This window comes from Evansella halocellulosilytica, from assembly GCF_002335745.1.
GTDB classification, from domain to species: Bacteria; Bacillota; Bacilli; order Bacillales; family Salisediminibacteriaceae; genus Bacillus_CA; species Bacillus_CA halocellulosilytica.
On sequence record NZ_NIST01000001.1, the window covers coordinates 1,204,326 to 1,261,996 of the forward strand.

A 57,671-nucleotide genomic window follows, 5' to 3' on the forward strand; every position below is an offset into this window, starting at 1 on the left:
TTCGTGACAGCACCTGCTGGGTTGTTGTTTGATTTAATGAATGGCTGGGTAACGCTCGGCGTTATTACAGGTGTCATTTTCCTTTACTTTATTTTTGCAACGTTACTTCCTGTTGATAAAATCATCGGGAGATTTTATCCAATATTAGGAGCATTGTTAGTCATCAGTGCGATTGGTGTTGGTGTGATGTTAATCGGTACAGGTGCTCCAATTCCTGAGCTGACGTTGCAAAATATGCATCCAGGTGGAGAGGCGATCTTCCCGATTTTAATGATTACGATTGCATGTGGAGCTATTTCTGGTTTTCATGCAACACAGTCACCAATTATTTCTAGAACAACACAAAATGAACGAAATGGTCGGAAAATTTTCTATGGAATGATGATCGTCGAAGGGATTATCGCGATGATTTGGGCAGCAGCTGCGATGAGCCTTTTCTACGGAACGGATTTAGCTGCACTTGTCGATTCTGGCGGAGCGGGTCTCGTCGTTAGTGAAGTCGCCTTTACACTTCTTGGAGCGATCGGCGGAACACTTGCGGTACTTGGAGTTATCGTCCTGCCAATCACTTCTGGTGACACAGCCTTCCGTTCAGCACGGATGATTATTGCAGATTATATTAAACTGCCGCAAATTAAAGTTGCAAGCAGACTGATGATTGCGTTACCACTGTTTGTCGTTTCGTTTATTTTAACGAACATGGACTTTACGATATTATGGAGATATTTCGGAGTTACGAATGCAGCGATCAGTGCGATTGCTTTATATGTTGGGGCGATGTACCTTGCGATTCAGATGAAGTTTCACTGGGTTGCAACGATCCCAGCAATATTCATGACGATGGTATCCTTTACTTTTATTTTTAGTGCACCGATTGGGTTCGGATTGCCGATGACACTATCATATATTTTAGCTGGGGCTGGGACAGTGATCGTTCTCGCACTGTTTGCATACAAAGTTAAGTTAAATCGTCAAGAAGACAACTTAGAAATCGATGAAGATGCACCGAATGCTGCATAATGAATATGAGGAGCCTTTACGATGGCTCCTCTTTTTGATAGGAATATATAATAAGTTTAATAAAGGAAAAGCAGGTGAATGTTGTTGAGAAGAACGAATATCAAGCCTTGGACGGAAGAGTGGCAAGCAGCATATTTTAAGGAAGAGAAAAGGTTAAAGGAAATCTTTCAAGAGGAAGTCATTGACATCGTTCATATTGGAAGTACATCAGTCCCATTTATCGGATATGCGAAGCCAGTCATCGATATTTTAATCGTTGTTAAAGATATTGAAAAAATTGATTTATTTAATGAAAAAATGAAGGATATCGGCTACGAGCCAAAAGGGGAAAACGAGATTTCTGGGAGACGATATTTCCCAAAAGGAGGCGATGAGCGTATGCATCACGTACATATTTTCCAAATTGGAAATCAGCACATTCAAACTCATTTAGATTTTAAAGCATATTTATCCGAACATAAAGAAGAAGCGAAAAAGTATGGTGAATTGAAAGTTAGACTAGCGGAGAAGTTTCCTGAAGATCATCAACTATATCAAGATGGAAAACAATCATTCGTGACGGGTTTAGCAGAAAGAGCAGAGCAATGGGCTGCGACAAGGAGAAGGTGAATGATCATCTATGGATTTTTTCAAGAGTACCGTTAAAAGAGGTACTCTTTTTTTTACAAGGAAATGATCCGTTTTTAGCGAATTGATTTAAAGAAACTTTATTTTGAGAAAAGACGGAGTGAAGGTGAATATGAACAAAGGTGATCTTTATTTAGTAACGAAACAACATAGAAGCAATTACCCAAATCCGATTGCACTTGAAAAAGGACAAACGGTCAACGTTGGTGAAGCGTATACCGGGGAAGAAGGTTGGGACAATTGGAGGTACTGCTATACATTAGACAAACGGTTGGAAGGGTGGGTGCCCGAGCAAATTATTATCCGACAAGGTAATCAGGGGATTATTAGTGAGAATTACATAGCAAAAGAGCTGAACGTCAATATCGGAGATCGAGTAATAAAACGAAAGGATCTAAACGGCTGGTTTTGGGTAGAGCATATTGACACGACTGAGGAAGGCTGGGTGCCTAAGAACAACCTTAAACGAGTAAAAGAATGAGATCATTGGAACATTTCAGTTTTGCGGTGAGATTCATATGATCAAATTGTAAAAAGGAGATGGACTGATGATTAAAAACGAAAAAGAGATCATTAAACTGATTGAAGAAGATGAATGGATGATGGAGATCATTCGAGCAGCAAAGGAATTACATCTTCCTGATTGGTGGATATGCGCCGGCTTTGTTCGCTCGAAAATCTGGGATACACTTCACGGTTTCCAAGAAAGGACGGCAATTCCAGATGTCGATGTTATCTATTTTGATCGTTCTAACATGAGTGAACTCGAAGAAAAGAAACTAGAAAGAAAATTAAAAGAACAGTTTCCGAATATTCCGTGGTCTGTCAAAAATCAAGCAAGGATGCACACAGTTAACAAATTACCGCCGTATTTGTCATCAGTCGATGCGATATCGAAGTTTCCAGAGACGGCAACCGCTTTAGGTGTGAAAATAGACGACAATGAACAGCTCATTCTAACTGCACCGTGCGGGATTGAGGATGTGATGAACTTGCAGCTGAAGCCGACACCTCATTTTGCACAATCAAATGACTTGAAAGCTATTTATGAAGAACGAATTGAAAAGAAAAACTGGAAGTCGATTTGGAAAGAGATCGAAGTGCATCATATATCATTAAAAGCATAGTGAAGACTTCCTATGACTTCATTGATGAAACTGAAGTAGTCGATGAATATGGCTATTTCAAACTTTTCTTCATTCCTTTTACGAGATATCCGCCTCGGAATTTTCGCGGTTCATAAGAAATGATAAATGCTTTCGGTTCATATTCCTCAATGATTGCAATCGCTTCATCTTCCCGGTTGCGAGTTGTGAGGATTTGCAAATGATATCTGACGCCGTCACGGCCTTTTCCTTCAAATAAAGTGACTCCAAAGCCGTTATTTCTTAACATATTGATCAGTTCAGGGTTGTTATTCAGTAAATTAACGGCTAGATTAGAATAGCCGATCGCCAACTTGTTTTCAATTTTTCCTCCTAAATAAATACCAACACCAAAGCCGAGCGCATATGTAAGCATTTCATAAATATTTTGTTCACCTGTTAATACGATTGATAAACCGAATACGTAAACTAATGCTTCTAAAAAGCCGAACCCAGTAGCCATACCTGTACGGTTTTTAACGACAAATATAATCCGAAGTGTTAAAAGCGGGACTAATATAATTTGAAGTAGAAAAACTAAAATAATCGTTAACATAATTCTCCCTCATTAAAAATACAAAGTCTAAGCATGTCCACTTTTAACTTTCCCGAAACGAAGTATTTTATTTCCATCCTTCGGGTGAGTGGGGATTTTATAATCTACCATATCTGATCAATGTTTAACGATGAAAACAACTGTAAGTATAAAGATTGGAGGCATATCATGACGGAGGATATTCATTATAAATTTTGGACTGTTTGTCTCGTGCAAGACGGTGATCAAGTATTACTACTAAATCGTCAGCACGATGACTTTGAAGGTTATATTCCGCCAGGCGGAAAAGTTGATTTTCCTGAGAGTTTCGTAGAAGGAGCGATTCGGGAGGTGAAGGAAGAAACAGGGTTGGAGGTATACAATCTTATTTATAAAGGACTCTATGAATATGTCAATCCCGAGAAAAATGAAAGATATATGATATTCAACTATTTAACGAAAGATTTTACAGGTGAGCTAATAGAGAATGGTACTGAAGGAAAGCCCGTTTGGGTGAATATGAAAGATGGTGACCAACTGCCGATGCAAAAATCGATCAGGAGGCGTTTCCCACTATTTTTTGAGGGAAATACATTTGAGATTCATGTTAAATGGGATAATGAGCGGGATGCAGAAGGTGAGGTAGTTATTAGACGTACATAATAGAAAGGTAAACAATTTGATTGCTTAATAAAATTCAAAAATTAAATTAGAATGAATAAAATCTATGAATGGTCTAACTGCAATTATTACTGGGTAACAATCCAGGTTTTGTTTACTGAATTTTTGACACAACTAAAAAGGACTGATGAGCATGATAGATATTAGTAAACCTAATGATTACGAAGCCGTTGCTGCATTTATAGCTGATATGAATAAAGATGAACAGAACCATGTAGGCTATTGTGGGACAAAGGCAGACGAAGTTTTACATACATTGCAAAATGATTTTTCTGATTTACCTCTAGAAAGGTCGCTCATTACAGCTTACGAAAACGATCAACTCATTGGTGTCATTGGACTTGATATTGATGAGGATACGAAGGCAGGAGAGTTGTGGGGTCCGTTTGTTATGCACCGTGACTGGGAGCAGATTTCAAGACTGATGTGGGAAAAATTAATTACACAATTACCTCATGGCTCACTTTCATCGGTACTTGGCTTTTATAACCAGCATAATGAGCGGTGTGAATCGTTCATGGAAAAACTAGGAGCTAAGCGGGATGAGCGAGAAAATACAATTTTGAAAATAACAAGGTCAGAATATTGTACAACGATAGAAGAAGAAGGCCTCATACGAGAATATGTACATGATGATTTCGGATCGTTTAAAGCTTTACATCATGATGCGTTTAAACAGCCTTATTACAATGCGGATGATATCATCAAGAAATTAGATCATGAAAACAAACTGTTTATTGCGGCTGATCAAGTGAAGATGCTAGGCTACGTTTATTGTGAAACAAATCCAACGTTTTCTGAAGGAGATATTCATTTTATTGCGGTTTCACCTGCAGCTCGAAATAAGGGGATTGGCCGAAAGTTAATTAGTAAAAGCTTAGACTTTATGTTCTCATTTAAAGAGTTGGAGGAAATTATTTTATGTGTCGACTCTAGCAATCAACCAGCGATTAAAATTTATAAAAGTGTTGGCTTTACACAATTGCATGAGCTCATTTCGTATGAATTATCGTTAAAAAACGTGCTAATTTGAGGAGGGGTATCTTTGACTGCGAACCAATGGGATGTAGGAATATTTTTGTTTGATGATGTAGAAGTTCTTGATTTTGCCGGCCCCTTTGAAGTGTTTTCTGTTACGAGATTACCGAATGACAAGCAGCCGTTTAGTGTGAAAACAGTTTCGGAGACAGGAAATATGATCAATGCGAGGAACGGTCTGAAGGTTGCACCAGACTATAGTTTTCAAACGATGCCTCCATTTGATCTATTAATCATTCCCGGTGGTCTAGGAGCGCGCGAAAATGAAATAAATAATGATCGTGTTATTACGTGGATTTCAGATCAAATGGAACGTGTGCAGCTGATGACGTCTGTTTGTACAGGTGCTCTTTTACTAGCAAAAGCTGGGCTGCTGGATGGGAAAAGAGCAACGACGCATTGGGCAAGCATTGATCGGTTTAAAGAGAAGTTTCCTACAGTTTCTGTACAACAAAACGTGAAGTTCGTTGATGAAGGGGAGGTTATTACCTCAGGCGGTATCTCCGCAGGGATCAATATGTCATTTCATATTGTCCAACGATTATTAGGGCGAGAGGTTGCGATGGAAACAGCAAAAAGGATGGAATATGATATTGAATTGTAAGTTGTAAAAGGTGCATAGTAAAAGGCTGAAGCGTTTTGCCCGTAGAAGAGTCCGTCTGTAGCGAACTGTACTAACTTGTATTTTACCATGATTCAGGAAAGATCAGTTGATAAAAGACATTAGAAATGTTAAGATATAATCCAATTATAAAGAAATGGAGGTTATCCTTGTGACAGCATCAATGAGACTTCGAATCCAAACTTTGAACTAATAATTGAATACGTTCAAAGGCTCTGCTTGTACGTGCAGAGTAAATGGGATTGGTCTGTCTATTTTTAAGGAAACCTTTATTTTACGGTATTATTGAGAAGGAGGGGCGAGTCTACCCTCTTTTTGTTGTTTATAAAGAGAGAGCTCAATACTTAATAAAGGCTTTTATCTTATCTTCAATGGTTGTAAGGAAATTGAGATGAAAATCAAACGGCAACCCTAGGAAGATCTATTGTTAATATTGGAAAATAATAGAACCATTTACACTCAAGTACAGGCAGCAAGCTGTGCTTTTTTGCATTATAAAACAAGCAAATACGTATTCATAAGCCTATCACTAAAAAGCCTCCATCCAGGTGCCCAATGGCGTTGCATGAATTTAAATAAATTCCATCTTTTCAAAAATATGTATTTACATTCAATAAAAAAACTCCTATTGTAGATGTGTTGACCTTGTATTGTTCCCTAATACAAACAAGTCATCTACAAAAGGAGCTCCTAATGAATAAGAAAATTATAGGACGTGAAATGCTCATTTGTCAATGCTTATCTCTTCTTCCTTCGGAAGAGTTAGATTGTCCTTTATTAGATTATGGGAACTATAAGCTTTCAACCAAGGCTTTGTTAAAAATTCTTGTATCCGCTCAATTGGATCATTGGGATTCATATCGTCATATGGAAGAAAAACTAGAAGCTTATCCAAAGCTTCGGGAGGAAATCGGTATAAAGGAAATCAGCGGTTCTCAGATAAGCCGCAGGATTAATGATTTGCCAACTGAGTTAGTACAAAAGCTCTTTATGAAAGTTGTGGAAAAAATCGCCAAACTTACACAGGGGCTAAAGGGACTTCCGAACGGCTTAGGCTGGTTGCGAATTGTGGACTCTACTGAAATAAGGTTGCCACAAAATTTATGCGATTGGGCATACATTTCAAAGAACCAATCTGCAGTTAAAATGCATACTCGGCTAGTCGTTGCTTCACCCGATGTTGTTTATCCAGATAAAATTGTTCCGTCATCCGCAAAGTTAAGCGATTTCGAGAGTTCCGGTGTCATCATAGAAAAATCAAATTCTATTTACGTGATGGATCGCGGTTATCCTTCTAGAGAAAACCTTCAATCGTGGCAGGAAAAAGATGTCTCATTTGTTGTGCGAGTGACGAAGTCACTTCGGTTAGGCATCTTAGAGGAATATGGTCCGACACACCCGTCTGTGCTTCAAGACGCTAAGGTATCGTATACTGTTTCTCAACCACCAGTACGCTACATTGAATTCGTCGATGATAAACAAAGAGTATATAGAATTCTAACGAATAGATTTGACCTCACAGATCAACAAATCATGGATATATATCGTGCACGGTGGATGATAGAGTTATTTTTCAAGTGGATTAAACAGCACCTAAGATTAACCAAAATTTGGAGTACAAAACCGCAAGGTATTTGGAACCAAATGTTTCTCTCTTTAATTGCATATGGATTATCTTTAATCGTCAAACTTCAAACAAACTCTAATAAGTCTGCTTGGGAATTCTTTAGACTCCTTCAAACTTATCTCTTTAAAACCGTTGGCTCATTTAAAAGAGCTTTAAAACGGAAAAAGAAAAGAACATCTAAGGGGAGACAAAAAGTGCCCATACCAAAGCCAAAAGTGAAGCCAGATTTTGGGGATGTAGCTCTAGATAAAACAGAATTAAAGAAGAAAAAGCACAAGTAACTTAATGATTTAGACAATTGTAAAAAAAAGGGAACAAGGTCGAAACACTACCTCGTTTCCCTTTTTTCTTCATAAGGACAAAAGTTACTTGAAAAAATTTACATATATTGAATTTAAAAACAATTGTGCAACACCATTGCCAGGTGCCTGGCACCTGGATATTACTGGATGGAGCATTTGGAAATCGCGAATGTATAAATATGAAAAGGATGTGTTTACGAGATGAAACAAACGAAAGGACAGGTTATCGAATTAGCGCAAAAGCATGGTTTAATGTTGAAAGAAGATTCTTTATCATTTAATGAATCTGGAGTTGATTTTCTCGTCGTATTAGCGGCAGATAAATCGGGAGAAAAATGGGTGCTTCGCATTCCGAGAAGGGAGGATGTCATTCCTTCGACTGTTGAAGAAAAGCGAGCGTTAGAATTTATCGAGCCTCGTATAAGTGTGCAAGCCCCAAAGTGGACAGTTTATTCCGATGAACTAATTGCATACAAACAACTAACAGGAGTTCCAGCGGGAACGGCTGATAAGGATGCAAAGGCATACGTTTGGGAAATTGATGAAAAGAATCTCCCTGATCAATTTACTGAAACACTGGCAAAAGCGATGGTTTCATTGCACCGAGTTGACTCTCAAGAAGCAAAGAGAGCTGGATTATCAGTTGAAAGTGCAGAAGAAGCAAGAGAGTCGATGAAAAAGAGAATGGAAAAGGTGAAATCTGAGTTCGGTGTTAGTCCAGAGCTTTGGGAACGCTGGCAGTCTTGGCTCGCTAACGATGCCCTTTGGCCAAAAAACGTAGGTCTTACTCATGGCGATTTGCATGCCGGACATATTTTAATTGATGAAAATGACCGTGTAACAGGTTTTATTGACTGGACTGAGGCATCAGTGACGGATATTTCTATTGACTTTGTCTCTCATTATATGGTGTTTGGCGAGGAGGCATTAGAAGAGTTGATCATGCATTACGAAAAAGCAGGCGGATATGTTTGGCCGCAAATGAAAAAGCATATCATTGAACGTACTGCTTCCTATGCAGTGCCGATTGCTGAATTAGCAATGAAATCAGGTCTTGAGGAATATCATGAAATGGCGAAACAAGTGTTAGGTGTAAACGAAAGCTAATCATTTAAAACTCTCTTCCATAATGGAAGGGAGTTTTTTCGTTGTTGTTTGGGAAACTACACTAGCGTTACTCCTTGGCGGTCGAAAAAGCCGAAATAGAGCCGTCAAGAGAGGAACTCGGACTCCATGGCGGTAGAAAAGCTCAACAGCATGTGGTGAATCAATTACTCTAGAGCAGATTATATTAAAAAGAGACTTTGAACACGCACTTATAGGACTTCGATAACGCTCATCAGTTTTTTATATGCTCCTTTTGGCAGATGAACTATAATGAAGTTGCTGAAGAACAGTGAAAAGAATGGGGGAAGCTAAAATGGAAAATGGGTATGTTCTCGTCGTTGAAGATGATCGTGAGGTAAACGAGTTAATTATCCGTTCATTAAAAACGGAAAACATAAACGGAAAGTCAGTATTTAATGGAAGAGATGCAGAACAGGAGCTGAAGACGAATAGCTACGACCTTGTCATACTAGACCTTATGATACCTCACATAGATGGCTTAGAGTTATTAGGACGTATTCGGAAAACGATGCAAATTCCAGTTATCATTTTATCTGCAAAAGGTGAAGAAACAGATAAAGTAATCGGACTTGGATTAGGAGCGGATGATTACATAACGAAGCCATTTAGTGTAAATGAACTGAAGGCGAGAGTAAAAGCACATTTACGGAGACAGTTCTACTCAAAAGGAGATAGTACTACTACAGCAGAAGAAGCTCACTCCCCGCACCTTATCTATCACGGGGATATGGAACTGAATTTACATACATATCAATGTACGGTTAATGGGACTACCTATGACTTGAAAGCGAAGGAATTTGAAATTTTAAAGCTCTTTCTAACAAATCCAAACAGAGTTTTTACAAAGTCTCAAATTTATCAACACGTGTGGAACGATCAATATATGGAAGACGAAAATACCGTAATGGTACATATTCGACGGATCCGAAAGAAAATAGAAGATGACCCTTCCGACCCGCAACGGATTCAAACAGTATGGGGGATTGGTTATAAAATGGGGGATCTGTCTTGATTACGTTTTTAACTATTCTTAGTGCCGTTCTTGCTATTGTCACATGTACGTTAAGTATATTGCTTATTAAGAAAAATAAACAAATCCTTAAAGTGAATGAAACGCTTACGAATGTAAGTGAAGGCAACTTGAGCAGACGCATTCGACTACAAACGACAGATAGGCAATTTGAACAGCTTGCAAACCAAATCAATGAGCAGCTTGAAGCATGGAGCCAGACAATTGAGAAGGCGAACCGTTTAGAACTCCTTAGAAAACAAATGATTACGAACATCTCTCATGACTTAAGGACTCCGTTAACATCTATTCTTGGCTATACAGAAGCTTTACAAAATGAGGGAAGCTTAAGCGCTGAAGAGAGGACTCAGTATTTATCTGTCATCGCTAATAAAGGAAATCATTTATTAAAAATCATTAATGATTTCTTTGACCTTGTACGTATCGAAGCAGAAGAGGAACTGCAAGAAGAGGAACCAGTACACATGAATGAAATTGTAAAGGAAGAAATTCTTTGGTTTTATCATAGTTTCTCAGAAATTGATGTAAAACCACAAATTCATATTAGTAATGAAGCTATTTATGTAAAAGGTGAAGCTCAAGGATTGCGTAGAATTATCTCGAACCTTTTATCGAATGCAATCCGCTACGGGAAGGATGGAGAAGTGATAGGAATTGAGCTAACGACAGAAGAAAATATAGTTCTATTAAAAGTATGGGACGAAGGAAAAGGAATACCGAAATCAGACATGAATCACATATTTGAAAGGCTCTACACCGGCGAAAGCTCGAGAAATTCAAATCTACAAGGATCAGGGCTTGGTTTGACAATCGTAAAAAAGCTTGTAGAGAAGCACCATGGAAGGATTGAAGTTGAAAGTGAACCTTATATTAGGACAGCCTTTACTTGTTTTTTTCCGCTACATAAAAAAGTCGAGAAGAGTTAAGAAACAGTTAAGATTTAAGTAAAGGTCGGTTAAGGAATGTTTACTATACTGAATCTGTGAAAGGAGAGATTCAGATGGATTATATTTTACAAACGCATCAATTAACCAAAAAATATCAATCATTTAATGCTGTAGAAAATGTGAACCTTCATATAAAAAAGGTGATATTTATGGCTTTCTAGGTAAAAATGGCGCCGGTAAGACGACGACGATCCGGATGATTATGGGGCTAATTCAACCGACTACAGGATCAGTTGAAATGTTCGGGGAAAAAGTATCTGGCAACAAGAAAATCCCTTTTGAACGAATTGGCTCGATCATCGAGTTTCCTGGGTTTTATCCAAATTTGACGGTAGGCGAAAACCTTGAACTTCATCGAAAACTGATAGGAGTACCAAATAGAGAAGTCATCGATGATACTCTCGAGCTTGTAGGCCTAATGAACTTTAGTAAGCGGAAATTTCATAAATTATCTCTTGGTATGAAGCAAAGGTTAGGACTTGCCCGAGCGTTATTAAGCAGTCCTGAAATATTGATTTTGGACGAACCGACAAATGGTTTAGATCCAATTGGAATCAAAGAAATACGCAGACTCATTTTAGACCTAGCTGAAAAACGAGGAATTACAATCCTCATATCAAGTCATATTTTAAGTGAGGTTCAACAGCTAGCGAATCGAATTGGTATTATCCATGAAGGGAAATTATTAAAAGAGTTATCGTTAGATGAAATAACAGAAAAGAGTCGTCATTATCTCGAAGTAAAATTAGATAATGATCGAAAAGCTGCACTGACATTGGAACAAGCCTGCGGGGTATATGATTACGAGGTAACGGAACCTGGCGTGATCAGAATTTACGAACACCTAGAAGAACCATGGAAAGTGAATAAATCATTAGTAGAAGCAGGAGTAGAAGTAAACGAGCTCTCGGTTCAAAAAGAAATGTTAGAAGATTACTTCCTGAAAATAACAGGAGGTGAGATCGATGAATAAGGTTCTAGCAGCTGAGTTTTATAAATTAAAACATTCTAAAATCTTGTTTACCGTTTGGATTGGTGCCTTTCTTCCAGCTCTCTTATATACGATTGCAAATTTGTTTTCAGAAGATCGGCTCATCTGGGATTTATGGTTTGGAGACCAGTTCTCCGTATTGCTAATTTTCTCACCGCCGTTATTTGCGATCATTACAGGGTTTATTGTTGGAAGTGAATATCAACACAAAACGATTAACAGTTTGTTCACCTATCCGTATTCCCGATTTCATTTTCTAGCAGGGAAAATGATCGTTGCAGTTACGTTTATTTTTATGACTTGTATTCTTGCTTTTGCAGCAAATATCGTAACAGGACTCATCTTTGTAGAAGCTAGTTTATCATTAGAAGATACAGTCACCTATTTGATTGCTTATCTCGTCATTGCACTCATGATCACGTCTGTCGTGCCATTATGGATGTTTGTCAGTATTCTTGGGAAAAGCTATACACCGGCCATTGTCATTAGTTTAGTCATTAGCACGTTGCCTGGGCCGATTGGCGGAAGTACTGCTTATGGTGAAATAGTTCAATTCGTTCTTCGCATCGCAGGACGGGGCGAGCCAATTGATTTGTTTCCTGTTATAGTCATTTTCGGTTCACTATTTCTTGTTTTTCTTATTATTGCTAGCACCATCTATGTTAAATCAGATGTGCATAGTGGTAGTTAATTGTTTAGCTGCCTCATGAATAAAGCGTCAACGCTTTTTAGTGAGGCGGCTTTTTTACATATGATAGAACAAAAACAATTAAAAGGTGTTCTTTAGTTCTAGAATAAGTATTTATAAAATGTTAATCTCTCGAACGTTGTCTAACCCCAAAGAGCGTTTACATCACGAGTTGCCATACGGATGTGGTGACTTCGGCGTTCCCACAGGACACCGGGATTTTAGCCGAAGATTTGATCTAACGAATTGCCTTGACGGACATGACGTCCTAATGCCGCGCATGCAACAGGACGTGGCGTATTGCCCGGTTGACGGATATAACCACAGAGCGATGCTAGAAGAGGAAGAGGTAGCGCTTTTCGACGATAGTCGGGCGCCTTGCGCTTTTCTAATTTGGAAGGATTTGCTATGATATGACTAGTTTCGTGCAGGATATAAAAGATCAATGACGTTCAATATTCAGGAGGAGAAGGCATGCGTTCATTTTGGATTTGGTTTTTGCTGTTAGCTCTGTCATGGTTGTTTGCTCTTCAGTATTATACGAATAGCTTACTTGAGATGCCATTAAGAATTATTGGCAGTGCCATGTTTTTCTCCGTGTTTTTCCTCGTTCCACTTTTTCGGAAAAACAAACGTATACTGACAATTATGATGAGCGTTGCCGCATTTATAGCTGTTATCGTATTGTGGCCAGAGCAAGGGCATGATCCGAACCCGTATACATTACTCGTATTTTCTCTTTTTGCTGGAGAAGCAGCCTATCGACTAAATTGGCGGCAGGCTACCGTTGTCGGGGCGATTCTTTTATTTGGTGCGCTAGCCCCATCTTACTATGATTATCCAATGTTACCACCACTGTTTATCCTTCTATATTCTGCAATGCTTGGCATTTCGTTAGTCGTTTTTCGAAAAGTATCAGATGATCAAGAGGAAGCCGTGGCGAGAAATGAAGCGTTGCTTGCTGAATATCGTAAAATGAAGAGAAAGGTTGCATCAGGGGAAAAGCAGGCAAGGCAGGAGGAACGCACGCAAATTGCTCGAGATATTCATGACTCAGTCGGACATAAATTAACCGCACTGCTAATGCAGCTTGAAGTTTACCGGATGCAAGCGGGGGATGAAAAAGGTGAACGACTGCAAGAATTGAAAAAACTTGCAAGGGATAGTCTTGAGGAAACGAGAAGTGCAGTGAAAACGTTAAAACAAGATGAAGTAGGCGGTGTATCGGCAATTATTGCCCTCATTCGTAAACTTGAAGCAGAGAGTTTCGTCCGAATCCAGTTTTCTGTGAAGCATGGTGCTCTTTCTGCTCACCTTGGTAACGAACAGGCGATCGCAGTATACCGTGTCGTACAAGAAGCGTTAACGAATTTAATGCGACATAGCCAAACAAGGGAAGCAGACATTATTTTTGAAGCACCTGGAGGAGGAGTATTCCGATTCGAAGTTTCGAACCCATTAACAGAGAAAGTTTCTTTTCGAGAAGGGTTCGGTCTAGCATCAATGAGAGAACGGATTGAACAAGCTGGAGGTCACTTTCAAGTGACACAATTAGGTGGGCGCTTTACCGTTCGTGGAACACTGCCATTACTTGACGAGGAGAGGATCCAAGAATGATTCGTATATTGTTAGCCGAAGATCAGGGGATGGTTCGTCAAGGGTTAAAAATGATGATCGAAACAGATGAAGAAATGCGTGTTACAGGTGAGGCAAGCAATGGAAAAGAAGCGGTGACATTATGTGAATCACACACATATGACGTTGTTGTTCTCGATGTTCGAATGCCGGTTATGGATGGTCTTGAAGCAGCACGCATTATTCATTCGCGTTGGCCAGATCGGAAAGTTCTTATGCTGACGACGTTTAACGATGATCAATATGCACTTGAAGCATTGAAGAGCGGAGCGAGAGGATATATGCTCAAAGATGCAGAACCTCAGGAGTTAATCCGGGCGATTAGAAGCTGCTTGTCTGGAGGAATTTCTTTGCAGGATCATGTTGCAGCAAAGGTAATGCCGAAGCTGATTCAACATCGAGAGGTAGAAGAAGTCGACCCTTCGATTACGCCGCGTGAACTCGATATTATTAAACGAGTTGGAGAAGGGCGCAGTAATAAGGAAATATCTGATGAACTCGGATTGTCAGTCGGTACGATAAAAAATCATATTAGTCTTATATTAGATAAACTAGAGCTTCGTGACCGGACGCAATTAGCGATCTATGCGATTCGGCATAATATCGTATAAAAAAAGTGACTCAAGTCATGGTAAGAATATGAATTAGTGACGGAAGACAGTGGGAGCACTGTCTTTTTGTATATATACTTTGAACTGAAACATGAAGAACAAATAAAAAATGTTTTCCAAATTAGATTATTTAACTCGATTTTTAAAAAGGAGGCATTATACATGCTGGAAACAAAAGAATTGCAAAAAGCTTATAAAGGAAAAACAGCCGTCGATAGTATTAACTTATACATTGATAAAGGGGAGTCAGTAGGACTGCTCGGCCCGAATGGAGCGGGAAAGTCAACGACGATTTCGATGATTTCATCACTTATTAAACCGACATCAGGTGATGTTATGCTTCACGGAAAAAGTGTTGTAAAGGACCCGGATCGGATTCGCCATGTACTCGGGATTGTTCCGCAAGAAATTGCTCTTTATCAAGAGTTGACAGCCTATGAAAATCTAAAGTTTTTCGGAAAAATATATGGACTTAGAGGCAAAAAACTAGAAGAAGAAATTCAATTAGTGTTAAAAATGGTCGGTTTAGAAAATCGCCAAAAAGAAGTGGTCAAAACGTATTCAGGAGGGATGCAGCGTCGAATTAATATGGCGGCTGCGATGCTTCATAATCCTGAGGTGCTCATTATGGATGAACCGACCGTCGGGATTGATCCACAATCGCGTACACATATTCTTGAAACAGTACGCGAATTAAACCGTGAGAAAGGATTAACTGTCTTGTATACAAGTCACTATATGGAAGAAGTGGAGCGTCTTTGCGACAGAGTTTATATTATGGATCACGGACGAATTATAGCTTCAGGAACGAAAGAAGAGCTTAAAAGCATTTTATCTGGTGAGGAAACGGTTTGGATCGAGTTAGATCGTCCACAACCAACCCTTCTTTCAGAACTTGAATCTATTGAAGGAATTAAAAAAGCGACTGAAACGGAAAAAGGGATAAAGTTAATCGTTCCTAAAGGGAGCAGACTGCTCGGAAAAGTTTTTCAGACAGCTGAGCGTCATGAAGTCCAAATCGTCAATGTAAATGTCCAAACACCAACTTTAGAAGACGTGTTCTTACACTTAACAGGACGTAAATTGAGAGATTGAGGAGGTGAAAGCTGGTGGGCACTTTTATTATGAAAGATATTCTCGTTCAAATTCGTGATCGAGCAGATTTAATCGTTCTTCTGTTAATGCCGTTTATTTTAATCGCAATTTTAGGATTTGCATTAAGAGGCTTAATGGAAGGTGAAACGAATGCCATTGATATACAAGTAGCTGTCGTACAAGAAGATGATGAGCAACAAGGGATTAGTCAATTTATAGAGGAATTAGAAGAACAGAATTTTCCGGAAGAAGCAGCTGCTGAACTGCAATTTACAGCTGAGGAAATTAGTCCTTATACGATGTTGCAAGATACATTAAGCAGTGAAGAAATTAGCAACATGATTGATACGGTTGAGATGGATGCTTCAGAGGCAAAGCAGGCATTAGAGGAGGAAGAGGTAGCAGGTATTTTGACCATACCAGAAAACTTTACTCGTGATTCGTTAATGCGACTTCTATTAAATGAAGGAGAAGGCAGTGAATTGGAGGTCACAATTACTGATCACACATCACTTCAAACGAGTGTATTTCATGACATTATTGACGGGTTTGTTCGAACACTTAACTTTGAAACAGAGATTTCAAGGTCATTAGGTGACGAAGCTTATCAATTAAATGAAGCCGCACAAAACATTGGAGGCAAAGAAACGGTTACGACACAGGATCCAATTACTTCTATTCAGTATTATACAATTGGAATGGCCGTCATGTTTGTCCTTTTTGTTGCAGGAACAATTTCTGCGAAAGCTTTTGTTGAAAAAAATGAGCACGTGTTTAATCGAATTTTATTATCTGGGAAACATTCGTCCGTTTATTTAGCGGGGAAAGTTGTTTCAGCATCGTTAATTGCTTTTGCGCAATTTGTGATTTTATTTAGTTTATCAACACTTGTTTTTCGATCATTTGCAGGCGAAACATTAGAGTTTTGGCTAGGAATGATGTTCATATCGGCAATGTTATCACTTTGTGTCGGCGGACTAACAGCCTTGCTTACAGCTCTCACTCTCCGATTTAATACTCAAGCGGTATCATCCGTTTTCACAAGTGGGATTGTTTCGGTATTTGCCTTTACAGGTGGAAGTTTCTTTCCGACGGATGGTCTGCCAGAAGTCATTAAAACAATTGGTGATTGGACACCAAACGGTGCTGCATTATCTGCATACTTGCAATGGATGCAAGGGTTTGAGATGGATGCTTTAGTGACACCATTAATACGGATAGCCGGCATGACCGTGTTCTTAATTGTACTTAGTATTCTTCTCTTTCCGAAAAGGAGGTCTGTCTGATTATGAAATCTGTATTTTTACTGCAATGGCAACGACTTCGCAGAGCACCTATTCTGGTATTGTCGATGGTTATTTTAACGGTTGCATTTGTAGCTGTTCTTGGTGGGTTTGGTCCTGGAAATACGCTCACGGTGCCTACGTATTCGGACAACTCATTGTCGGAAGATGAGAGAGAATTTTGGCTTGATCGGTTAAATGAAGCTGATGGTATTGAGTTCGAATGGGCGGGAGAATCAGAGGCAAAACAGTGGGTGGCAGAAGGGAGTACGAGCGTTGCTGTCCAAATCATGGAAGACGATTACCGAATGCTTGTTGCAGCAGATGACGCGAGTCACTATGGCGTTGAAAGGCATGTAAATCAAATTTATTCTGAAGAGCTTCGTTTAAGGGAAGCTGAGCAGTATGATACCGAAGGTGATTTTCGGGAGGAAGTCGAGCGCGGTATGGAGGAACCCGCTCTTTCACTCATTACAACGAATTTAGAAGGAGAAGAAGGCACATATGAATATAATGAACAATTACAAATATTGTTTGGAATGACGCTGTTTTTCTCGATTTATACCATTTTGTTCAGCTTATATACAATCGTTGAAGAAAAGCGTGGGGGAACGTGGGATCGTCTAATTATCTCTCCACTTCATAAATGGCAAATTTATTTAGGACATTTGCTGTACTGCTTTTTTGTCGGATATGCGCAGATTGTGATTATTTTCGTGTTTTTCCAATACGTGTTCGGTTTTGATATTGGAGAAAGATTCGGTACGATTTTAATCATTACTGCATGTTATACGTTTGCGATTGTTGCTTTAGGTATGCTTCTCATAGGGGCCGTCAATTCTCCTCAACAGCTTCAGGCTGTCATCCCAATTGTCGCGACTGCCATTGCGATGATTGGCGGAGCATTCTGGCCGATTGAAGTTGTGACTAATGAGATCATGCTTGCCTTATCAAAAGGAGTCCCAATGCTGTATGCGATTGATGCATTGAAAGGGGCGGCGATTTTTGACCGCAGTTTCTTAGAGCTAGGTCAACCTTTATCGATCATGCTGCTTTTCGGTGTGGTTTGCATGGGTGTTGGCATTAATTTGATGGAGCGTCGGGGATCTTGATAGATAGAACCGTCCTTAAAGGGCGGTTTTTCTTATTAGTCGAATATTGGATCATGATTATGCATGTTAGAGTTTGGGGTGATTAGCAATGACTGAGGGAAGTTGGTCAGTAGTGTGGAGAGGTGTGGTGTCTGACATTGTTTTTACTGGTCGATCTTGTTGGATGCTTCATTTTTCAACCATACATGATTGAAGAAGCTTCAACTGAACCTGCTTCAAATTCGTAGACTTCAATTCATGAATAGTTACGAAAAAAGTGAGTATAAGACAGTGATAATGTATGAACATTCAACGTCAGAATATCAAAAACGAGCTCCGCATTTTGAAGCTCGTTTCTCCAATCATTACACTTTTTGGCGTTGTTGAAAAATTATTGAAGCGATAATGACGGATATGATAAGGAGTCCACCAAACCAGCCAACTGTGAGCCAATCATTGTTGCCAATGGGCATGCCGATAAGAAGTCCGCGCAACGTCTCAATGAGTGGTGTCATCGGCTGATTGTCGGCAAAGAAATGAAGCCAGTCAGGCATCGTATGAGTAGGAACGAAAGCACTGCTTACATAAGGTGCAAACATAATAATAAAGGTAAATGAACTAGCTGTTTCCACACTTTTAGCGAGTAAACCGAAAATTACAGAGAGCCAGCTGATTGCGAATAAAAATAAGCTAAGAAAGCCGATGACCGCAAGCCAGTCTAAAAAGGAGGCATCAGGTCTAAAGCCTATAAGGACCGCAACGAAAATAACTAAAGTCGTACTAATCATATTTCGGACAAAGCTTCCTGCCACATGACCAGTCAATAAAGATGAAGGATGAATCGGCATGCTGCGGAACCGGTCAAATAAACCACCAGTCATATCTTGGCAGACACTTATAGCTGTCATCGAACTGGCGTATCCGACGCACGTAATAATAATGCCAGGTACTACATAATTAATGTAATCCGATCCTGTTTGAATCGCTCCGCCAAAAACGTAAACAAACATAAGCATAAGGATGACAGGTAACCCGATGTTAATGAATAATGATTCCGGATTTCTGAAAATATGTTTGAAGTTACGTTTTGACATCGTCCAACTGTCACTGATGAACCAATACCACTTTGCTTCATTCATTGAACACTCGCCCCTTTCGTGCTGCGATTCGTATTTTCCATAAACACGTCGTCCAACGTTGGTTTTCGAAGTTGGACGTTATTAGGTTCTATTCCTTGCTCGTGTAAGTCATTTAATAATTGACGTAACGTTTCAATAGAACCATTCGTCGAGACAGTAATCATTTGTTTATCCTCTTCTGGATGTCCGTTCAGGAGATTGACTGCTATTTGAAAATCTGCGTGATTGTCAAAGGTGATTTCTAACTTTTCATCGCCGACAAGACGCTTTAGCTCATCTGCTGATCCTTCTGCCACTATTTTTCCGTCATTAATGACAGCAACTTTATCTGCGAGCTGGTCAGCTTCCTCTAAATACTGGGTCGTTAAAAAGATGGTCACTCCATCGTTTGCCAACTGCTTAATAAATCGCCACATGTTCATTCGACTTCGCGGATCGAGTCCAGTTGTTGGTTCATCGAGAAAGATGATTTGAGGTGATCCGAGTAAGCTTGCAGCAATGTCGAGCCTACGGCGCATCCCACCTGAATAGGTTTTGACTCGTTTCTTCGCTGCCTCGACTAAGTCAAATTCACGTAACAGCTCAGCAGTACGCTTCTTTACTTCTCTTCGTCTTAGATGAGTAAGGCATCCCATCATGTGAAGATTTTCTTCCCCTGTTAAAAGTTCGTCGACGGCACTGTATTGACCCGTAACACTAATCATTTTTCTAATGAATGCAGCATCACGTGCGAGGTCATGTTTACCGATCATCACCGTTCCTTTATCTGCTCGAATTAATGTCGATAAGATTTTCACTGTTGTCGTTTTTCCAGCTCCGTTTTCGCCTAACAATGCAAAAATTGAACCACGGGCAACGTGAAAGTCGAGTCCTTTTAAAACGTCATGTTGACGGTATGACTTTCTAAGGTCTTTTACGGATATCATTTTATCTAATGAGATTCTCTCCTTTTGTTTTTGATTGAATTAATCAGTCAATATAAGATTAAAAAGAAATCCATCTTTTGTCAACCAAAAGTTTGGTGCAAAAAAAGGATTATAATCTATGTTTATCGTGTAGTGATCATGCGCAGCAGGAGATTGACACGGTGGTTAATATTTTTATTCCACCATGGAAGGTCATCGGTCATGATTCCGGTAAGAACTGTTAAAAATAATTCCAGCAACTCTTGTGGATCGCCTTCGATAATTTCACCGGCATTTTGACCTTCTACGATGAGCGGATAAATTTTTGCTATGTATATGGTGCCGCCTTCTTCGACGAGTTTTTTTGTTTCATCTGCGACTTCTTCTGACCTGGAAATATGTTGAATCACTCTGAATGTGTCGCTGTTTCCTTCCATTAATGCTAACTTTGTAAAACGTTTAATTTTTTCTAATGGAGAAAGGTCAAGCCCTTCAAATTGTCCAAACAATTCATCCGTACCTGACATAGCCCAAGCAAGACTTTTATGTAAAACCTCTTCTTTAGACTGAAAATAATGATAGAGAAGCCCATGGCTGACACCAGCTTCTTTTGCGATCATACTTATCTTTGTTAGTTTAATTCCATTATTTGCAAATACTTTTATTGCCGCTTCCATGATTTGTACTTTTCGATCTTCGCGCAAGCTTTTCAGCTGTTCTTCATTTCTTGGGGACATTGATCAATTCTCCTTCATATATGATGATGTCATGTTGATTTTAACATATATTGTACTACCGTTTATAAAGCTTGGCAAAATGACGGTCTTACGAGCTCTTATCTTCCATACGTATTGATAAGGGGGAATCTACTATGAAATCGATTGTTGTTGTTTTGTTCAGTTCCTTTTTGGCTTCATGTGCATTTGGAGATAAAGAGGAGGAGAGGCGTACCGTCATTCATGAACCGAATCTTTTATATTTTATTACTGATATTTTGCAAGTTAGTTCTGATCATCATACGCTCGTTTTTTATGGGGAAAGTGACCATTGGCAGATGGCTTATGTGTTAAACCCTGAGAAAAATGACGAATTGGCGTATGAAGTGCTGCGCTATAAAAAGAGTGATGCAGCGTCGTTAATATTTGATGAAGGTGATGAGACGGATGAACCGCCAGTAGCGCACGAAATTTCTTTTCCGGACGGCCAATCTAGCGGACAAAGTTATCTAAATCGGGACTACACAATACATGGATTTGGTCCTCGAGAGGATCTTGACAGCGAGGATATGTTATCCGCTGTTGTTGAATGGGAAGGAGAGCGGGAAGAAATTACGTTAGAGAATGTCCATTATCAAAATGAGGAATAGTGTTCATGAATCGGCTGGTCTTATCACATATTTCCAATGGTCAGGTAGTTCGTGTGTTTCTAAATGTTCATAATGAACTAACTTTGCACCGATAGGATTTATATCAAGTGAAACGATCTTTACCAACTGAAATATGTGGTCCAATTACAGGGGGTCACATCTAATGAGATTAAAAAGCGGAATGACCGATTTCCACAAACTCTTTCTACTTTTGCCACATCAACCATGTACCAATAAACCGTTGGAGCTATTGTTAACCTTTCGGAATAATGTTCGTTTATTTGCGCATCGATCTGCGGTAAAAGTAAAGTAATCATTATGTCATGATAAAGATCTTCTTTTTCAGGAGAGGGAAGTACTGTTTCCTCTGCAATCGCTGGTTGTCCTGACTTGATTATGATAATTGAAACGAAAAAAACGATACTAAACTTCTTCAATGTGGTTTCTCCTAACCTAATAGTCAATTACCATTATCGTTCCAAAGATTTTATGGTTCCATGTATAAAAGAATTACGTTCCAAACACACGTTTGCTTGTGAGAGTTCTTTTACGTACAATAGATGTATCATTTAAAATAAAGGAGTTTTAGGTCAAATGGACAGCCGATTAATTGTTAATGACGAAATTTTGATTGATGCGTCTCCTGAAAAAGTGTGGGAAGTGCTGACAAAACCGAAATACGTTGCACAATGGGATGAACTTCCAGAAGATTATCCGAGTGAAGATATGACGGTTGGTAGTAAAGTTGTATGGAATCTTCCAAACGGCGGGGAGTCTGTGACGAAGATTATTAAAGCTGAAGAAATGAAACAATTAAAAATTGCCTTATACGTATCGAATTGGGAAAAGAAGCCGAAAGAAGGGGACGTGGCATATTTATATAATCTGGAAGAAAAAGAAGGACAAACACTTCTTACCATTGAAATAGGAGACTTTTCATTGATCAAAAACGGAGAAATGTACTATGATGCATCTGTAGAGTTTGCAACAGAATCAAAAGAGATGATTAAAGCGTTAGCTGAAAAAATGTAAACTTGCTATAAAACATCTTTTATTAGGTTAACTTCCGACTTAAAAGAAACCTAGTGTGAACCGGAATGAGACACTAGGTTTTTGTATGCCAAGCAAATTTAGATGAAAAGAAGGGCTTGCTTATCTAGGGGAACTGTTTTAGCTTGAGCGTTAATCCTCTTCATAAGCTAACAGTTCTGATACAGTTGTAAATGTATACCCTTCATCTTCTAAGGCTGTAATCATACCTTCGATTGAATCCATCGATGACCTTCTACTTTCATACATGACATGCATCAAAATGATTGAACCAGGACGAACGTTTTCAACGGCATGCTCGATCATTTTATTAGGACTACTAGCAATGTCAGAGGAGGATTCAGGTTCGATGTTCCATAATACAGTTTTTCGCTCATGTTTATTCAAGTAATGAGGAAGCACTACTAATTTCCTGCCATAAGGAGGGCGAAAATGAATATCTCCTTCATAGCCAGCCGCACGGATCCACTCATCTGTTTTCTCAATTTCATCTTTAATGAATCCTGGTGACTTAAAAACCATTCGTTCATGAGAATAAGAATGGTTCCCGATCTCATGTCCTTCATCAACAATTTTTACTGCCTCGTCGAAGTATTCTTCAATCTCTTGACCGGTTAAATAAAAGGTTGCTTTCACATCTTTATCACGTAAAATCTCAAGAATTTCATCAGTATATTCGGTTGGACCGTCATCAAACGTTAAAGCAACAACCTTCTCGCTTGTATCAACTTCACTGACAATCCCACCAAAAAATTGAAAGCTGCGTGACTTTGTCAGCTCATTCAATGCATAGGCGCTGGTAACTAACAAAATCATAGCTGTACTTAAAATCATTATCCACTTTTTCATTTTTCTCTCTCCAATAAACGTAATCTATTAAGTGATCGAACAAATCTATTATATACGGAAAACTAGAATTTTTGTTGCTCCACTTTGGATAACCTTGACTGACAAGAGGTCAAAATAAAGGATCCAGTGTCCGCACAAAGAACTGAATGCGATGTAGTGTCGCGGACAAGAGATTCGCTATTGCTGTCGAGAAAGGATATTTTTTAAGATTAAGCGGTCACTAGTTCCGTCAAGCGGATAAAAAGCAGTTCCAAAATGGATGATTATAAGGAGATATAGAACTCAATGTCTGCATCTGTCGCAAATCTAGATGTTTAAGATGATATCGCGCACCTAGTTGCCTCACAAAATATTGCGAAACGAACCAGATAATATGATTAAATTATGGTATTATTTGTTAAAGTACGGTGCATTAATACGAAAAATTAAGCAGGTTAAACATAAACATCCATCGATGGACAAGTGATAAGGTAAATAGCTCATATAAATTTGTTATGAATGTACATTTCGGTTTTTGATATACGAATGGATAGGAGTGATGACTGTGAAAGGAGATTCACCTAGACATATTGCAATTATGATGGATGGGAATGGAAGATGGGGGAAGGAAAAAAGATTGACAAGAAGTCAAGGTCACTATGCTGGATCGAAAGCGATGGAAGGAATTGTATACGCATCGATTGAATTAGGAATTCAAATATTGACCTTATATGCTTTCTCTTCGGAAAACTGGAAAAGACCTGAAAAAGAAGTTCAATACTTGATGGATTTACCTACGAGATTTTTTAAAGAAAAATTGCCAATGTTCATGGAAAAAAATATAAAGATTTGTAGTTCGGGAAATATTCAAGGGTTGCCGCAGCACACGAGAGAATCTGTTGAAGAAGCAATTCGACAAACGGCTAACAATGATGGCTTGATCGTGAATTTTGCTTTAAATTATGGTGGAAGAATGGAAATAGTAAATGCGGTAAAATTATTAATGACAGATGTTAGAAATTCAACACAATCTATAGAGAATATTAATAATGAGCTTATTAGAAGTTACCTTTATACGAAAGACCTTCCAGACCCTGATATGATTATTAGGACAGGTGGGGAGAGACGATTAAGCAACTTCTTACTATGGCAATCATCTAAGGCAGAATTGTGGTTTACGGATACTTATTTCCCGGACTTTAATAAACAATTGCTTATGCAAGCAATCGATGATGTGAATCAACGGAATGAGGCTGGGACATAATTAGTCAATAGTAACTAAAAAATGGTGCTATTGATCGATTTTTAAATTTTTATGTAGATTGTCAAAAAAACATACTGGCAAAAACTTTTAGTAGATTAAATGTTGCATTCTACCTATTCGTCTGCTAATATCGTTTCATAGCTAACGATTCTGAAAAAAAGGAGGGAGCAACCGTCCATTCGTTTAATGAAAAAGGAGAATTACTTCCCGAAGAACTAGAAACGATTAATCGTCTAACGAATTTACCTTTAGAATCATTGAACCTTGATGCAGTGGCAGTTGTAACAAATATTTACCGGATTGCCCAAGGGTTGCGTAACAAGATGGAGCGTGACGTTCTCTCTAATTATGGCTTGTCTTGGACGTCCTTTTCCATTTTGTATGATTTATGGATATCTCAATCAGTTGAAACGAAAAAGTTAGCTCAGTCTGCAGGCGTGACAAAAGCAACTGTGAGTAATATTACGAATACACTGGAAAGAAAAGAGCTATGCTATCGAAGTACTGATAAGAGAGATCGAAGAACGAGGTATGTGACAATCACAAATAAAGGCCGAAAAGTGATGGAGGAGTTGTATCCCCATTTTCATAAAGAGGAAGTCGAGGTTGTCAGTAGTATAAGTCCAGACGAACAGAAGCATTTGTCAGAGCTATTAAGGAAAGTGATTAGACATAACGAGTTTTAAAAATGCAATGACAGGAATCCAGTAGTAATGATCTCGCTGTTACAGAGAGTCGGTGGCTGGTGTGAACCGATACAAAGATTATTATGAATTACCTCCTTGAGCATTCTTTGTGAACAACTAGTAGCAAAGGACGGGCGAGCCGTTATCTCGAGCGAGTGGGAGAAGTGTTTTCTCCAACAAGGGTGGTACCGCGTGAAAAACTAAGCCACGTCCCTTTTTTATAGGGGGGCGTGGTTTTTATATATTCCCGCTTTCGTATAGCAGCAACTTTTTAAAAAAACAACTTATATTTTAAATTGGAGGGAAATGAAATGAGCGACATAATTGAACAGTTGTCAGAAGAACAATTACGCGAAGTAAAGAGGCAAATGGCGATATACAGACAAGGCGTCCAAGATATTATTCCAACCGAAGAATTAGAAAGGAAAGTAGCAAAATCCATCCTTCAAAATCGTCCGCTAAAAATTAAATTAGGACTAGATCCATCTGCACCAGATGTTCATTTAGGGCATACCGTCGTGTTAAACAAAATTCGCCAATTTCAAGAAAATGGTCATACGATCCAATTAATTATTGGTGATTTCACTGGTAAAATTGGTGATCCAACAGGAAAGTCGGTTGCGAGAAAGCAGCTGACAGATGAAGAAGTGAAACACAATGCCCAAACGTACTTTGACCAGTTCGGCAAAGTCCTTGACATGGAAAAAGTCGAACTGCATTACAATTCGAAATGGCTTTCAAAAATGAATTTCGAGGATGTCATTCGATTAGCTGGAAAAATTACGGTAGCAAGACTGTTAGAGAGGGATGACTTTGACGAACGGTTAGCGTTAGGAAAACCTATTTCATTACATGAATTCTTTTACCCGTTAATGCAAGGACATGATTCGATTGAGTTGGAATGTGATATTGAACTTGGCGGAACAGATCAGCACTTCAATATACTCATGGGGAGACATTTCCAAGAACGGTTTGGAAAAGAGCCGCAAGTAGCCATATTGATGCCATTATTGGCAGGCCTTGACGGAGTAGAAAAAATGTCTAAATCAAAGAACAATTACATTGGTATTGATGAGAAGCCGGCAGACATGTACGGAAAAGCGATGTCGATTCCGGATGAATTAACGGTGAAATACTTTGAGCTTGTAACAGACTTGTCTCCTCAAGAAATTCAAATGATAAAAGACGATTTGAATAATGGAAGCTTACACCCTCGTGATGCAAAAATGCGATTAGGGAAAACGATCGTGAGAATGTACCACAGCGATGAAGCAGCTGAGCAAGCCGAGCGTCAATTCATCTCTGTTTTTCAAAAAGGTGCATTACCTGAAGATATACCAGTAGTGAACTGGAATGGCGAGTCTGAAATGAACATTATCGATTTCCTCGTTGAGCTGAAATTATTGAAATCGAAAAGCGAAGCACGAAGAATGATTGAAAACCGAGGTGTCAAACTAAATGGAGAAAAAGTAGAAGATAATCATTTAAAAGTAAAGCTCACAGATGGTTTAATCATACAAGTCGGTAAGCGGAAATTCGCCAAAATAAAATTATAAAAAATTCGACAAGTGCCTGGCACTTGTCGAATTTTTATTTTAAGCGCGGGAATATGACAGCTAAAATAATCGCTGACCAATAAGGCAGCAGTTTAATCCATATGGATAAACTGTACATATCGAAGCCTACGATATGAAGCCCTCTTAATAACCCGCTTCCTAAAACGTAACCTGCGAAAAAACCTAATATGCCGAGAAGTATAGCTTTCATATTAATGAGCCTCCTTTTTCTTTTTAAGTGGCAGGACGGCGTAGTAAACATTAAATAGTGCTAAAATGACGAGAATCGTTCCAAAGATTGGATGAAGTGAGCCTGCGATCGGAAGTTGAAACCCGAGATTTGCGGTTACGTACATGGAAAAAATAAGCACGAGAAAACCACCAGTATAATAAATGAATATTTTCGGAAGTCTTCCGATAAACGCAGTAATCATCATGAATATCGGTAAGTTGATACCGAACAAATGAACAACCATTTTATGCTGCACCCAATAATGACCACCACCGAATATCGATAAACCTGCTGTGTAAAATTGAAATAAGACACAAAGTAAGAAGACGAATGACATTGCAATATAAATAAACTGACTAATAGAACCATATTTCATGAAAATCTCCCCTTTCGATGTATAGAATAGTTGGGAAAAATAAAAAATGTCTTATCTAATTCTTAAATTTTTATTAAATCGTTGAAAAACGTGTTGTTTGTGGAAGTGCAATAGAAGGTCATCTTGTAAGAATGAAGGTTTATCCGCGAAAATTACCGCTTATCCTGTAAAAATTAAGCTTTATCCGCGAAAATTTGAGTTTATCCGGTAAAAAATCAGGTTTATCCTGTAAAAATCCATGTTTATCCGCTAACTAGAACGATTCTAATCAGACGGCCCCCCTTGAGCTATCCCGTTTAAAAAACATTGCCGATATAAACGACAATGTTTAAGAAGTGATTTATGCTTTTAAAAAACGGTAACCTGCGCCCCATACCGTTTCGATATATTCTGTTTGGGAGTCGTGTTCAGAGAGTTTTTCTCTAACTTTTCGAATATGTACTGTTACCGTCGTGGCGTCTCCGAAAGCATCGATTCCCCATATTTTTTCAAAGAGGTGTTCTTTACTAAACACTTGGTTTGGGTGTTTTGCGAGGAATACGAGCAAATCATATTCCTTTGCTCTCATCATGATTTCCTCGTCCCCAATAAACACTCTTCTTGCATTTGTATCGATGGCTAAGTCTTTTACACGAATGAAAGTGGATCGATTTTCCTTGTTGACTAAACGCTCGTATCTGCTGATGTGCGCCTGGACACGGGCAACGAGTTCATTCGGACTAAAAGGCTTGACGATATAATCGTCGGCACCAAGACCTAGCCCTCTTATTTTATCAATGTCATCGGTTTTTGCTGTTACCATGATGATAGAAACATCTTTTTCGTTACGGATTTTTTTGCATACTTCAAAGCCGCTTAATGACGGAAGCATGACATCTAAAAGGATTAAATCATAATTGTCATTCAATGCTTTTTGTAATCCGGCTTGGCCGTCTTGTTCGATCTCCGTCTCAAATCCGTTGATTTCTAAATAATCTCGTTGGAGTTCTGCAATACTCAGTTCATCTTCAATTATTAATATCTTTGCCAAAGTGAATCACTCCTTATGCTCGATTGGCAATGAAAAAATGATCGTTGTTCCTATGCCGGGTTGACTTTCAGCACGGACAGTACCATGATGAGATTCAATGATTTGTTTCACAATTGCTAGACCTAATCCACTGCCTCCAGATGCCGAATTTCTCGCTTCGTCTGCTCGGTAAAAACGGTCGAAAATGAAAGGTAAGTCATCTTGCTCAATGCCAGGTCCGTTATCTTGAATCTTAATCTCGACGGAGTCTACTTTTTTAACTGCTCGAATCCAAATATTTTTTTCATCGAGGTGGAAGTGTTTGACACTGTTTTCAATAATATTAAATATGACACGCTTTAGCTGAATTTTATCGGCTTGAACGAATGTATCGGGTAACTCATTCGTTTCTAAATACGTATGGATATTTCTCATTTCAAGATCCGCATTAATGTCGTCGGTTGTTTCAGTGAGAAATTGTTTTATATTGACAGGCTCTAAATTCATTGGATGTTCATTCGTTTCGAGCTTGTTATATAGTGAAAGTTCATTGATTAGATGGTCGAGTTCATTCGTCTTTTGAAAAATCACTTCTGTATATTTGTCTAGTTTCTCGGGAGTATTAGCAACACCATCACGAATGCCTTCGACATATCCTTTAATCGAAGTGATAGGTGTCTTCAGATCATGTGTCAAGTTTGAAATGAGCTCTCTCCGATAATTATGATAGGAAGCTTGAAGTTCTTGTGATGCCTTTACTTCCTTTCTCATATCATTAAAGACTTCAGACAGTTTTCCGAGTTCATCTTGTCTATGTACACGCACTTCACTTTCAAAGTCTCCCGCTTTCATTTTTTCAGCAGCTTTCATTAAGTCTTGGATCGGCTTTATTATTTGTCTGTAAACATAATAAGTCAAGATCGTATTCGTAACCGCAATAACAAGTATAATTAATATGAATCGGATGGAGATAAAGAGTGCTGTATTGTCGGTATTCGATTCAAGGTTGAAAAACCTAAACAATAGTAATGCTAAGCCAATTTCGATCATAAAAAAGGCGATAATCGGGATGATGATCATTCCGAGGTTCGATGCTAACAGCTTTCGTTTAATGGACATTCTACTGCTCCTTACTATGTTCATCTATTGAAAATAGTGTACTATACAATAAATTGAAGTGCGAGTCGAGGCAAAAATCAAAGATGTTGAGTTTAAAGTGCTATCCTCCAGAATTACAAAATGACAGAATGTATAGTAAATTAGAGAGACGAGAGTATTTTTAAGAAAACTGGTAATATCCAGACGAACTGTTAGTATTTTAGAGAAGAAAATGTGGAAGGAATCTAAAAATGGAAGATGATCAAATATTTTTCATATATACGCGAGACCGAAAGAGGATGTAAAAGGCTCTTCCATTGGTAAGTTCCTCATTTCGAGCCTGCTCATTATTCATTGTTTCATTATGAAAGCTGAAGTCATATAAGACAGATGAAATCTAACTAGAAATTTCACCTGGTCATAAAAATGTACGAATGACGTCATCATTATTTTCAAAAACTGCGATTTTTTCTTGATACAGATTGTAGTTTAAGAAGTCAGGAAGGAACTTTTTATTATAATTTTTGTTCCAAGTTATTAATTCTTGGATACTTTCATATGTTTCTCGTTTATGTTTACCTGTTTCGTATGACTTCCGCTGTTCGTAGCGTTCCCATATTCGTTTTTCTTGGACAGATAATGCAGGTATTAATACGATAATCTTATTAGCTGCTGAAAAACTAGGGGCTGCCCAGGACAGATAGACGCCTTCAATTATCCATTTGTCCTGCTGAACGATAGATTTTAATTTTTGATCTCTCAATATCGGATCGGTTCTTTTTCCATAATATGTAGAAGTGTGGTCCCAAAACAAGTCATCTAAATCATAGTGGGGAAGGGCTAGCTTTTTACTTAAAATGCTAGCTGCATACGTTTTTCCGCTTCCAGATCCTCCTGAAATATGTATTTTCATCTATCGTCACTCCATTTTCTTATCATATTTACTAGTAAAATGAGGAACACCCTTTTCGAAGGATGTTCCTCAAAGGAAAGTAAAAGAAGGATTCCGCCTCCCTAAATCTTATTTATTGACGATCCCGATAATGAATCCGTCATGCCCTTTACTGCCAACTGTTTGAATCGCAGTTGAGTCGATTCTTGAATCTGTGGCAAGTAGATCAACCATTTCACGAGTACCTTGGACACTTTCATCATTACTTCCTGCATTCACAACTTCCCCATGACGAACGACGTTATCAATAATGACCATCGCTCCTGGCTGTGCAAGATCTAACGCCCAATTTAAATAATGAGGGTTATTTTTCTTATCCGCATCAATAAAAATGAGGTCAAAGTTTTTAAAACCATTTTTCTCTAATGTTGGTAATGAGTCAAGCGCTTTGCCGACAATGATATGAATTTTATTTTCAAGCTTCGCTCTCGCGATATTTTTCTCGGCAACTTGCGCATGCTTTTCAGAATATTCGAGTGTAACAAGCTTTCCATTTTCCGGAAGAGCACGACCGAGACAAATTGTACTGTATCCGCCTAATGTACCGATTTCTAAGATACTGCTGACACCTTTTAATTTTGCAAGAATGTGCAACAGTTCCCCTTCGTGAGGGGCTACGTCAATTGCTGGAAGACCAGCTGCTTGATTTTCTTTCAGTACTTCTTCTAACACAGCATCTTTCTTTAATAAATGCGAATTAAAATATTGTTCTACTTGCTCCCATTTTTCCATATTCGAGATCGCTCCTATCTTCCATTTATTTAACCTGCTTCTAACATATAATGAAATATCTTTTAATTCAATAAACTTGGCTAGGGATCTGATTATATACATGACGAGTTTATGACATGAATGGTATTCTTATAGTGGTGTATATTTTTGTAATGAAAGGCAGAAAAAAATGAAAAAGACCGTTTATTTTCTAGTTTTTAGTTTATTTTTTATCGGAGGTTGCAGCTCGGCAACTGAACAATCAGATACTCTTTATGTAGCAGCGGCTTCGGACATGTATCATGCTTTAACTGAAGTTGGTCATGCATTTACTGAAAAAACAGATGTTGAGATCGAATTTACATACGGATCGACTGGGCAGTTAACTCAACAAATTCAAGAAGGGGCACCATTCGATTTGTTTTTGGCTGCTCATGATTCATATATAGATCAACTCATTGATCGTGAAGCGGTTTATGAGGATTCTAAAGCGTATTATTCAAGGGGAACGATCGTCTTCATGCACACTCCAAAAGTGAACATTGATGATCAAGGTGAATTTTTGTTAAATGATGATGTAACGACCGTAACGATTGCTAATCCTGAACATGCCCCATATGGAAAAGCCGCAAAGGAGGCACTTGAATCGTTAGAAATATGGAATGAAGTAGAACCGAAAATTGTGTATGCGGAAAACATTAGGCAAGCATATCAATATGTTGAATCAGGTAATGCTGATGTCGGGATCATCGCTTTAGCGCTCATGAATGAGACGGATCTTTATTTCGAAAAAATTGATGGACAATTACACGAGCCGATTAGACAGGCATTGGCAATTCCGCGGCAAACAAATAACAAGGAACTGGCTGAACAGTTTTCTGACTTTATTTTAAGTGAAGAAGGTCAAGGAATTCTTAAGTCATATGGGTTTGATAACCAATGACACAATCAGTACTTACGCCATTACTGCTATCGTTAAAAATATCGGTTATCGCGACAGCAGCAGCTTTCATTGTTGGAATCTTCTTTTCTTGGTGGGTAGCATTTAATAAAAATAAGTTAACGCAATTTTTCTCAATTATTATTACGATTCCATTGGTCATTCCTCCAACTGTTCTCGGTTACTATTTATTAGTCGTTTTAGGGCGGAACAGTCCAATTGGACAGTGGTTTGAAGCTGTGACAGGGCAGACGATTATTTTTACGTGGCAAGCTGCCGTCATTGCAGCAGCGATTGCAGCATTACCGTTGCTTGTGAGACCGATTCAAGCATCATTTGAATCGATAGACAAAGATACGATGAAAGCAGCTGAGTTAGATGGAGCAAGTAAATTTCAACTTTTGCGATATATTGTAATCCCCTTATCGTATAAAGGGATTTTGGCAGGACTCGTTCTCGGTTTTGCAAGGGCAATGGGGGAATTTGGAGCAACATTAATGGTTGCAGGTAATATTCCTGGCAGGACACAAACGCTGTCAATTGCAATTTATGATGCGGTCCAAGCTGATCGGATGATGGATGCACATATGATGGTATTCATTTTAACGTGTGCAACGGTGGTCTTTTTATATTTGATTCATCGATGGTTTAAATAAGTTTATGTGAAGGCGAGGGTAAAGATGGTCATTACAAAGGAAATGCCGGTGTCCGGTATTGTTAGCAGTTGGCCGGAAACAGAAGTCATTTTTGCAAAGTACCGTATTTCTTCACAATCGAATCGCTCAATACAGGAAGTTGTTCAAAATGAGCAGATATGTGATTTGCTCATTATACAATTGAACAAAACGATCGGCAGCTCAAATCGAACGTGTATAAAAGGTGGCTGACGAGTTGAATAAAAGGTACAGGCTGTACCTCCATAATAAACCTCTTGGATATCGAGTCCTGGAGGTTTTTCATTTGGGCTGGAAAGGGAGAGGTACGGACTAAACAAACGTTTGTTTAACTATTGTTTGACAAGATGTCCTATCATTCTTTTAAAAATTGCTTTTCCCTGCAATGACAGATTACGAATTTGTCGAGAGGAAAAGTTCACGGACCAGGTCTGTGACAATTTTGTGAACAAATGATGAAAGGAGTCCAAAGGTGAGTGACATTTACTACCTGAGCTAAATGCGTACTAAGAATTTCGTTAAACGTATATGGGGAAAGTTGATCCGATAAACAGTAATGGAAATTAGCCCAAATCAGTGTGCAATAAACGAATAATGAGTATATCGATTTATTTAAGGAACGGAAAAGTGTTTTATTCACTAGAAAAAATGAGTGATAAAACGATAAGGAGTTGGTAATAATGGAAAGTACGCTCATGGTGAACGACTCACCACTTAGCTACGCTCCTCACTTCCACGACGAAAGCAACCTTTCGTCTCTATGATCTTCACACACTTGAAGAGGGAGCTTCTTGACTAAATTCGTTAAAGGAAAAAATGGTTAGCGGATCTGAAGTAGATTGTGAAAGTAAAAAAGCGATCGATACATGAAAAAAACGGAGAGGTTCTTAAAGTGCATGTAACAAATAAAGGAGCGAAAGCAGATCTGCCACATGGGCGAAATCACCAGGAAACAAACGGATAAACAAGCAAAAGAAAGTGGAGTTTTGAAATATTGATTAATAAAATCTTAAAAATTGTCAGGGACCAGGTCCCTGACAATTTTGTGAACAAGGAGGTGGGGCGAATGCGTAAGTGGATTCCATTAATAAATGAACTGCACGACTATGATTTAAGGAGAGATTTTCGTGGAGACCTTAACGCAGGTTTAATCGTTGCGATTATGCTTATTCCTCAAGGGATGGCGTATGCGATGCTTGCTGGTCTGCCGCCTGTGTCCGGGCTCTATGCGTCTACGGTTCCACTTATTATTTATGCCTTTTTCGGGACGTCGCGGCAGCTTGCGGTTGGTCCAGTTGCGATGATCTCCCTTCTTGTTTTTACTGGGGTATCGGGAGTAGCCAAGCCTGGATCTGATGACTATTTTACTTATGTCATTGTTTTAACGTTACTTGTCGGACTCATTCAATTTTTACTTGGATTATTTAAATTAGGTGCGATTACAAAGCTTATTTCACATGCAGTGATAAGTGGTTTTATATCTGCGGCTGCCTTGATGATTGCCTTCAGTCAATTAACTCATTTATTAGGTGTTGAGTTAGGAAACTCCAAGAATGTGTTTCTCATTCTTTATGAAGCAGGAAGCAACATAACTGACATTCATACGATAACGTTAATCATCGGCTTAGCGTGCATTTTCACTTTATTTTTCTTCAAAAAGAAAGTTCCGAAGCTTCCCGGACCGCTTGTTGTTGTCATTGTTTCAATCATCGTTGTATCGACCTTTAGCTTACATGAACAAGGAGTAAAAATCGTTGGAGAGATCCCGAGTGGTCTGCCGAACGTTTCTGTACCAAGCTTCGATTTTGTAACGATTACAACGCTTTTGCCGATTGCGGTTACGATTTCAATCATTGCATTTGTTGAATCATATGCGATGGCAAAAGTAATCGCTGAAAAAGAAAAGTATCAGATCAATCCGAATCGGGAACTCCGTGCTTTAGGAGTGGCGAACGTAGGGGCGAGCTTTTTCTCTGGATTTCCAGTTACGGGGGGATTTTCGCGCTCTGCTGTGAACTACGAAGCGGGAGCGAAATCTCGTTTAGCATCGATTATGACAGCGGTTTTTATTATCTTCACATTACTTTTTTTCACCTCTCTGTTTTATTATTTGCCCCAGGCAGTGCTTGCTGCGATTATCATCGTCGCTGTATTTGGACTCGTTGATGTTAAGGAACTCATGCATTTATGGAAGGTTAAACGAGTTGATTCAGTCACACTTGTCGTCACGTTTTTTGCGACGATCATATTTGGAATTGAAGTGGGTATTGCCACAGGTGTCATTTTTTCATTTGTCGTTTACGTTTATCAACAGAGTAAGCTCAGCTGGGAAATGGAAAATTCAAAGTGAAGGAAGGTTTATTTTATACTATCAGAATTTATATAACCTTAGGATGATTGTCCAAAAGCATAGGTAAGTACAATTAGAGAACCTCTTTAACGACAGCAAAGTTTTGTTAATATTCGTTATAAGTCCTGTTGCAAAAAGTAGGCTGTGTATGTAAATATATAGAATACATCCCCAATAAAATGAACGATGTAATTGCAAAAAAATAAAGAGGTGTTCTATTTTGACAGCTGATATTTTAAAGCAGAGAAACCGGGAGTTTGTAAAACATATGAATGAGGTTGATCCTGACTTTTTTTCGAAGCTAAAAGAAGGTCAATCTCCTGATTTTTTCATATTGTCATGCAGTGATTCGCGAGTGAGTCCAACAACAATTACTGGGATGACATTAGGAAGCATGTTTATCCATAGAAATGTTGCAAACCAAGTTAACCATCGTGATGATAGCTTTTCTACGGGGCTGTATTTTGCACTGCATTATTTGAAAGTGAGCTATATTATTATAATTGGACATACTGGTTGTGGCGGAGTGGAAGCAGCTTGGGGAGAAAGCAAGGATGAAAAACTGCAGCCATGGCTTTCACACATTCAAGAAAGCTTACCGATGGAGGAAAAAAATAAGTCATTTTCATCGAGAGATTTATCGATTCAAAATGTTTTATCACAAGTTGAAAACATGAAAAACCACCCGATTTATATGGAACACGGTCAAGGTATTCCTGTTATAGGGATGGTTTTTAATTTAGGTACTGGAGAATTAGAATATGTTACTGAGGAAGAACAAGTTGACCAAATAAAAGAGATCGGTTCGAAATAGGTGAGATACAGGAACCGACTTTGCTCGTAAAAAAAGCCAGTCACTCTATTACAACTAAGTAATGAAGACTGGCTTTTTTACTGTTTTTAATATAAAAATTGGAACAAATTTCTGTAAATAATTTTATCTGAATAATGGAGCTCATTTGATCCTTCTTCTCTGATCAGCTTGCAATCATCTACATCCAATTCATTTCCAGTTTGATGATCGAAACAACGGTCATTTGAATAGATGAGCTCGTCGGTTATGACACTGCCGTCTCTTAATACTGTAAAGTCATCGCGGTTTGCAGAAAAAAGGTCACTGCCAAACATTGTTATATCCTCTTCGGGTATCCCGAGTAAATTTAATAGCGTTGGCATGACATCAATTTGACCTGAAACAGTGTCTAACGTTTCTCCTTCCATACCCGGGATATGTATGATCAATGGGACACGCTCTAGCTTAACTGCTTCATATAATGTAAGGTCTTTTTCTAAAAACTTCCCGAGTTCACCGTAATGACTGCTGGCAATACCATAATGGTCCCCATACATGACGAGAATCGTGTTTTCATACAATCCTTCTCGTTTCAATTCATCAACAAGCACCCTCATCGCCTCATCGGTATAGCGAACTGTAGGAAAATAACGATTCACAATATCACTGTCAGAATCAAACTCATCAATAAACTGATCTTCTTCATCTAATTCATATGGAAAGTGGTTTGTTAACGTTAAGATCGTACCGTAAAAAGGCTCTGGAAGTTCCTTTATGAAGTCCATTGACTGCTCTATAAAATCAATGTCTTTCATTCCCCACCCGACAGAGTTCATGACTGAAATGTCATAATCACTAAAGGAATAAACATCTTCATAGCCTAGCTGATCATACATAACATCTCGGTTATAGAAAGCTTGATTGTTCGCATGAAATGTAGCTGTATGATAATCGTCATTAGCTAAAATTTCCGGTAAAGCATGATATTCATTTCCATCGTGTGTTAGGAAAACTGCGCCTCTTCCGAGTGGATATAAGGAATTGTTAATAATAAATTCGGCGTCTGACGTCTTCCCTTGACCAGTTTGATAATAAAAATTTTCAAAGTAAAAGCTTTCTTCTATTAATTCATTTAAAAAAGGCGTAATTTCTTCACCATTCAACGTTTCCCCGATGACAAAGCTTTCTACGGATTCTAAAGAGACGACAATTACATTCATGTCTTCAGCAACTCCGAATTTAGAAAGGTTTGGATCTGCGCGGTTTTCATCTAAGTATTCATGAATGGTTGACCAATCGTCTTCTTCAGATAAAATCGTTTGTGTGTTCGTAAAAGCATGAAGATATGCATCATACAGATAAAAGTTATAAATTCCGAGCGATTGAATGAGCTGATCACGATTAAATGAATGTTTTTGATCGAGAACTTTCACTTGAGTTAATCCGATAACTAATAAAAGAAGAAGTGTAATGGCTGGTATTTTTGCTTTGCTAAAATACACTTTCGTAACGGTTAACCATGAAGGCTGTTTGTACATAAGAAAGCCAATAACGGAAAGGTCGATGAAATAAATAACATCCGTCCAATGTATGAGTTCAACGATACTTGTACTTAAATCGCCCATATTAGCGCTCATTAATAGCAGAGGGAGTGTAATAATATCACTGAATTCACGATAGTAAACGACGTTTGAATATAAAATAACGGATAATAGCAAGCTCACTGAAAAGTAGTAAATGAATTGAAACTTCGGCTTAAGTAATAAGCCTATGCTGAATAACGCAATGAGAAAGACTAATGGATTAAATGCAAAGATGACAGCTTCAAGAAATTTATTAATGTTTATGTGAAATGTTACTTCTGACACAATGAACGTTTTTAACCATATGATGGTTAAGCAAAGGAGCATGAGTCGATGATTACGAAAAAATGTTTTCACCTTTCGTTCACCACCTTTCAAATGTGTGTATCGTATTAAGGTCATAATTTTTATGTTAATACACGTAGCATTTGTTTAACAACAGAAATCATGAGTTTACATATTTTGTAGTTTATTTTGTATACAGGTGGGGCTAGAATCCACTAATTTTTACAGTTGGTTTTCATCTGAATTAGATGGGTATATTAACCTTTAAAATACTTATTCGGTTAATGTTACATATTTTAAGAAGTTTGAGGTGGAAATCATGAAACGGTTAAATGAAGATGCGAGGGAATTATATTTTGAAGCAATTTTTCAAACGATTAAAGATCAGCAAAAAGCTCAGTTTCGTGAAAAATATTTAGAGCTTCATCCTACTGATCAAGTGGAACTTTTCCAAACGTTGTTTACTGAAAAGCGGCCGTACGTCTATGACTATTTATCAGCTGAGGAGTTTGCTGATATATTCCAAGGCTTAGACGTTGATACGCAAAAGCTTGTCGTTAGTGAACTGGATAAGGATTATGCAGCAGAAATGTTCAATCATATGCAAGCTGACGATGCAGCGGACTTTTTCAGTGAAATTAATGAACCTCATGCTAAAGAAATTTTAAAGACGATGGATAAAGTCGAAGCTGACGAAGTCATTGAACTTCTATCGTATCCGACTGAAACAGCCGGGGCGATTATGACGAAGGAATTTATTTCGATAAAAGCTACGGATACGGCATCTAGTGTGATGGATCATTTGCGGCAAATGGGACCAGATGCGGAGACAATTTATTATTTATATGTAATTAATGAAAAGGACAAGCTCGTTGGTGTTATTTCATTACGCGACTTAATTGTTGCTCCACTCGAAGAGCAAATCGTAAACATTATGAGTACACAAGTCGTGTCAATTGAAGCGCATACAGATCAAGAGGAAGTCGCAAAGCTTATTAAAGACTATGACTTTCTTGCTGCCCCTGTTGTAACGAGTACGAATGAATTAATTGGGATTGTGACCGTAGATGATGTTATGGACGTGATGGAAGAAGAAACCGATGAAGACTTTGGTGAGTTTACAGCAACGAAAGGAGCAACTGATGTCAACATTAGTTCATTTACAGCCGCAAAAAAGCGATCACCATGGATTATTCTATTAATGTTTTTCGGATTAATAACTGCAGGGGTGATCGGACAATTTGAAGAAACTCTTGAAGAAATTGTCCTGCTTGCCGTTTTTATTCCGCTGATTATGGACTCTGCTGGTAATACTGGTACTCAGTCTCTCGCTGTTATGGTCCGTTCATTAGCAACAGGGACGTTTGAAAAGAAAGGCTTAATGCATACTGTAAAAAGGGAGTTTGGAACTGGATTGATGCTCGGTCTTATTTGTGCAATCGTGTTACTGATCATCGTACCGTTTATTTATGGAAGCTTTTTACTAGCTTTTATCGTCGGAATTTCCTTGTTTTTAACATTAAGTATTGCAACGATTATTGGCTCTGTTGTACCTGTTATTATTAACAAACTGAACCTTGATCCAGCGATTGCATCAGGTCCTTTTATTACAACAGTTAATGATATTTTAGGGTTATTTATTTACTTCACGATCGCAACAAGCTTATTACATTATTTATAAAATACCAATGATTCCCAGGTGCCTGGCGCCTGGGAATCATTGGGAATAAATTAAAATCGTTGGTCTAATAAGGTCTACTATTATTGGTTCAATTTTTTTGGTTGAGTTTATCGCTCGATTTCCTTTATGATCTTTGCAGGATTACCGCCTACTACGACATTGTCTGATACGTCTTTCGTGACGACAGAGCCAGAAGCGACCACGACATTATTCCCGATTGTGACGCCTGGGTTAATGACAGAACGGCCGCCGATCCATACATTGTCTCCGATCGTGACGGGAATGCCGTATTCGGCACCTGAATTTCTTTCGTCAGGGTCAAGTGGGTGAGTCGCTGTATAGATATGGACACCCGGGGCGATAAAACAATTTTTACCGATAAGAATTTCACAAACGTCTAAAAAAGTACAATCAAAGTTTGCGTAAAAATTTTCACCGACATGGATATTGTAGCCATAATCACAACGTATAGTAGGTTCTACATAAATTTTTTCCCCTGTAGAGCCAAAGAGATCTTTTAAAAGTTGTGTACGCTTGTCGAGTTCCGTTTCACTTGTTTCGTTAAATAGTCTTGTTCGTTTACGAGCGTACTCACGATCTTTGACTAACTGTGGATCATCCGCCAAATATAATTGTCCTTTTAGCATTTTTTCTTTTTCAGTCATTGGCATTGTATTCATTCACTCCATCTCGTTTTTCTGTCATTCCCATCATGTTTCTATATTCGGCTTCCCTATATCTGATTCCTGTCTAATAAAACATATGGAGTCGCACACTGTGAAGGGGATTTTCGGCTCAGCAAATTTTCCTGATATTAACCTTGCTCTTTCATTATTATAGAATCAGCGTGTAACCTTTGACCGAAACGTGTTGCTGCATGATGAATCTGCTCTTTTACAATTTGACGATCAACATTATCTTCATAATGCATCGTCATTTCTAATTTCTTCTTTGATCGATCTAGTTTAGGATCGACTCTTCCGACAAGACGGTCTCCAACGAGAACAGGCATCGAATAAGGTCCGTATGTTCTCTTTTTTGCAGGTGTATAGATTTCCCACCGGTATGTAAAGTCAAAGATGTCTTCGATGCGTTCTCTGCGCCATAAAAAGTTATCGAGAGGCGGCAAGAAAGAAACATTTGAGAGCGGTAAGGATTCATCTTGCTCCTCAAGTTTCATAAGTGAATCTTTATCTTCAGTAAGAATATAGTATAGGCGGTCAACACCTTCAATTTGAACAGGAAGGAGCACGTCTTTGTCAACCAGAATTTTCAGCGACTCTCTACGTTCAGCAGCCTTCATTTTTTGCCAGCCGAAGCGTGGATCTGTTCCATCAATGAATCGATAAGCTCGTAAATATTTATGTAAGAGGCGAGTGCTTGCCTCCTCATGACTAATTTCTTTCGCTTCTTCTAAGTAATTTTGCGGGATCGCCTGCTCTGTCAATGCGAAATAGCGTTCAGCCCCTTGGCGCCCACAAACTTGGATTTCACCGGTAGTAAACAGCATACTGAGAACATGAGAAGTTTCTTTCGTTTTAGCACTATCAGGATAGTCCCAGCCACCAACAACTTTTGCCTCAGATTGAAAGGCTTTTGACGGTAATGAACCGTGTTTATCCAACTGCTTAAAAATAAACCGAATCGTCTCTTTATATTGATGACGTTCTTTTTCTAACAATTTTTTCACTTTTTCCCTTTTTGCTTCAAAAATTGGAAAGTCAGACATCGGAATGTAACAAGCGGCATTGGCAAAGTATTCAAATGCTTGTTTTCGCTTCAAATGTTCTCCGAAAATCTCTGGTTCATAATCGTCGATGCGATTCATTAATACGAGGTGGTGATTTCGTTCAATGATCGCAACTGGGTCAAGCTGAACACATTCAAGCTGTTGGAGGACGGAATGAAAATCATCCCGTGTGTAGTTGGAAAACAAACCTAGCTTCTTAATGATAAATTGGCGAGCGCTCCGTTTACTGATTTTAAGCATTTTTTCAGCCCCTCACTTATTTTATGGTTACGAATATCGTCTATCGAGTTTTCTTACGCTTTCGGTAATTTTGGGATTTAACTCGACTTCCACAAACCTCCATCGAACACCAAGTACCAGACAAGTTTTTAGAAAGGTCGTAAAATACCCAGTAACAAGTATGGTAGGGACACGTTTTCAGACGCTTCCACGTCCCATCCCCCATAGCCTGGAAAATGATTTTCATCATATCCCCGATTGCATGATCTACACTACTGCCAACCTGTATGATCTCCATCTCTTTATTTGATTGGAATTGAAACTGAAACGTAGACGCTCTAGCAATTTTATTTATGGTTTCTAGACTGATTTGGTCAAGATTTTCACCATTATTAGCTAAGAGAATCTTTCTGAGCGCTTCTCTGAATTCAAGTGCTTTATTCCAATCGTCAATTGTTACCGTTTCTTGTTTATTTAAAAACTCATAGTTAATAAGCCAAGCTGTCAATTTTTCCGCATTGTCAAATTTATCTTTTTGACTTTCGATGTCATTTGAATTCACAAATGCTTGTATGAGAGCAAGCTCACCTGGAGCTTGTTTTTGTCCAGTCTCTTCAATAGGTACCTTTCTCATGAAAACGATCATTCCTTTCATTCTCTATTTAACATGAAACAGATAAGGAAAGCAACAAAAATGTCACCATCAAAATGTATTGACAGGTGACTCGTCACCATTGTAATGTTTTAGATAGTAACAATAATCTATTAAATGAAGAAAGGGTGTTGGATGTGAGGTTAGATTGTTGGATGAGTGAATCGTTGAAGACGTTAATGAAGGAAACGTGTGAAGGTCCATCAGAAAAGGGGAGTCATTATACGTCGGTCGACCCTGATGCTGGACTTTTCGGTACGTTGCGAGCACTAACTGCACAACGTGTATCAGAGCCACAAAAGATGAGTAAAGCCCCGATTGTCTCCCATGTCTACCATACTTGTTATTATTTAAAAGTGATGAATTCCCAATTTACAAATAAGCCGATGAAATATGATGATGATGACAGTTGGAACGTAATCGAAGTAAATGAGGAGCAGTGGCATGAAATTCTTGAAGAATTTAAAAGAGAATACGACACCTTTATTGAAAAAATAGAGGTTGAGGAAGAGTGGGGTGAGGAAAAAGTCCAATCAGCTTTAGCGACATTAGCACATTCTGCCTATCATTTAGGATCGCTGCGCCAAATGGTCTGTTAATATTTTTGAAGGTGCGCCAGGTTGATAAACAACACTGGCGTTTTTTACATTTCATGACAAAAGAACGAGGATTTTGATAGAAAATGTAAAAAAATATCATTATTTTTATCGAATTTTAACAATTTTCTGACTCGATCTTGTAAAATGTGATTAACGAATGATCTAAATATAATTTAGGGCAGGGACTTTATGATGAAAATATGGTTAAATCAAGTATTTATTGTAGTGCAGTACGTTTTATTATGTTTATCTGTTATATTGCTTGTACATATTCCAAGAGGTGTTCAGTTTATCCCGCACGATTACCATGTAGAACGAAATTATGATTGGCGTATCGAGGAATATTTAGAAAATCTTCGTGTTTATTTCTCTAATCTATTTCTGCGCGGGAGTCTTGGAGAAAATATATACGGAAATCCTGTTTTTGAAGATGTAGTCATCTACTTTTTTCAAAGGAGTTTGCCAATTATAATCGTGACCTTTCTAATCGCTGCTTTATTTGGTGCAATGATCGGGACAGTCCTTTATAAATTAAAAGATAAAATAACGGGTCAAATTTTATCGTGGATAACATGGTCAGGACAGGTTTTGCCAGATTTCTTTTTTTACTTCGGGTTTCAACTTTTATTATTTACATTGTTCCGGTGGGGATTCCCATCTTTTTCGATCTATGGTTTTCACGGAATACATAGCTACGTGATGGCCGTACTTTTATTAGGAATGTTCCCTTCAGTTTATTTAGCCGTTATTGTCAAACATTATCTTGAAGATGAACATAAGAAGAAGTACGTTGAAACAGCACATAGTAAAGGATTAAGTAAAATAGTTGTTTTAATGAAGCATCAGTGGAAAAATATAGTGAGCCGGATTATCACACATATGCATCCAGTTATGCTCATGATCGTCAGCAATCTGTTGATCTATGAATATTTATTTTATTTAAATGGCGCTGCGATGAGAAGCTATCTTGCGCTGGGGTTTCATGGAGCTTCGAACCAAGGGAGCTATCGTTCGATCGTATCTGACAATGTGTTTGAGCCAGAAGTTATCATAGCATTATTTACATGTTTTATTATCTTGATCTACCTTGCTCATTTGAGTCAAGTTCTCGTTAAAAGAACACTCATGAAAGGGGGAGATCAAGGGTGAGACCTTTATATATCGTGTCGTTAAGTTTAATCGCTGTACTACTGTTCGCCTGCATGATTGTGCCGTTTTTTCTACCAGCTGAAATGGAAAAGGTTGTTTTTATCGATATGGAAGACGGGAGCAGGTTGTTTCCACCGATACCGCCATCAAATGAATACCTTTTAGGGACAGATGAATTTGGTCAAGACCTGCTCCATCAAGTACTTTTATTTGGGCGTAATACATTGCTGCTCGTTTTTGCGATTACCTTTTTTCGCTTCGTTCTTTCAAGCGTCATTAGTTATTTTGTTGGGAAGAAAGGCACTGTAAGCTATTGGATAACCGAGAAAATGAATCACTATTTGTCAGGCTTGCCGGTACTTTTGCTTGCGATTTTATTTATGAATCTACCGATTATTGAAGCAGCAACTTTTAGAACATTTTATATTGTCTTCTTTCTAATCATAATCGAATGCGGAAGACTTTCATTTTTATTATCACAAGAATGGCATCATTTAAGAAGAGAACCTTTTTACGAGGCTTCAATTATGACCGGTTCTGACTCCTGGTTCCGGTTAGGAAAATATGATCTTCGCCATGTCGGTCCAACGATGACGGTGATGTTTTTTCAGGAATTAGCGAAGGTGATGCTCTTAATCGGCCAATTAGGCTTTCTTTCAATGTTTATTTCTCAACAGTGGTTCACAATGGATGGAGGTCCCGTCGAAGTTCAAAATACATTTGGTACGTGGGGAAGTATGTTGAGTGATACGCGGCAATATATTCGAGATGAACCTTGGATTCCTCTCGTTCCTATTGTAGCGATTACATTAGCGATGTTTACGTTCCATCATTGTGCATTATCGCTAAAAACATATTTTCAAAAATTTCAACGTTAGTATGTATAAGTGAAATGAAGGGTGCATCGTAACCCTTCATTTTTTTTCATGTTTTTTCTCTTCAAGGTACATATTAACGAAAGTGGTAAAAAACAAGTAAATATTTTAAGATAGAATGAAACCAATCTCCATTGAGGTGCGTATATACGGAATAGTTCATTATTATATAGAGTTTTAATGGGTAATATATTGTTTTGTAAGGTGTAACTCGTTAGGTGAACAGTGGAGTTGTGTAGATATTTGTCATCTGCAAAACAAAGAGATATAATTTTCTAAGAAAATATTATGAAGACATTAACATCATGTTACAGGTGGTTGAAAAATGAAGAATGCTGGGAAGATTTTTATACAAGATTTAAAAAATATTAAAAGGGTTCCCTTAGTTGGGATCTTACTAATCGGTTTGGCGATATTGCCATCCCTTTATGCTTGGTTTAATTTAAGTGCATCTTGGGATCCATACGCGAATACACAAGGGGTTCAAGTTGCTGTCGTAAATGAAGACGTCGGTACAGAAATTGACGGGCATCAAGTCAATATTGGTGAGGAACTTGTTGAAAACCTCATGGAAAATGAAAATTTAGGATGGCAGTTTGTTGACAGACAACAAGCTGAACAAGGTGTCAAATACGGTGATTATTACGCCAGTATTTTTATTAGTTCATCGTTTTCGGAAGACTTGGCAAGTGTCATAGAAGGAGAGCCGATATCTTCTGAAGTACATTATCAAGTAAATGAAAAGATCAATGCGATTGCTCCGAAAATGACATCAGCAGGAGCGACAACGATCGTCAAGGAAATAAATGATCAGTTTGTCGAAGAGACTTCAAAAGCTTTATTTCAAGAATTTGATCATATTGGGCTTCAGCTTGAAGAAGAGCTGCCCACGATTCGTCATATGAAGCAAGTCGTTTTTGAGTTGGAAGAACGTTTTCCACAAATCAACGAATTTGCTGAAATGGTGATTCATATTGATGATAACTGGGACCAAGTGGATGAACGAGTACAGCAATTTTTAGATTTAGAAGAGTTAATTCCTCAAGTTCGAGATGGTGCGAATCAAATCCTTTACCTTGAAAGTCATATGTCTGATATTAATGAGTTAGGTGAAGGTGTACTCGAGCTAGAGCAAGCGATTCCGGAGATTGAAGCTGCAGCTGAAGAAATGGGGAGAATCAATGAACACTTTTCTCAAATTGCTGAAATGCTTGAGGAAGCCTTGGAAGGAGCAATAAGTGCTCAAGAGACGATTCAAGCAGCTCAAGATATTCTTCCAGCTATTGAGGAGCGTACAGCCTCAGCAGAAGAGTATATGGAAGCTCTCATGATATTTATTGATGAAGCAGAGGGAGCAGCCGACCCTGTATTACAATCTGTTACACAGCAAGTACTCTTTGCTAATCAAGCAGCTGCTGCAGCGGATGAAGTGTTATCGTTACTTGAAGATGAGGCAACACATGAGGAGGCTGCTGAGTCTTTAAAACGTATTGACACACAGTTAGCTTCACACGTGAGGATGCTTGAAAATGCCATTGAAATGTATACGATTCTTTATGAACATTCAGGCGATGATCAGTTACTTACAGTCATTGATCAATTAACGAGAGCAAAAGATAACCTAGAACTATTGCAAAGTGAATTGAATGTACTCGTCCAATCACTTGAAGCGGGTGAAACGCTTGGATCTGAACAAGTAACTGCACTTCGTGAGCGTGCTCAAGCTGCTGAACGAGCAACGAATGAACTTTATCATTTCTTACATGGTGAAGGGTCTGAGATCATTTCCAGCGCACTCGATGCTCTTGAAGCCGAGCTTGAGGATGCAGGCGGTTCAATGGCTGATACTTACGAAAGCTTACAAGCAATTGAGGATGTTTTACTAAATGCTGAGGAAATTGTCGGTACAGGGGAAGAGACGATCCGTGAGTTGATCGATCGATTTCCAGAGATTGAAGACAGAATTGATGAGCTTGTAATGCGCGTTCAAGATGATTTACCAACTGTTATTCAGACGATTGAACGAGCAGCTGATTTTATCCGGGATGACTTACCTGGGATTGAAGAGCGGGTTTCTACAGTTGCTGATTTTATTAGAGAAGATCTTCCTCAAATAGAAGAAGAGTATGGGAGACTTTCTGATCTACTTGAAGAAAACTTGCCTGAGATTGAACAGTCTGTAAGGGATTTGGCACAATTTGCTCGTGAGCAAATGCCAGAGATTGAAGAAAACCTGGGGGATGCTGCTGACAGAATACGTGAGCTTGAAGAAGAGGACCGCTTAAATGAACTCATAGCAGTTCTGAGAAATGACCTTGATCAGGAAAGTGAATTTTTTGCTAGTCCAGTAAACTTGATCGAGGAAGAGCTGTATCCAATCCCGAATTACGGTTCAGCTAATGCTCCGTTTTATACGGTGTTAAGCTTATGGGTCGGTGCACTATTATTATCAAACTTAATTACGACGAATGTTCATGCTGCTGACCGAAGACCTGAATATACGTTACGTGACATTTATTTAGGAAGAATGATTTTGTTCCTAATCGTCGGTATTTTGCAAGGGCTTATTGTAAGCATCGGCAACTTATTGTTGTTAGGCGTCTATGCTGCTAATCCGTTGTTATTTATCCTCTTTACTGTCATTGTATCAATCGTCTTTATGACGATCGTGTATACGTTGGCGTCACTGCTCGGAAATATCGGGAAAGCCTTAGCGATCGTCCTGCTCGTGCTTCAATTATCAGGAGCCGGAGGAACATTCCCGATCGAGGTGGCACCGCCATTTTTCCAAGCGATCAACCCTTACTTACCATTTACGTATGCGATTAACTTACTTCGAGAAGCGGTTGGTGGTGTGATTCCATCTTTAGCTTGGATAAATATATTCGTATTACTCGGATTTTGGCTGGTCGCAATTGCGCTAGGTTTGTTGTTAAAAGCGAAGTTGTCTGCTAGGATTGAAGAAACAGCAGAGAAATCAAAATCAAGCCGTTTAGTTGAATAAATACAGAAGCGGGAACCGTCCTTAAGAGGGACAGTTCCCTATTTTTATGTGTAAAGGCAAGTTAGCGTGTTGACAGGTTTAGTGATGAAGGAAATATGAATAAAGGGGGGGATGGATCAATACTTATAATTAAAAAAGGGGGAGCTCATGGCTGTTATAAATAGATTTTCTTCATGGAGAAATATGCCTTCTAATAATAACGATGGAGAGATGCTCGGTGTGTTGAAAAAAGGACTACCTAAAACTCAGTCTCCAAAACATGTATTAATTCTTGGGGCAGGAATGGCAGGCCTTGTCGCTGGATATTTATTAAAACAGGCGGGCCATTCGATCAGTATTATCGAAGGAAATACAAGAATTGGAGGACGTGTTTATACTGTAAGAGCCCCATTTTCAAACAGAAATTACTTTGAAGCAGGAGCAATGAGAATTCCAGGTCATCACCGTTTAACGATGGAGCTCATCCGGCAATTTGGTTTATCCGTAATTCCATTTATCGGAAGTACGGAAAATGATTTAATTTTTGTAAACGATCAGTTAGTTAGAAGATATCAGTATGAGGAGAACCCTCGTATATTAAGATTTCCTCTACCTGAGCATGAAGCAGACAAAACAGCATTTCAGCTTCTTGAAACAGCACTCCAGCCATTTATTGATCTATATAGGAATGTTTCAGAGATCGATCGAAATATACTTATCGAGAGGTTCGATCAATATTCGTTTGGCTCGTTTTTGAGGGAAAATCCTTTAGCAAGGCCATTATCAAGTGAGGCAATATATAAAATTGAAGTGATTTTAGGTATTGAAGGGTTTCCGGAATTATCGTTTATTGATATTTTTAGAAATGTTATTGATACAATCTTTCGTGAGGACATTCAGTTTTATGAAATTTTAGGAGGAAATGACCAGCTACCGAAGTCATTTTTACCTTTTCTTCGTGAAAATATTTATTATGATCAAACTGTTCAACGAATTGAACAGTCCCCAACAAGTGTTGAAGTCATTACAAAGAGCAGTGGGCGTCAAATAGAAGCTACTTTTTCTGGAGATACGGTGATTACGACGATTCCATTTTCCGCTTTTCAATTTGTTAATATCGTCCCGTATGAGTCAGTATCCTTTTTAAAAAGAGAGGTCATAAAAAAGCTTCATTATGTTTCAGCAATGAAAATAGGGTTGGAATTTGAAGAAAAGTTTTGGGAAGAACTTAGCATACGTGGTGGTAGTCTCATTACTGACCTCCCTATTAAAACAATGTATTATCCGAGCCATAACATTGGAGATCCTGGATCTGACATTATACTTGGTAGCTACACTTGGGGGGATAATGCAAGGGTTTGGGAGCCGTTATCAGAGGAAGAGAGAATTACACAAGCACTTAGATATTTAACAGAGATATATGGAGAATCGGTATTAGAGTACTTTTTAGAAGGGATGTCGTTCAGTTGGGGAAACAATCCTTTTTCTGCTGGATGCTTTTCACTTTATGCACCTTATCAAGTTACTCGATATGAGGACATTATTAAGAAACCAGAGGGGCTTTTACACTTTGCTGGAGAGCATACATCTGAAATGCATGGATGGATCGAAGGAGCTGTGGAATCAGGTATAAGAGCTGCAATTGAAGTGAACGAGAGAAGATAGTAGGTATGTAAAAGATGAAAAAATGAACAACCTAACCGTATTGAATTTTTCCTTAAATACTTCTAGTATAGTGATAACGTTTATGGTTAGGGGGCAAACTTGTTGAAAGTAACCTTTCTAGGTACTTGTGCCGGAGTACCTGCTAAACACCGCAATGTGTCCTCTCTAGCATTGCACTTAGAAAATAAAAAGAATACGACATGGCTGTTTGACTGTGGAGAGGCGACACAGCATCAAATTTTATATACTTCCATTAAACTGCGAAAAATCGAAAAAATATTCATTACTCATTTACATGGGGATCATATTTTTGGTTTGCCTGGTCTGTTAGGCAGTCGTTCTTTCCAAGGAGCTGAATCAACGCTAACGATCTATGGACCAACAGGATTGAAAGATTTTGTTGATACAGCTCTAAAGGTTTCTGGAACATACTTAAAGTATCCTTTGGAAATGATCGAGCATGACGAAGAAGGCACGTTGTTTCATGACTCAAATTGGAGAGTGAAAACAGCACCACTTATTCACGGGCTGCCATGCTATGGATACAGAATTGAACAAAAGGATTTACCTGGTCCATTATTGATGGATAAAGTACACGAGTATGGAATTCCTGAAGGTCCCATCTTAAAACAATTAAAAAATGGAGAACGCGTTCAATTAGCAAATGGAACTGTTGTAAATGGCGAGGATTTTATCGGACCACCGAAAAAAGGGAAGGTCGTTGCCGTTCTTGGAGATACTCGTTACTCAGAAAACGCAATTAAGTTAGCAAAAGGAGCAGATACTCTTATTCATGAAGCAACGTTTGCTGCTGGAGAAGAAAATTTGGCTAAAGAGTATTTTCATTCGACGACCTTACAAGCAGCCGATATAGCCCAAAAAGCAGGAGCTAATCAGCTTATTTTAAATCATATAAGCTCCCGTTATCAAAAAGATGAGTCCGAAAACCTTGCTTCACAAGCAAAGCGCGTTTTTTCCAACACGTACATAGCAGAAGACTTAAGTCATTTTCAAATATAGTGAGTGACTGCCAATATTGTAAGTGCGAGAGATGAACGGGAAGCCGCTCCCTTAAGTAACTTAATTACGAAATACGTTCACGTGAAGGGAGTAGGCTATGTGGCAGATTCAATCATTTTTATGCGCTGATGTGCAATGTCTTCGATCTTTGCAGTGATTTCTTCTATGTCGCTCTTTAGTTTTAACATCATAGCAGACACTTCACTTTTAGCCTTTTCTACTTGATCAAGGGAGTCATTGATTTTCCCGTGAACCATCCAATCAACAATGAGACTGTTGAAAAAGTAATCTGCAAATGTGAGGAAATTTCCCATATTTAATTTTGCGTTAAAGTGATCTTCTATATCTTTTAACTCATCTTGGAAGTGGCGGAGCTCCTTTTGGGCTTCATGAATATCGTTTTTGGCCGTATCAAGGTGGCTATGTTTTACGGCTGTCGTAATCATCCCGCCGCCAAACAGATCAACGGTTGACCAGTTTTTAGCCTTACTTAGCGATTGAATCGCAAGATCTACTTTATTGTCTGCTATTAAGCCAGCCTCGATTGCTTCTTCGTACTCGTTTTTCATCGCTTTTAGCTCAGCTTCTTGTTCCGTTAATTCATAAAGTTCATGACTCCAATACGATTGCTGATCGTGTATGAGTTTTTCCTTTTCTTCAAGAAGGTGATGATATTCAGCTTCATACCCTGTGAATGTTGCGAGCAGTCCGTTATACTCTGCAATTTCTTTTTGCAAATCTTCAACGGTTTCTTTAGCCTCACTATATTTTAATTTTACTTCTGCTACTTCTTGCTTTTCTTTGTCGATTTTTTCGAGTTTTTTACCTGTAATCGAATAAAAAATATTTGTTAATGTAAAATTTTCAAGCCGCTCAACATCTTCTTTTTCTTTTTCGAGTTGGAGCTTAAAGTCATGAAGCCGTTCCTCTTCAAGGGAAAGGAGCAGTTTCGAGCGATCTATATGATCTTGCCACTTTTGATGTTTTCTCATACGTTCTTTCAAATCTTTTAAACGATCGTTTAAGTCTTTCATTATCGTTTTCCCCCCTCAGTCATATATACGGCCACTTTCATAAGCGGTTTCACCTTAAAGGTATTTTCTATATTTAATTTGATCATAACAAATGCATGAAAGAGAATCATTCATACGACAAAGAAAATCCGAAGCTTATATGTGTACGCCTCGGATTACTTATTTAAGGAATGTCTGTAAGCACTGTCTACGTTTATTCTTTTAGTTTATAAATAATATGATCTAATTCTTTCGTTAAAGCGCTTAATTTTTTAATATAGAGAAAAGTTAACCAATCTGCAAACGTCCTCAGCATAATACGGAGAACAAAGTTTACTAAAAAACATTAATTAAAAGTGACGGATAATATTCATAAGTATTTTAGTTTATAAGCTTATAACATTGAAAACTTTATCATTTGCATGAATGTTGTAAATTGAAAGGGAGGTGGAAATTTGAATAAATCTGCCCTATTTCAGTCTGCTTAAAAGGAGGAAAAGAATGAAGAATGTGATTACCATTAAAGGAGCTAAAGAAAATAATTTAAAGAACATCTCATTGGATATTCCTAAAAATCAACTCGTCGTCATCACGGGTCCATCAGGTTCGGGAAAATCAACTCTAGCTCTTGATATTTTACAGCGGGAGTGTCAAAGACAATACATGGAATCGAGTGGTATGTTGACCGATTCTGTAAATAAACCGAAAGTAGATTCGATCGTTGGACTTTCGCCTGCAATTAGTATCGGTCAACATATAACAAATCGAAATCCTCGGTCAACAGTAGGAACCATAACTGATATGTATACGTATTTACGACTTATTTTTGAAAAAATCGGTGAACGTCCATGTCCACATTGCGGAGAAGTGATTACCGCGAACAGTAATGATGAACAAGTAAGTGCGATCATGCATTGCCCAAAATGCCAACAGGAAGTTGAACCGCTTACGAGACGTCATTTTTCGTTTAATACGATGGAAGGTGCCTGCCAAGTATGCGGTGGGTTAGGGAAAGAAACAGGGCTTAATGAATCAGATGTCTTTGACGAAAATAAGAGTATACAAGAAGGTGCAGTCACATTTTGGCACGATTTTTATACAGAGTACAATGGTCCGATTTTGGAAGCGGCTGCCTCTCATTACGGATTTGAATTTGACCTAGCTATTCCATTAAAAGAGTTTACGGATGTCCAGAAGGATTTACTATATTACGGGGTAGAAAGTGAAGAATTTCGTGCCCACTTTCCTCAAGTTAAACCTCCGAAAAGTGTTGGGAAGGGGAAGTTTGAAGGTGTCATTCCTGGAATGTGGCGAAGATACAAAGAAAAAGAAGGGAACTCAGGAGAAGCGGAATATTTCTATCAACAGCAGTGTCGTGAATGCAACGGAGATCGATTAAAAAAAGCGAGCAGAGAAGTAACAGTTGGAGGAGCTTCTATCGTTGAAATATCTCGTTCTTCACTTAAAGATGCTAGAAACTGGCTCAATCAATTAACACAACAAATCAATTCACAAAATGCGGAAATCGCAGAAACGTTCATACACGACCTGACAATTAAAGTTAAGAGAATTATTCATGTTGGTTTAGGCTATCTCTCACTTGATCGTCAGGCTATTTCGCTATCTGGTGGTGAAGCACAACGACTCCGGCTTGCGTCCATACTCGGTTCAGGATTAACGGGTGTTCTATACATTTTAGATGAACCAACATCCGGGTTGCACCCAAGAGATACGCAGGGATTAATTAACGTGATGAAACAGTTACGTGACCTTGGCAACACCGTTCTTTTGATTGAACATGACGTCGCTGTCATGAAGGAAGCAGACTACATTATTGATATGGGGCCAGAGGCAGGTGAACAAGGTGGCAGAGTAGTTGGGGAAGGACCATTGCTATCATTGAAGGAGCAAAATGAATCTATTACTGGACGATACCTTCTCCAAAGTTCCTTGCCTAAATATCAGCCTAGATACGGTTCAGGTGAATATATAACGGTTCATGGAGCGACTAAACATAATTTAAAAAATCTCACAGTTTCATTTCCACTTAAATGCTTCGTCTCAGTAACAGGAGTTTCTGGATCCGGGAAATCGACTCTCCTTTTTGATTTGCTCGCTTCTCAAAAGAAAAAAGGTGTTTTTATTGAAGGTTGTAAGAACATAACTGGCTTAGAGAACGTTGAAGATATTGTTGAAGTAACTCAGTCACCGTTAAGCCGGATGCAACGCTCGAACATTGCTACTTATACGGATGTTTTCAGTCAGCTGCGAACGTTATTTGCTAGTTTGCCAGAAGCAAAAGCACGAAAGCTCCAAGCCAAGCACTTTTCGTTTAATACGAAAGGAGGTAGATGTGAACATTGTCAAGGATTAGGTGAAGTATTAATGGATATGCAATTTTTGCCTGATATGAAAATTCAGTGTCCAGTTTGTCACGGGCAAAGGTTTAAGGAAGGAGTGTTAGAGGTACGCTATGAAGGGTTTACGATCACAGAACTATTAAATGTAAGTATTTCACAAAGCTCGGCTATCTTTCAAAACAATCAAAAGATTACCTCAATGATTAAGTTGTTATCTGAAGTCGGTCTCGGTTATTTGAAATGGGGGCAAGCTGTTACGACACTTTCAGGTGGTGAAGGACAACGATTGAAGCTTGCGAAAGACTTAAGTAAAAAAACGAAAGGTAAAACACTTTATTTGCTCGATGAACCGACAACAGGCCTGCACCCGACTGACGTGAAAAAACTTATGTTTTTATTACAAAAACTTGTTGATGCTGGTAACTCTGTAATTGTCGTTGAGCATAATACTGAGGTAATTGCAGCCTCGGACTGGGTGATTGATATCGGACCTGAAGGAGGAGAGTCTGGGGGACGGCTCGTTGCTGAAGGAACCCCTGATGAAATTGCTTCGACAGAAGCTTCATATACCGGAAGTTTCCTGGAAAACTTATCAAGCTATTAACCGACTATTCTTAAAGAACGTTCTGATTCTGATTATATTTCAGACTCGGGGCTGATGACTATTTTGCTCAGTGCAGTAATATGGATATGACTGGGGAAACGTGAGTAGAGAAGAAAGGGTGAAGAGTATGAATCATAAGAATCACGACCTTGCTATTGAGGCGAAAGGTCTCGTAAAGACTTTTGGGAAGAACCGTGCAGTGGATGGTGTCGACTTAGCAATACCAGCTGGGACTGTATACGGCTTTTTAGGACCGAATGGTGCAGGAAAAACGACGACTATTCGTATGCTTGCTACATTACTTAAGCTTGATGGCGGGTATGCAAAGGTGTTAGGGCATGATCTTAAAAATGAAGCAGAGGCTGTTCGAAGCAGGGTGAGCTTAACAGGACAATTTGCTTCTGTAGATGAAGACCTTTCCGGAATGGAAAACTTAATCTTAATTGCAAGACTTCTAGGATATTCACGGAGTCAAGCGAAAGAACGGGCTTCTGATTTATTAAACGCTTTTGGATTGATGGATGCTGCTAAACGGCAAGTGAAAAATTATTCTGGGGGAATGCGTCGCAGACTAGATATTGCAGCGAGTATCGTCGTTACTCCGGACCTGCTTTTTCTTGATGAGCCAACAACAGGGCTAGATCCACGAAGCAGAAATCAAGTTTGGGATATCGTCCGTGCCCTCGTTAATGCAGGTACAACGGTCCTGTTGACGACCCAATACTTAGATGAAGCTGATCAACTTGCTGACAGGATTGCCGTCATTGATCGAGGAAAAATTATAGCTGAAGGGACGAGTGGAGAGTTAAAGGCATCCGTTGGGTCCGGTGCTTTGCACGTGCGTCTTTTAGACGAACAAGACCGTCCTAAGGCAGAAAAGTTGCTTTCAGATTTATTGGATGCACCGATTCAGTTATCATCAGACCCAACTGCTCTTTCAGCACGAGTAACAGATACCGAACGTGTAGCTCATGCACTCGGCGAGTTAACGCGTCAAAATATAGCATTGTCGGATTTTTCACTTGGACAGCCGAGTCTTGATGAAGTGTTTCTTACATTGACTGGACGTCCTCCAGAAGAGGATGACACGTCTGAGGAGGTTAAACAATGAACGAAACGTCTGAAAATCAAATCAATCAAATTGAAGATAAAGCTTTACAGGACGTCCTTTCTAAAAGAACACGACCAGAAAAGCCGAATGGTGTTACGAATTCCATGACATTTGGCTGGAGAGCTTTATTAAAAATTAAATACATTCCAGAACAATTATTTGATGTAACTGTATTTCCAATTATGTTTTTATTAATGTTCACTTATTTATTCGGCGGAGCGATTGCCGGTTCAACAGCTGATTATTTGCAATTCCTGCTTCCTGGTATATTAGCAATGACAGTCGTGACGATTACGATGTATACAGGGATGGAGCTTAACAACGATATTCGAAAAGGTATCTTTGACAGGTTCCGTTCATTGCCAATATGGCGCCCATCAGTCCTTGTCGGTGCTTTACTCGTTGATGCTGTCAGATATACGATGGCATCAGTCATCATGATTACTCTTGGTCTTATTCTCGGATTTAGACCGGAAGGAGGGGCACTCGGAGTCATAGCAGCCGTTGCACTACTCATTGTCTTTTCATTTAGCCTATCATGGATTTGGACGACACTTGGTCTTGTTTTACGATCAGAAAAATCATTAATGGGTGTCAGCATGATGGTACTCTTCCCGTTAACATTTGTCAGCAATGTATTCGTCGATCCGAGAACACTTCCATCATGGCTGGAAGCCTTTGTCGATGTGAATCCTGTTTCACTATTAGTGACTGCTACTCGGGGACTCATGCACGGGAATGCGACGTTTGAAGAACTGTTATGGGTGCTTGTTGCTTCAGGTGTGCTCATTGTCGTCTTTGCACCACTTACGATGTATTTTTACCGTAATAAAAGCTAAACCATTTTCAAACAATTAAAGTTAGTTATAATGAATTACCGTCTAATTAAATTAGGCGGTATATTTTTTTATACTATAAGAATTAATAAAACCGATGGATGATCGTACAACTGCAACTAAGGCTTTCACCATTAAGGCTTGGTGATAAGCCAATTTTGTTTATTTTTTAATTGACATAGTTATTTTTATGTATTATGGTTATATACATTAGTATATAACCATAAAACTATATGACCTGAAATCTAATAAAAGGTGGTGACGAAAGACTTGAGTTTTGATAATAGTAAGCCAATTTTTATACAAGTAAGAGAGCTAATAGAGGACCAAATTGTGAATGATCAGTTGAAAGAAGGAGAACAAGCGCCGTCTACGAACCAGTTAGTGAATTTCTACAAAATTAATCATGCTACGGTCTCGAAAGGCATCAATCAGCTTGTTGAATCAGAAATCTTATATAAAAAACGAGGTGTAGGCATGTTTGTAGCTGAAGGAGCAAAAGAAAAGTTGCTGCAAAAGAGAAAAGAAGCGTTTATTGACGATTACGTTTTACCGCTCGTTCAAGAGGCGGATAAATTAGCGCTCTCAAATGAAGAATTACTAAGTTTTATTCAAAAAGTTAAAGGACGTGAACATTCATGATGCTTGATATAGAACTCGATCAGGTCACTGTAAAATATGGTGACTTTGAAGCAGTAAAAGGTATAACGTGTAAACTGGCAGAGGGGAAAATCTACGGTCTTCTGGGGAGAAATGGTGCTGGGAAAACGACGCTCCTCTCTTTACTCGCATCGTTTCATGAACCTACTTTTGGTTCGGTAAAAATTGGAGGAAAGACACCATTTGAAAATGCTAACATCATGCAAAATGTAGCGTTTGTATATGATGTGGATTATAGTATGGAAACAGAAAAGGTAGAAAAGTTGATGGCGATCACCGAACGTTACCGGCCTCATTTTGACAGAGAATACGCCAACCAACTCATAAAAAATTTTAAACTGCCTGTTGAGAGACCATTAAAGGATTTATCGAAAGGGATGCAATCCGCATTTAATGTTACGGTAGGTTTAGCTTCCCGTTCTCCGGTGACGATTTTCGATGAAGCTTATTTAGGAATGGATGCACCTACTAGAGAAATTTTTTATAAAGAACTGCTCGAAGACCAAGCTAGACATCCGCGCACCATCATTTTGTCAACACATTTAGTATCAGAGATGGACTATTTATTTGAAGAAGTGTTGATGATCAATAAAGGAAGCCT

Annotated in this window: 57 protein-coding genes and 1 other annotated feature (2 of these 58 cut by a window edge); of the genes, 40 read left to right on the plus strand and 17 right to left on the minus strand. The window is 38.6% G+C overall.

What is annotated here, in order from left to right; genetic code table 11:
* The 4 genes from CD001_RS05805 to CD001_RS05820 all read left to right on the plus strand — a co-directional run.
* Window positions 1-1,020: the 3' portion of a carbon starvation CstA family protein gene (locus tag CD001_RS05805; RefSeq protein ID WP_096186614.1), read on the plus strand. Its footprint begins 423 nt before the window's first position; the window shows 1,020 of its 1,443 coding nt (coding positions 424-1,443); the start codon falls outside the window, past its left edge; its stop codon occupies window positions 1,018-1,020.
* 78 nt (window positions 1,021-1,098) lie between these two features.
* On the plus strand, window positions 1,099-1,629 hold the full coding sequence (locus tag CD001_RS05810) for a GrpB family protein (RefSeq protein ID WP_306454059.1): 531 nt from the start codon (window positions 1,099-1,101) through the stop codon (window positions 1,627-1,629).
* A gap of 130 nt (window positions 1,630-1,759) precedes the next feature.
* Window positions 1,760-2,128: an SH3 domain-containing protein gene (locus tag CD001_RS05815; protein WP_096186616.1), complete on the plus strand. Its 369-nt coding sequence runs from the start codon at window positions 1,760-1,762 to the stop codon at window positions 2,126-2,128.
* Window positions 2,129-2,192: 64 nt separating this feature from the next.
* Complete coding sequence (locus tag CD001_RS05820; RefSeq protein WP_096186617.1) at window positions 2,193-2,774, plus strand: nucleotidyltransferase family protein; 582 nt, start codon at window positions 2,193-2,195, stop codon at window positions 2,772-2,774.
* A 52-nt stretch (window positions 2,775-2,826) separates the two neighbouring features.
* Here CD001_RS05820 and CD001_RS05825 read toward each other — a convergent pair whose 3' ends face one another.
* The gene (locus CD001_RS05825; protein ID WP_096186618.1) at window positions 2,827-3,348 is read right to left on the minus strand and encodes a DUF2179 domain-containing protein; all 522 of its coding nucleotides are present in this window, start codon (window positions 3,346-3,348) and stop codon (window positions 2,827-2,829) included.
* Window positions 3,349-3,516: 168 nt separating this feature from the next.
* Here CD001_RS05825 and CD001_RS05830 point away from each other — a divergent pair, with 168 nt between their 5' ends.
* From CD001_RS05830 to CD001_RS05900, 14 genes are all read left to right on the plus strand, one after another.
* Window positions 3,517-3,990: an 8-oxo-dGTP diphosphatase gene (locus tag CD001_RS05830; protein ID WP_179298623.1), complete on the plus strand. Its 474-nt coding sequence runs from the start codon at window positions 3,517-3,519 to the stop codon at window positions 3,988-3,990.
* 151 nt (window positions 3,991-4,141) lie between these two features.
* Entirely contained in the window at window positions 4,142-5,041 is a 900-nt protein-coding gene (locus tag CD001_RS05835; RefSeq protein ID WP_179298624.1) for a GNAT family N-acetyltransferase, read from the plus strand.
* A 12-nt stretch (window positions 5,042-5,053) separates the two neighbouring features.
* Window positions 5,054-5,650 carry a DJ-1/PfpI family protein gene (locus CD001_RS05840; protein ID WP_096186620.1) on the plus strand — a complete coding sequence of 199 codons (597 nt, stop codon included), beginning with the start codon at window positions 5,054-5,056 and terminating at the stop codon, window positions 5,648-5,650.
* 711 nt (window positions 5,651-6,361) lie between these two features.
* Entirely contained in the window at window positions 6,362-7,576 is a 1,215-nt protein-coding gene (locus CD001_RS05845) for an IS4 family transposase (protein ID WP_096186621.1), read from the plus strand.
* Between the two features lie 222 nt (window positions 7,577-7,798).
* On the plus strand, window positions 7,799-8,704 hold the full coding sequence (locus tag CD001_RS05850; RefSeq protein WP_096186622.1) for a macrolide 2'-phosphotransferase: 906 nt from the start codon (window positions 7,799-7,801) through the stop codon (window positions 8,702-8,704).
* 313 nt (window positions 8,705-9,017) lie between these two features.
* Window positions 9,018-9,737, plus strand: a complete 720-nt coding sequence (locus CD001_RS05855) for a response regulator transcription factor (RefSeq protein WP_096186623.1) — start codon at window positions 9,018-9,020, stop codon at window positions 9,735-9,737.
* Entirely contained in the window at window positions 9,734-10,681 is a 948-nt protein-coding gene (locus tag CD001_RS05860) for a sensor histidine kinase (protein WP_096186624.1), read from the plus strand. The genes CD001_RS05855 and CD001_RS05860 overlap by 4 nt, the downstream gene beginning before the upstream one ends.
* Window positions 10,682-10,892: 211 nt before the next feature.
* A complete protein-coding gene (locus CD001_RS05865; RefSeq protein ID WP_407081138.1) occupies window positions 10,893-11,675 on the plus strand; it encodes an ATP-binding cassette domain-containing protein in 783 nt (260 codons plus the stop codon).
* Window positions 11,668-12,384, plus strand: coding sequence for an ABC transporter permease (locus CD001_RS05870; protein ID WP_096186625.1), 717 nt, complete (start codon window positions 11,668-11,670; stop codon window positions 12,382-12,384). The genes CD001_RS05865 and CD001_RS05870 overlap by 8 nt, the downstream gene beginning before the upstream one ends.
* A gap of 471 nt (window positions 12,385-12,855) precedes the next feature.
* On the plus strand, window positions 12,856-13,998 hold the full coding sequence (locus CD001_RS05880) for a sensor histidine kinase (RefSeq protein ID WP_096186627.1): 1,143 nt from the start codon (window positions 12,856-12,858) through the stop codon (window positions 13,996-13,998).
* Window positions 13,995-14,627 carry a response regulator gene (locus CD001_RS05885; RefSeq protein ID WP_096186628.1) on the plus strand — a complete coding sequence of 211 codons (633 nt, stop codon included), beginning with the start codon at window positions 13,995-13,997 and terminating at the stop codon, window positions 14,625-14,627. Before CD001_RS05880 ends, CD001_RS05885 begins: the two co-directional genes overlap by 4 nt.
* A gap of 162 nt (window positions 14,628-14,789) precedes the next feature.
* Window positions 14,790-15,722, plus strand: coding sequence for an ABC transporter ATP-binding protein (locus CD001_RS05890; protein ID WP_096186629.1), 933 nt, complete (start codon window positions 14,790-14,792; stop codon window positions 15,720-15,722).
* A gap of 14 nt (window positions 15,723-15,736) precedes the next feature.
* Window positions 15,737-17,008 (plus strand): ABC transporter permease, encoded by a 1,272-nt coding sequence (locus CD001_RS05895; protein ID WP_096186630.1) that lies wholly within the window; start codon window positions 15,737-15,739, stop codon window positions 17,006-17,008.
* A gap of 2 nt (window positions 17,009-17,010) precedes the next feature.
* Entirely contained in the window at window positions 17,011-18,117 is a 1,107-nt protein-coding gene (locus CD001_RS05900; RefSeq protein WP_096186631.1) for an ABC transporter permease, read from the plus strand.
* 344 nt (window positions 18,118-18,461) lie between these two features.
* Here CD001_RS05900 and CD001_RS05905 read toward each other — a convergent pair whose 3' ends face one another.
* From CD001_RS05905 to CD001_RS05915, 3 genes are all read right to left on the minus strand, one after another.
* Window positions 18,462-19,235, minus strand: coding sequence for an ABC transporter permease (locus tag CD001_RS05905; RefSeq protein WP_096186632.1), 774 nt, complete (start codon window positions 19,233-19,235; stop codon window positions 18,462-18,464).
* A complete protein-coding gene (locus CD001_RS05910; protein ID WP_096186633.1) occupies window positions 19,232-20,161 on the minus strand; it encodes an ATP-binding cassette domain-containing protein in 930 nt (309 codons plus the stop codon). The genes CD001_RS05905 and CD001_RS05910 overlap by 4 nt, the downstream gene beginning before the upstream one ends.
* Before the next feature lie 122 nt (window positions 20,162-20,283).
* Window positions 20,284-20,877, minus strand: coding sequence for a TetR/AcrR family transcriptional regulator (locus CD001_RS05915; RefSeq protein WP_096186634.1), 594 nt, complete (start codon window positions 20,875-20,877; stop codon window positions 20,284-20,286).
* A gap of 134 nt (window positions 20,878-21,011) precedes the next feature.
* On the opposite strand from CD001_RS05915, the gene CD001_RS05920 reads away from it, so the two are divergent.
* On the plus strand, window positions 21,012-21,506 hold the full coding sequence (locus CD001_RS05920; protein ID WP_096186635.1) for a hypothetical protein: 495 nt from the start codon (window positions 21,012-21,014) through the stop codon (window positions 21,504-21,506).
* Between the two features lie 119 nt (window positions 21,507-21,625).
* Here CD001_RS05920 and CD001_RS05925 read toward each other — a convergent pair whose 3' ends face one another.
* The gene (locus CD001_RS05925) at window positions 21,626-21,943 is read right to left on the minus strand and encodes a DUF3888 domain-containing protein (protein WP_096186636.1); all 318 of its coding nucleotides are present in this window, start codon (window positions 21,941-21,943) and stop codon (window positions 21,626-21,628) included.
* A 157-nt stretch (window positions 21,944-22,100) separates the two neighbouring features.
* Here CD001_RS05925 and CD001_RS05930 point away from each other — a divergent pair, with 157 nt between their 5' ends.
* A complete protein-coding gene (locus tag CD001_RS05930) occupies window positions 22,101-22,538 on the plus strand; it encodes an SRPBCC family protein (RefSeq protein ID WP_096186637.1) in 438 nt (145 codons plus the stop codon).
* A gap of 150 nt (window positions 22,539-22,688) precedes the next feature.
* Here CD001_RS05930 and CD001_RS05935 read toward each other — a convergent pair whose 3' ends face one another.
* Window positions 22,689-23,405 (minus strand): polysaccharide deacetylase family protein, encoded by a 717-nt coding sequence (locus CD001_RS05935; RefSeq protein WP_096186638.1) that lies wholly within the window; start codon window positions 23,403-23,405, stop codon window positions 22,689-22,691.
* Between the two features lie 544 nt (window positions 23,406-23,949).
* Between CD001_RS05935 and CD001_RS05940 the strand changes: the two genes are divergently transcribed.
* The 3 genes from CD001_RS05940 to tyrS all read left to right on the plus strand — a co-directional run bounded on the left by CD001_RS05940 (window position 23,950) and on the right by tyrS (window position 26,890).
* The gene (locus CD001_RS05940) at window positions 23,950-24,648 is read left to right on the plus strand and encodes an isoprenyl transferase (protein ID WP_257009719.1); all 699 of its coding nucleotides are present in this window, start codon (window positions 23,950-23,952) and stop codon (window positions 24,646-24,648) included.
* 272 nt (window positions 24,649-24,920) lie between these two features.
* Window positions 24,921-25,334 (plus strand): MarR family winged helix-turn-helix transcriptional regulator, encoded by a 414-nt coding sequence (locus CD001_RS05945; RefSeq protein WP_257009720.1) that lies wholly within the window; start codon window positions 24,921-24,923, stop codon window positions 25,332-25,334.
* Window positions 25,333-25,552 (plus strand) — a binding site (T-box leader). (Overlaps the previous gene by 2 nt.)
* Before the next feature lie 93 nt (window positions 25,553-25,645).
* Window positions 25,646-26,890 carry a tyrosine--tRNA ligase gene (tyrS, locus tag CD001_RS05950; RefSeq protein ID WP_096186641.1) on the plus strand — a complete coding sequence of 415 codons (1,245 nt, stop codon included), beginning with the start codon at window positions 25,646-25,648 and terminating at the stop codon, window positions 26,888-26,890.
* Between the two features lie 34 nt (window positions 26,891-26,924).
* Here the strand turns inward: tyrS and CD001_RS26300 are convergent, their stop codons facing one another.
* From CD001_RS26300 to CD001_RS05975, 6 genes are all read right to left on the minus strand, one after another.
* Entirely contained in the window at window positions 26,925-27,101 is a 177-nt protein-coding gene (locus tag CD001_RS26300; protein ID WP_179298625.1) for a DUF5957 family protein, read from the minus strand.
* A gap of 1 nt (window position 27,102) precedes the next feature.
* Window positions 27,103-27,498 (minus strand): DUF6220 domain-containing protein, encoded by a 396-nt coding sequence (locus tag CD001_RS05955; RefSeq protein WP_096186642.1) that lies wholly within the window; start codon window positions 27,496-27,498, stop codon window positions 27,103-27,105.
* Window positions 27,499-27,838: 340 nt separating this feature from the next.
* Window positions 27,839-28,528, minus strand: a complete 690-nt coding sequence (locus tag CD001_RS05960) for a response regulator transcription factor (protein WP_096186643.1) — start codon at window positions 28,526-28,528, stop codon at window positions 27,839-27,841.
* 6 nt (window positions 28,529-28,534) lie between these two features.
* A complete protein-coding gene (locus CD001_RS05965; protein WP_179298626.1) occupies window positions 28,535-29,626 on the minus strand; it encodes a sensor histidine kinase in 1,092 nt (363 codons plus the stop codon).
* Between the two features lie 397 nt (window positions 29,627-30,023).
* Complete coding sequence (locus CD001_RS05970; protein WP_096186645.1) at window positions 30,024-30,518, minus strand: P-loop NTPase family protein; 495 nt, start codon at window positions 30,516-30,518, stop codon at window positions 30,024-30,026.
* 108 nt (window positions 30,519-30,626) lie between these two features.
* The gene (locus CD001_RS05975; RefSeq protein ID WP_306454060.1) at window positions 30,627-31,289 is read right to left on the minus strand and encodes an O-methyltransferase; all 663 of its coding nucleotides are present in this window, start codon (window positions 31,287-31,289) and stop codon (window positions 30,627-30,629) included.
* A gap of 169 nt (window positions 31,290-31,458) precedes the next feature.
* Between CD001_RS05975 and modA the strand changes: the two genes are divergently transcribed.
* The 5 genes from modA (at window position 31,459) to CD001_RS06000 (ending at window position 36,046) form a co-directional block, all read left to right on the plus strand.
* On the plus strand, window positions 31,459-32,211 hold the full coding sequence (modA, locus tag CD001_RS05980) for a molybdate ABC transporter substrate-binding protein (RefSeq protein ID WP_096186647.1): 753 nt from the start codon (window positions 31,459-31,461) through the stop codon (window positions 32,209-32,211).
* A complete protein-coding gene (modB, locus tag CD001_RS05985; RefSeq protein ID WP_096186648.1) occupies window positions 32,208-32,864 on the plus strand; it encodes a molybdate ABC transporter permease subunit in 657 nt (218 codons plus the stop codon). The genes modA and modB overlap by 4 nt, the downstream gene beginning before the upstream one ends.
* Before the next feature lie 24 nt (window positions 32,865-32,888).
* Window positions 32,889-33,095 (plus strand): hypothetical protein, encoded by a 207-nt coding sequence (locus CD001_RS05990; protein WP_096186649.1) that lies wholly within the window; start codon window positions 32,889-32,891, stop codon window positions 33,093-33,095.
* 853 nt (window positions 33,096-33,948) lie between these two features.
* Window positions 33,949-35,232, plus strand: coding sequence for a SulP family inorganic anion transporter (locus CD001_RS05995; protein ID WP_096186650.1), 1,284 nt, complete (start codon window positions 33,949-33,951; stop codon window positions 35,230-35,232).
* A gap of 220 nt (window positions 35,233-35,452) precedes the next feature.
* Window positions 35,453-36,046, plus strand: coding sequence for a carbonic anhydrase (locus tag CD001_RS06000; RefSeq protein WP_257009721.1), 594 nt, complete (start codon window positions 35,453-35,455; stop codon window positions 36,044-36,046).
* Between the two features lie 86 nt (window positions 36,047-36,132).
* Here the strand turns inward: CD001_RS06000 and CD001_RS06005 are convergent, their stop codons facing one another.
* Window positions 36,133-37,965, minus strand: coding sequence for an LTA synthase family protein (locus tag CD001_RS06005; protein ID WP_096186651.1), 1,833 nt, complete (start codon window positions 37,963-37,965; stop codon window positions 36,133-36,135).
* A gap of 247 nt (window positions 37,966-38,212) precedes the next feature.
* Here CD001_RS06005 and mgtE point away from each other — a divergent pair, with 247 nt between their 5' ends.
* On the plus strand, window positions 38,213-39,574 hold the full coding sequence (mgtE, locus tag CD001_RS06010) for a magnesium transporter (protein ID WP_096186652.1): 1,362 nt from the start codon (window positions 38,213-38,215) through the stop codon (window positions 39,572-39,574).
* A 107-nt stretch (window positions 39,575-39,681) separates the two neighbouring features.
* On the opposite strand, the gene CD001_RS06015 is transcribed toward mgtE, so the two are convergent.
* The 3 genes from CD001_RS06015 to CD001_RS06025 form a co-directional block, all read right to left on the minus strand.
* A complete protein-coding gene (locus CD001_RS06015; protein WP_407081095.1) occupies window positions 39,682-40,254 on the minus strand; it encodes a sugar O-acetyltransferase in 573 nt (190 codons plus the stop codon).
* Window positions 40,255-40,388: 134 nt separating this feature from the next.
* The gene (locus CD001_RS06020) at window positions 40,389-41,564 is read right to left on the minus strand and encodes a DNA glycosylase AlkZ-like family protein (protein ID WP_096186654.1); all 1,176 of its coding nucleotides are present in this window, start codon (window positions 41,562-41,564) and stop codon (window positions 40,389-40,391) included.
* A 40-nt stretch (window positions 41,565-41,604) separates the two neighbouring features.
* Window positions 41,605-42,177, minus strand: coding sequence for a CGNR zinc finger domain-containing protein (locus CD001_RS06025; RefSeq protein ID WP_179298627.1), 573 nt, complete (start codon window positions 42,175-42,177; stop codon window positions 41,605-41,607).
* A gap of 155 nt (window positions 42,178-42,332) precedes the next feature.
* Here CD001_RS06025 and CD001_RS06030 point away from each other — a divergent pair, with 155 nt between their 5' ends.
* The 6 genes from CD001_RS06030 (at window position 42,333) to rnz (ending at window position 50,486) form a co-directional block, all read left to right on the plus strand.
* Window positions 42,333-42,794 carry a hypothetical protein gene (locus tag CD001_RS06030; protein ID WP_096186656.1) on the plus strand — a complete coding sequence of 154 codons (462 nt, stop codon included), beginning with the start codon at window positions 42,333-42,335 and terminating at the stop codon, window positions 42,792-42,794.
* Window positions 42,795-42,983: 189 nt separating this feature from the next.
* Window positions 42,984-43,943, plus strand: coding sequence for an ABC transporter permease subunit (locus CD001_RS06035; protein ID WP_096186657.1), 960 nt, complete (start codon window positions 42,984-42,986; stop codon window positions 43,941-43,943).
* On the plus strand, window positions 43,940-44,821 hold the full coding sequence (locus tag CD001_RS06040) for a hypothetical protein (protein ID WP_096186658.1): 882 nt from the start codon (window positions 43,940-43,942) through the stop codon (window positions 44,819-44,821). Before CD001_RS06035 ends, CD001_RS06040 begins: the two co-directional genes overlap by 4 nt.
* A 322-nt stretch (window positions 44,822-45,143) precedes the next feature.
* On the plus strand, window positions 45,144-47,822 hold the full coding sequence (locus CD001_RS06045) for a YhgE/Pip domain-containing protein (RefSeq protein ID WP_096186659.1): 2,679 nt from the start codon (window positions 45,144-45,146) through the stop codon (window positions 47,820-47,822).
* A 147-nt stretch (window positions 47,823-47,969) separates the two neighbouring features.
* Window positions 47,970-49,466, plus strand: a complete 1,497-nt coding sequence (locus CD001_RS06050) for a flavin monoamine oxidase family protein (protein WP_257009722.1) — start codon at window positions 47,970-47,972, stop codon at window positions 49,464-49,466.
* A 102-nt stretch (window positions 49,467-49,568) separates the two neighbouring features.
* The gene (rnz, locus tag CD001_RS06055) at window positions 49,569-50,486 is read left to right on the plus strand and encodes a ribonuclease Z (protein ID WP_096186660.1); all 918 of its coding nucleotides are present in this window, start codon (window positions 49,569-49,571) and stop codon (window positions 50,484-50,486) included.
* Between the two features lie 95 nt (window positions 50,487-50,581).
* Here rnz and CD001_RS06060 read toward each other — a convergent pair whose 3' ends face one another.
* Window positions 50,582-51,520, minus strand: a complete 939-nt coding sequence (locus CD001_RS06060) for a hypothetical protein (RefSeq protein ID WP_257009723.1) — start codon at window positions 51,518-51,520, stop codon at window positions 50,582-50,584.
* Between the two features lie 480 nt (window positions 51,521-52,000).
* On the opposite strand from CD001_RS06060, the gene uvrA reads away from it, so the two are divergent.
* From uvrA to CD001_RS06085, 5 genes are all read left to right on the plus strand, one after another.
* Window positions 52,001-54,463 carry an excinuclease ABC subunit UvrA gene (gene uvrA, locus CD001_RS06065; RefSeq protein ID WP_096186662.1) on the plus strand — a complete coding sequence of 821 codons (2,463 nt, stop codon included), beginning with the start codon at window positions 52,001-52,003 and terminating at the stop codon, window positions 54,461-54,463.
* A 127-nt stretch (window positions 54,464-54,590) separates the two neighbouring features.
* Window positions 54,591-55,574, plus strand: coding sequence for an ATP-binding cassette domain-containing protein (locus CD001_RS06070; protein ID WP_096186663.1), 984 nt, complete (start codon window positions 54,591-54,593; stop codon window positions 55,572-55,574).
* Window positions 55,571-56,413, plus strand: a complete 843-nt coding sequence (locus tag CD001_RS06075) for an ABC transporter permease (protein WP_096186664.1) — start codon at window positions 55,571-55,573, stop codon at window positions 56,411-56,413. Before CD001_RS06070 ends, CD001_RS06075 begins: the two co-directional genes overlap by 4 nt.
* Before the next feature lie 267 nt (window positions 56,414-56,680).
* Window positions 56,681-57,052 (plus strand): GntR family transcriptional regulator, encoded by a 372-nt coding sequence (locus CD001_RS06080; RefSeq protein ID WP_096186665.1) that lies wholly within the window; start codon window positions 56,681-56,683, stop codon window positions 57,050-57,052.
* Window positions 57,049-57,671, plus strand: the 5' portion of a protein-coding gene (locus tag CD001_RS06085) for an ATP-binding cassette domain-containing protein (protein WP_096186666.1). 259 nt of this gene lie beyond the right edge of the window; 623 of the gene's 882 nt are visible here — the first part of the coding sequence; its start codon is at window positions 57,049-57,051; the stop codon falls past the right edge of the window. Before CD001_RS06080 ends, CD001_RS06085 begins: the two co-directional genes overlap by 4 nt.

Excerpts from the sequence above, each read along its gene's own strand:
- CD001_RS05810 (WP_306454059.1), top strand. The coding sequence starts at position 1,099 with ATGTTGTTGAGAAGAACGAATATCAAGCCTTGGACGGAAGAGTGGCAA.
- CD001_RS05815 (WP_096186616.1), top strand. The coding sequence starts at position 1,760 with ATGAACAAAGGTGATCTTTATTTAGTAACGAAACAACATAGAAGCAAT.
- CD001_RS05825 (WP_096186618.1), bottom strand. The coding sequence starts at position 3,348 with ATGTTAACGATTATTTTAGTTTTTCTACTTCAAATTATATTAGTCCCG.
- CD001_RS05830 (WP_179298623.1), top strand. The coding sequence starts at position 3,517 with ATGACGGAGGATATTCATTATAAATTTTGGACTGTTTGTCTCGTGCAA.
- CD001_RS05835 (WP_179298624.1), top strand. The coding sequence starts at position 4,142 with ATGATAGATATTAGTAAACCTAATGATTACGAAGCCGTTGCTGCATTT.
- CD001_RS05845 (WP_096186621.1), top strand. The coding sequence starts at position 6,362 with ATGAATAAGAAAATTATAGGACGTGAAATGCTCATTTGTCAATGCTTA.
- CD001_RS05850 (WP_096186622.1), top strand. The coding sequence starts at position 7,799 with ATGAAACAAACGAAAGGACAGGTTATCGAATTAGCGCAAAAGCATGGT.
- CD001_RS05855 (WP_096186623.1), top strand. The coding sequence starts at position 9,018 with ATGGAAAATGGGTATGTTCTCGTCGTTGAAGATGATCGTGAGGTAAAC.
- CD001_RS05870 (WP_096186625.1), top strand. The coding sequence starts at position 11,668 with ATGAATAAGGTTCTAGCAGCTGAGTTTTATAAATTAAAACATTCTAAA.
- CD001_RS05880 (WP_096186627.1), top strand. The coding sequence starts at position 12,856 with ATGCGTTCATTTTGGATTTGGTTTTTGCTGTTAGCTCTGTCATGGTTG.
- CD001_RS05885 (WP_096186628.1), top strand. The coding sequence starts at position 13,995 with ATGATTCGTATATTGTTAGCCGAAGATCAGGGGATGGTTCGTCAAGGG.
- CD001_RS05890 (WP_096186629.1), top strand. The coding sequence starts at position 14,790 with ATGCTGGAAACAAAAGAATTGCAAAAAGCTTATAAAGGAAAAACAGCC.
- CD001_RS05900 (WP_096186631.1), top strand. The coding sequence starts at position 17,011 with ATGAAATCTGTATTTTTACTGCAATGGCAACGACTTCGCAGAGCACCT.
- CD001_RS05905 (WP_096186632.1), bottom strand. The coding sequence starts at position 19,235 with ATGAATGAAGCAAAGTGGTATTGGTTCATCAGTGACAGTTGGACGATG.
- CD001_RS05910 (WP_096186633.1), bottom strand. The coding sequence starts at position 20,161 with ATGATATCCGTAAAAGACCTTAGAAAGTCATACCGTCAACATGACGTT.
- CD001_RS05915 (WP_096186634.1), bottom strand. The coding sequence starts at position 20,877 with ATGTCCCCAAGAAATGAAGAACAGCTGAAAAGCTTGCGCGAAGATCGA.
- CD001_RS05920 (WP_096186635.1), top strand. The coding sequence starts at position 21,012 with ATGAAATCGATTGTTGTTGTTTTGTTCAGTTCCTTTTTGGCTTCATGT.
- CD001_RS05930 (WP_096186637.1), top strand. The coding sequence starts at position 22,101 with ATGGACAGCCGATTAATTGTTAATGACGAAATTTTGATTGATGCGTCT.
- CD001_RS05935 (WP_096186638.1), bottom strand. The coding sequence starts at position 23,405 with ATGAAAAAGTGGATAATGATTTTAAGTACAGCTATGATTTTGTTAGTT.
- tyrS (WP_096186641.1), top strand. The coding sequence starts at position 25,646 with ATGAGCGACATAATTGAACAGTTGTCAGAAGAACAATTACGCGAAGTA.
- CD001_RS26300 (WP_179298625.1), bottom strand. The coding sequence starts at position 27,101 with ATGAAAGCTATACTTCTCGGCATATTAGGTTTTTTCGCAGGTTACGTT.
- CD001_RS05955 (WP_096186642.1), bottom strand. The coding sequence starts at position 27,498 with ATGAAATATGGTTCTATTAGTCAGTTTATTTATATTGCAATGTCATTC.
- CD001_RS05965 (WP_179298626.1), bottom strand. The coding sequence starts at position 29,626 with ATGTCCATTAAACGAAAGCTGTTAGCATCGAACCTCGGAATGATCATC.
- CD001_RS05970 (WP_096186645.1), bottom strand. The coding sequence starts at position 30,518 with ATGAAAATACATATTTCAGGAGGATCTGGAAGCGGAAAAACGTATGCA.
- CD001_RS05975 (WP_306454060.1), bottom strand. The coding sequence starts at position 31,289 with ATGGAAAAATGGGAGCAAGTAGAACAATATTTTAATTCGCATTTATTA.
- modA (WP_096186647.1), top strand. The coding sequence starts at position 31,459 with ATGAAAAAGACCGTTTATTTTCTAGTTTTTAGTTTATTTTTTATCGGA.
- modB (WP_096186648.1), top strand. The coding sequence starts at position 32,208 with ATGACACAATCAGTACTTACGCCATTACTGCTATCGTTAAAAATATCG.
- CD001_RS05990 (WP_096186649.1), top strand. The coding sequence starts at position 32,889 with ATGGTCATTACAAAGGAAATGCCGGTGTCCGGTATTGTTAGCAGTTGG.
- CD001_RS05995 (WP_096186650.1), top strand. The coding sequence starts at position 33,949 with ATGCGTAAGTGGATTCCATTAATAAATGAACTGCACGACTATGATTTA.
- mgtE (WP_096186652.1), top strand. The coding sequence starts at position 38,213 with ATGAAACGGTTAAATGAAGATGCGAGGGAATTATATTTTGAAGCAATT.
- CD001_RS06015 (WP_407081095.1), bottom strand. The coding sequence starts at position 40,254 with ATGAATACAATGCCAATGACTGAAAAAGAAAAAATGCTAAAAGGACAA.
- CD001_RS06020 (WP_096186654.1), bottom strand. The coding sequence starts at position 41,564 with ATGCTTAAAATCAGTAAACGGAGCGCTCGCCAATTTATCATTAAGAAG.
- CD001_RS06025 (WP_179298627.1), bottom strand. The coding sequence starts at position 42,177 with ATGAGAAAGGTACCTATTGAAGAGACTGGACAAAAACAAGCTCCAGGT.
- CD001_RS06035 (WP_096186657.1), top strand. The coding sequence starts at position 42,984 with ATGATGAAAATATGGTTAAATCAAGTATTTATTGTAGTGCAGTACGTT.
- CD001_RS06045 (WP_096186659.1), top strand. The coding sequence starts at position 45,144 with ATGAAGAATGCTGGGAAGATTTTTATACAAGATTTAAAAAATATTAAA.
- CD001_RS06050 (WP_257009722.1), top strand. The coding sequence starts at position 47,970 with ATGGCTGTTATAAATAGATTTTCTTCATGGAGAAATATGCCTTCTAAT.
- CD001_RS06060 (WP_257009723.1), bottom strand. The coding sequence starts at position 51,520 with ATGAAAGACTTAAACGATCGTTTAAAAGATTTGAAAGAACGTATGAGA.
- uvrA (WP_096186662.1), top strand. The coding sequence starts at position 52,001 with ATGAAGAATGTGATTACCATTAAAGGAGCTAAAGAAAATAATTTAAAG.
- CD001_RS06070 (WP_096186663.1), top strand. The coding sequence starts at position 54,591 with ATGAATCATAAGAATCACGACCTTGCTATTGAGGCGAAAGGTCTCGTA.
- CD001_RS06075 (WP_096186664.1), top strand. The coding sequence starts at position 55,571 with ATGAACGAAACGTCTGAAAATCAAATCAATCAAATTGAAGATAAAGCT.